The 57,671-nt window shown below is 55.4% G+C and carries 51 protein-coding genes and 2 pseudogenes (1 of these 53 running past the window's edge); 36 read left to right on the forward strand and 17 right to left on the reverse strand.

The features are described 5' to 3' along the window. A pseudogene (locus Tam1G_RS00485) lies at nucleotides 1-210 on the forward strand (integrase catalytic domain-containing protein); the annotation flags it as partial. A 384-nt stretch (nucleotides 211-594) separates the two neighbouring features. Here Tam1G_RS00485 and Tam1G_RS00490 read toward each other — a convergent pair. Next, entirely contained in the window at nucleotides 595-1,941 is a 1,347-nt protein-coding gene (locus tag Tam1G_RS00490) for an MFS transporter (RefSeq protein WP_243394818.1), read from the reverse strand. Between the two features lie 83 nt (nucleotides 1,942-2,024). Here Tam1G_RS00490 and Tam1G_RS00495 point away from each other — a divergent pair, with 83 nt between their 5' ends. Further along, on the forward strand, nucleotides 2,025-2,264 hold the full coding sequence (locus tag Tam1G_RS00495) for a hypothetical protein (RefSeq protein ID WP_165781848.1): 240 nt from the start codon (nucleotides 2,025-2,027) through the stop codon (nucleotides 2,262-2,264). A 24-nt stretch (nucleotides 2,265-2,288) separates the two neighbouring features. Here Tam1G_RS00495 and Tam1G_RS00500 read toward each other — a convergent pair whose 3' ends face one another. Continuing rightward, complete coding sequence (locus tag Tam1G_RS00500; protein WP_101625068.1) at nucleotides 2,289-3,104, reverse strand: HAD family hydrolase; 816 nt, start codon at nucleotides 3,102-3,104, stop codon at nucleotides 2,289-2,291. 276 nt (nucleotides 3,105-3,380) lie between these two features. On the opposite strand from Tam1G_RS00500, the gene Tam1G_RS00505 reads away from it, so the two are divergent. The 8 genes from Tam1G_RS00505 to Tam1G_RS00540 all read left to right on the forward strand — a co-directional run bounded on the left by Tam1G_RS00505 (nucleotide 3,381) and on the right by Tam1G_RS00540 (nucleotide 11,808). After that, nucleotides 3,381-4,088, forward strand: a complete 708-nt coding sequence (locus Tam1G_RS00505) for a GntR family transcriptional regulator (RefSeq protein ID WP_101625069.1) — start codon at nucleotides 3,381-3,383, stop codon at nucleotides 4,086-4,088. A 320-nt stretch (nucleotides 4,089-4,408) separates the two neighbouring features. Next, the gene (locus Tam1G_RS00510) at nucleotides 4,409-5,755 is read left to right on the forward strand and encodes a PTS sugar transporter subunit IIC (protein WP_207553073.1); all 1,347 of its coding nucleotides are present in this window, start codon (nucleotides 4,409-4,411) and stop codon (nucleotides 5,753-5,755) included. A gap of 206 nt (nucleotides 5,756-5,961) precedes the next feature. Next, on the forward strand, nucleotides 5,962-6,261 hold the full coding sequence (locus Tam1G_RS00515) for a PTS sugar transporter subunit IIB (protein WP_101625070.1): 300 nt from the start codon (nucleotides 5,962-5,964) through the stop codon (nucleotides 6,259-6,261). A 36-nt stretch (nucleotides 6,262-6,297) separates the two neighbouring features. Further along, nucleotides 6,298-6,642, forward strand: a complete 345-nt coding sequence (locus Tam1G_RS00520) for a PTS sugar transporter subunit IIA (protein ID WP_165781849.1) — start codon at nucleotides 6,298-6,300, stop codon at nucleotides 6,640-6,642. Between the two features lie 7 nt (nucleotides 6,643-6,649). Then, nucleotides 6,650-8,080 carry a 6-phospho-beta-glucosidase gene (locus Tam1G_RS00525; protein ID WP_101625071.1) on the forward strand — a complete coding sequence of 477 codons (1,431 nt, stop codon included), beginning with the start codon at nucleotides 6,650-6,652 and terminating at the stop codon, nucleotides 8,078-8,080. Nucleotides 8,081-8,119: 39 nt separating this feature from the next. Beyond that, the gene (locus Tam1G_RS00530; RefSeq protein WP_101625072.1) at nucleotides 8,120-8,380 is read left to right on the forward strand and encodes an HPr family phosphocarrier protein; all 261 of its coding nucleotides are present in this window, start codon (nucleotides 8,120-8,122) and stop codon (nucleotides 8,378-8,380) included. Then, the gene (gene ptsP / locus Tam1G_RS00535) at nucleotides 8,380-10,005 is read left to right on the forward strand and encodes a phosphoenolpyruvate--protein phosphotransferase (RefSeq protein ID WP_101625073.1); all 1,626 of its coding nucleotides are present in this window, start codon (nucleotides 8,380-8,382) and stop codon (nucleotides 10,003-10,005) included. Before Tam1G_RS00530 ends, ptsP begins: the two co-directional genes overlap by 1 nt. Before the next feature lie 387 nt (nucleotides 10,006-10,392). Continuing rightward, nucleotides 10,393-11,808, forward strand: a complete 1,416-nt coding sequence (locus Tam1G_RS00540) for an MFS transporter (protein WP_101625074.1) — start codon at nucleotides 10,393-10,395, stop codon at nucleotides 11,806-11,808. A gap of 356 nt (nucleotides 11,809-12,164) precedes the next feature. Here Tam1G_RS00540 and Tam1G_RS00545 read toward each other — a convergent pair whose 3' ends face one another. Both Tam1G_RS00545 and Tam1G_RS00550 read right to left on the reverse strand, forming a co-directional pair. Continuing rightward, complete coding sequence (locus tag Tam1G_RS00545; protein ID WP_101625075.1) at nucleotides 12,165-12,884, reverse strand: SDR family NAD(P)-dependent oxidoreductase; 720 nt, start codon at nucleotides 12,882-12,884, stop codon at nucleotides 12,165-12,167. 51 nt (nucleotides 12,885-12,935) lie between these two features. Beyond that, complete coding sequence (locus Tam1G_RS00550; RefSeq protein ID WP_101625076.1) at nucleotides 12,936-13,451, reverse strand: flavodoxin family protein; 516 nt, start codon at nucleotides 13,449-13,451, stop codon at nucleotides 12,936-12,938. Nucleotides 13,452-13,605: 154 nt separating this feature from the next. On the opposite strand from Tam1G_RS00550, the gene Tam1G_RS00555 reads away from it, so the two are divergent. Then, a complete protein-coding gene (locus Tam1G_RS00555) occupies nucleotides 13,606-13,956 on the forward strand; it encodes a winged helix-turn-helix transcriptional regulator (RefSeq protein ID WP_242689664.1) in 351 nt (116 codons plus the stop codon). A 274-nt stretch (nucleotides 13,957-14,230) separates the two neighbouring features. On the opposite strand, the gene Tam1G_RS00560 is transcribed toward Tam1G_RS00555, so the two are convergent. The 3 genes from Tam1G_RS00560 to Tam1G_RS00570 form a co-directional block, all read right to left on the reverse strand. Further along, nucleotides 14,231-15,421, reverse strand: coding sequence for an IS30 family transposase (locus Tam1G_RS00560; protein WP_242689734.1), 1,191 nt, complete (start codon nucleotides 15,419-15,421; stop codon nucleotides 14,231-14,233). A gap of 69 nt (nucleotides 15,422-15,490) precedes the next feature. Then, nucleotides 15,491-15,928 carry a GNAT family N-acetyltransferase gene (locus Tam1G_RS00565; RefSeq protein WP_101625115.1) on the reverse strand — a complete coding sequence of 146 codons (438 nt, stop codon included), beginning with the start codon at nucleotides 15,926-15,928 and terminating at the stop codon, nucleotides 15,491-15,493. A gap of 90 nt (nucleotides 15,929-16,018) precedes the next feature. Beyond that, nucleotides 16,019-17,206, reverse strand: a complete 1,188-nt coding sequence (locus Tam1G_RS00570; RefSeq protein WP_101625078.1) for an MFS transporter — start codon at nucleotides 17,204-17,206, stop codon at nucleotides 16,019-16,021. Between the two features lie 468 nt (nucleotides 17,207-17,674). On the opposite strand from Tam1G_RS00570, the gene Tam1G_RS00575 reads away from it, so the two are divergent. Next, nucleotides 17,675-18,667: an aldo/keto reductase gene (locus Tam1G_RS00575; protein WP_101625079.1), complete on the forward strand. Its 993-nt coding sequence runs from the start codon at nucleotides 17,675-17,677 to the stop codon at nucleotides 18,665-18,667. A 306-nt stretch (nucleotides 18,668-18,973) separates the two neighbouring features. Beyond that, nucleotides 18,974-19,288, forward strand: coding sequence for a cupin domain-containing protein (locus tag Tam1G_RS00580; RefSeq protein ID WP_101625116.1), 315 nt, complete (start codon nucleotides 18,974-18,976; stop codon nucleotides 19,286-19,288). Between the two features lie 84 nt (nucleotides 19,289-19,372). On the opposite strand, the gene Tam1G_RS00585 is transcribed toward Tam1G_RS00580, so the two are convergent. The 5 genes from Tam1G_RS00585 to Tam1G_RS00605 all read right to left on the reverse strand — a co-directional run bounded on the left by Tam1G_RS00585 (nucleotide 19,373) and on the right by Tam1G_RS00605 (nucleotide 26,340). After that, nucleotides 19,373-22,309, reverse strand: a complete 2,937-nt coding sequence (locus Tam1G_RS00585; protein ID WP_101625080.1) for a glycoside hydrolase family 3 protein — start codon at nucleotides 22,307-22,309, stop codon at nucleotides 19,373-19,375. A gap of 182 nt (nucleotides 22,310-22,491) precedes the next feature. Further along, the gene (locus tag Tam1G_RS00590) at nucleotides 22,492-23,874 is read right to left on the reverse strand and encodes an ATP-binding protein (RefSeq protein WP_101625081.1); all 1,383 of its coding nucleotides are present in this window, start codon (nucleotides 23,872-23,874) and stop codon (nucleotides 22,492-22,494) included. Further along, nucleotides 23,874-24,581, reverse strand: coding sequence for a LytR/AlgR family response regulator transcription factor (locus Tam1G_RS00595; RefSeq protein WP_101625082.1), 708 nt, complete (start codon nucleotides 24,579-24,581; stop codon nucleotides 23,874-23,876). Before Tam1G_RS00595 ends, Tam1G_RS00590 begins: the two co-directional genes overlap by 1 nt. A 75-nt stretch (nucleotides 24,582-24,656) precedes the next feature. Next, nucleotides 24,657-25,226: a sugar O-acetyltransferase gene (locus Tam1G_RS00600; protein WP_101625083.1), complete on the reverse strand. Its 570-nt coding sequence runs from the start codon at nucleotides 25,224-25,226 to the stop codon at nucleotides 24,657-24,659. Between the two features lie 250 nt (nucleotides 25,227-25,476). Further along, nucleotides 25,477-26,340: a LysR family transcriptional regulator gene (locus Tam1G_RS00605; RefSeq protein WP_101625084.1), complete on the reverse strand. Its 864-nt coding sequence runs from the start codon at nucleotides 26,338-26,340 to the stop codon at nucleotides 25,477-25,479. A gap of 251 nt (nucleotides 26,341-26,591) precedes the next feature. On the opposite strand from Tam1G_RS00605, the gene Tam1G_RS00610 reads away from it, so the two are divergent. From Tam1G_RS00610 to Tam1G_RS00625, 4 genes are all read left to right on the forward strand, one after another. Further along, the gene (locus Tam1G_RS00610) at nucleotides 26,592-27,143 is read left to right on the forward strand and encodes a response regulator transcription factor (RefSeq protein ID WP_242689663.1); all 552 of its coding nucleotides are present in this window, start codon (nucleotides 26,592-26,594) and stop codon (nucleotides 27,141-27,143) included. A gap of 8 nt (nucleotides 27,144-27,151) precedes the next feature. Further along, nucleotides 27,152-28,225 carry a HAMP domain-containing sensor histidine kinase gene (locus Tam1G_RS00615; RefSeq protein ID WP_242689662.1) on the forward strand — a complete coding sequence of 358 codons (1,074 nt, stop codon included), beginning with the start codon at nucleotides 27,152-27,154 and terminating at the stop codon, nucleotides 28,223-28,225. Nucleotides 28,226-28,314: 89 nt separating this feature from the next. After that, the gene (locus tag Tam1G_RS00620) at nucleotides 28,315-28,875 is read left to right on the forward strand and encodes a hypothetical protein (protein WP_133124952.1); all 561 of its coding nucleotides are present in this window, start codon (nucleotides 28,315-28,317) and stop codon (nucleotides 28,873-28,875) included. A 69-nt stretch (nucleotides 28,876-28,944) separates the two neighbouring features. Continuing rightward, entirely contained in the window at nucleotides 28,945-30,321 is a 1,377-nt protein-coding gene (locus tag Tam1G_RS00625; RefSeq protein ID WP_101625086.1) for a DHA2 family efflux MFS transporter permease subunit, read from the forward strand. Here the strand turns inward: Tam1G_RS00625 and Tam1G_RS00630 are convergent. Next, nucleotides 30,281-30,955: a TetR/AcrR family transcriptional regulator gene (locus tag Tam1G_RS00630; protein ID WP_133124953.1), complete on the reverse strand. Its 675-nt coding sequence runs from the start codon at nucleotides 30,953-30,955 to the stop codon at nucleotides 30,281-30,283. The two genes, Tam1G_RS00625 and Tam1G_RS00630, sit on opposite strands and share 41 nt — an antisense overlap. Before the next feature lie 127 nt (nucleotides 30,956-31,082). Between Tam1G_RS00630 and Tam1G_RS00635 the strand changes: the two genes are divergently transcribed. Both Tam1G_RS00635 and Tam1G_RS00640 read left to right on the forward strand, forming a co-directional pair. After that, on the forward strand, nucleotides 31,083-31,784 hold the full coding sequence (locus tag Tam1G_RS00635) for an ABC transporter ATP-binding protein (protein WP_101625088.1): 702 nt from the start codon (nucleotides 31,083-31,085) through the stop codon (nucleotides 31,782-31,784). A 19-nt stretch (nucleotides 31,785-31,803) separates the two neighbouring features. Next, nucleotides 31,804-34,305, forward strand: coding sequence for an ABC transporter permease (locus Tam1G_RS00640; RefSeq protein WP_101625089.1), 2,502 nt, complete (start codon nucleotides 31,804-31,806; stop codon nucleotides 34,303-34,305). A 160-nt stretch (nucleotides 34,306-34,465) separates the two neighbouring features. Here Tam1G_RS00640 and Tam1G_RS00645 read toward each other — a convergent pair whose 3' ends face one another. After that, complete coding sequence (locus Tam1G_RS00645) at nucleotides 34,466-35,353, reverse strand: CTP synthase (RefSeq protein ID WP_242689661.1); 888 nt, start codon at nucleotides 35,351-35,353, stop codon at nucleotides 34,466-34,468. A 662-nt stretch (nucleotides 35,354-36,015) separates the two neighbouring features. On the opposite strand from Tam1G_RS00645, the gene Tam1G_RS00650 reads away from it, so the two are divergent. The 8 genes from Tam1G_RS00650 (at nucleotide 36,016) to Tam1G_RS00685 (ending at nucleotide 44,953) form a co-directional block, all read left to right on the forward strand. Next, nucleotides 36,016-36,711, forward strand: a complete 696-nt coding sequence (locus Tam1G_RS00650; protein ID WP_242689660.1) for a L,D-transpeptidase — start codon at nucleotides 36,016-36,018, stop codon at nucleotides 36,709-36,711. A gap of 209 nt (nucleotides 36,712-36,920) precedes the next feature. Beyond that, nucleotides 36,921-37,484 carry an elongation factor P gene (gene efp / locus Tam1G_RS00655; RefSeq protein ID WP_033889801.1) on the forward strand — a complete coding sequence of 188 codons (564 nt, stop codon included), beginning with the start codon at nucleotides 36,921-36,923 and terminating at the stop codon, nucleotides 37,482-37,484. Nucleotides 37,485-37,517: 33 nt separating this feature from the next. Further along, complete coding sequence (gene nusB / locus Tam1G_RS00660) at nucleotides 37,518-38,021, forward strand: transcription antitermination factor NusB (RefSeq protein ID WP_101625091.1); 504 nt, start codon at nucleotides 37,518-37,520, stop codon at nucleotides 38,019-38,021. A 237-nt stretch (nucleotides 38,022-38,258) separates the two neighbouring features. Then, nucleotides 38,259-39,476: a glutamine-hydrolyzing carbamoyl-phosphate synthase small subunit gene (gene carA / locus Tam1G_RS00665; RefSeq protein WP_165781854.1), complete on the forward strand. Its 1,218-nt coding sequence runs from the start codon at nucleotides 38,259-38,261 to the stop codon at nucleotides 39,474-39,476. A gap of 1 nt (nucleotide 39,477) precedes the next feature. Further along, the gene (carB, locus tag Tam1G_RS00670) at nucleotides 39,478-42,861 is read left to right on the forward strand and encodes a carbamoyl-phosphate synthase large subunit (protein WP_101625093.1); all 3,384 of its coding nucleotides are present in this window, start codon (nucleotides 39,478-39,480) and stop codon (nucleotides 42,859-42,861) included. After that, nucleotides 42,861-43,787: an orotidine-5'-phosphate decarboxylase gene (pyrF, locus tag Tam1G_RS00675; protein ID WP_101625094.1), complete on the forward strand. Its 927-nt coding sequence runs from the start codon at nucleotides 42,861-42,863 to the stop codon at nucleotides 43,785-43,787. Before carB ends, pyrF begins: the two co-directional genes overlap by 1 nt. A 162-nt stretch (nucleotides 43,788-43,949) precedes the next feature. Then, complete coding sequence (gmk, locus tag Tam1G_RS00680; RefSeq protein WP_101625095.1) at nucleotides 43,950-44,540, forward strand: guanylate kinase; 591 nt, start codon at nucleotides 43,950-43,952, stop codon at nucleotides 44,538-44,540. 89 nt (nucleotides 44,541-44,629) lie between these two features. Next, complete coding sequence (locus tag Tam1G_RS00685) at nucleotides 44,630-44,953, forward strand: hypothetical protein (protein WP_033889689.1); 324 nt, start codon at nucleotides 44,630-44,632, stop codon at nucleotides 44,951-44,953. A 58-nt stretch (nucleotides 44,954-45,011) separates the two neighbouring features. Here the strand turns inward: Tam1G_RS00685 and Tam1G_RS00690 are convergent, their stop codons facing one another. Together Tam1G_RS00690 and Tam1G_RS00695 are read right to left on the reverse strand one after the other, a co-directional pair. Beyond that, nucleotides 45,012-45,722, reverse strand: a complete 711-nt coding sequence (locus Tam1G_RS00690; protein ID WP_165781850.1) for a 3'-5' exonuclease — start codon at nucleotides 45,720-45,722, stop codon at nucleotides 45,012-45,014. A 179-nt stretch (nucleotides 45,723-45,901) separates the two neighbouring features. After that, complete coding sequence (locus Tam1G_RS00695; protein ID WP_133124954.1) at nucleotides 45,902-47,242, reverse strand: hypothetical protein; 1,341 nt, start codon at nucleotides 47,240-47,242, stop codon at nucleotides 45,902-45,904. Nucleotides 47,243-47,461: 219 nt separating this feature from the next. On the opposite strand from Tam1G_RS00695, the gene Tam1G_RS00700 reads away from it, so the two are divergent. Next, nucleotides 47,462-49,666, forward strand: a complete 2,205-nt coding sequence (locus Tam1G_RS00700; RefSeq protein ID WP_101625098.1) for a GTP-binding protein — start codon at nucleotides 47,462-47,464, stop codon at nucleotides 49,664-49,666. On the opposite strand, the gene Tam1G_RS00705 is transcribed toward Tam1G_RS00700, so the two are convergent. Continuing rightward, a complete protein-coding gene (locus Tam1G_RS00705) occupies nucleotides 49,654-50,304 on the reverse strand; it encodes an alpha/beta hydrolase (protein WP_101625119.1) in 651 nt (216 codons plus the stop codon). The genes Tam1G_RS00700 and Tam1G_RS00705 overlap by 13 nt on opposite strands. A 262-nt stretch (nucleotides 50,305-50,566) precedes the next feature. On the opposite strand from Tam1G_RS00705, the gene Tam1G_RS00715 reads away from it, so the two are divergent. The 8 genes and pseudogenes from Tam1G_RS00715 to Tam1G_RS00750 all read left to right on the forward strand — a co-directional run. After that, nucleotides 50,567-51,226: an amino acid ABC transporter permease gene (locus Tam1G_RS00715; RefSeq protein ID WP_101625100.1), complete on the forward strand. Its 660-nt coding sequence runs from the start codon at nucleotides 50,567-50,569 to the stop codon at nucleotides 51,224-51,226. Next, nucleotides 51,213-51,887, forward strand: a pseudogene (locus Tam1G_RS00720) (amino acid ABC transporter permease). The gene Tam1G_RS00715 and the pseudogene Tam1G_RS00720 overlap by 14 nt, the downstream one beginning before the upstream one ends. After that, nucleotides 51,880-52,734 carry an amino acid ABC transporter ATP-binding protein gene (locus tag Tam1G_RS00725; protein WP_242689659.1) on the forward strand — a complete coding sequence of 285 codons (855 nt, stop codon included), beginning with the start codon at nucleotides 51,880-51,882 and terminating at the stop codon, nucleotides 52,732-52,734. Before Tam1G_RS00720 ends, Tam1G_RS00725 begins: the two are co-directional and overlap by 8 nt. A gap of 77 nt (nucleotides 52,735-52,811) precedes the next feature. Beyond that, on the forward strand, nucleotides 52,812-53,717 hold the full coding sequence (locus Tam1G_RS00730) for a cysteine ABC transporter substrate-binding protein (RefSeq protein ID WP_101625101.1): 906 nt from the start codon (nucleotides 52,812-52,814) through the stop codon (nucleotides 53,715-53,717). A 141-nt stretch (nucleotides 53,718-53,858) separates the two neighbouring features. After that, nucleotides 53,859-55,091, forward strand: a complete 1,233-nt coding sequence (locus Tam1G_RS00735; RefSeq protein WP_101625102.1) for a trans-sulfuration enzyme family protein — start codon at nucleotides 53,859-53,861, stop codon at nucleotides 55,089-55,091. Nucleotides 55,092-55,155: 64 nt separating this feature from the next. Then, complete coding sequence (locus Tam1G_RS00740) at nucleotides 55,156-56,466, forward strand: O-acetylhomoserine aminocarboxypropyltransferase/cysteine synthase family protein (RefSeq protein ID WP_101625103.1); 1,311 nt, start codon at nucleotides 55,156-55,158, stop codon at nucleotides 56,464-56,466. Nucleotides 56,467-56,558: 92 nt separating this feature from the next. After that, nucleotides 56,559-56,801, forward strand: a complete 243-nt coding sequence (locus Tam1G_RS00745) for a mycoredoxin (protein ID WP_101625104.1) — start codon at nucleotides 56,559-56,561, stop codon at nucleotides 56,799-56,801. 224 nt (nucleotides 56,802-57,025) lie between these two features. Then, on the forward strand, nucleotides 57,026-57,671 hold the 5' portion of the coding sequence (locus Tam1G_RS00750; RefSeq protein ID WP_101625105.1) for an amino acid ABC transporter ATP-binding protein. It continues 113 nt past the right edge of the window; only the first 646 of its 759 coding nucleotides appear in the window; it begins with the start codon at nucleotides 57,026-57,028; its stop codon lies off the right edge, out of view.

Genomic DNA, 57,671 nt, shown 5'->3' on the forward strand with positions numbered 1-57,671 from the left:
ATCGAACACACGCTCGCGACCGTGAACCCGGCCGAGCTCGTCCGCCGCATCCACGACATCCAGGACCGGCTCGAAGCACTGGCGGCACCGCGCACCGCGCGGCTGGCCAGACGCATGGGCCCGGACATGGCATACTTGAACAAGACGCTCGCCCGGATCGCGGGCGTCGAACCGGAAGACGACGAAACCCCACAAGCCGACGCGGACTAGGATTTCACGCTCACCACAGGTGAGGCACCACTCCGGATTACGCGCTCATTTTCAAATGAGGCACCTCGATTGTGCGCAAATCTGTGGGCAAGGGAGATGCCCTAAACTCAAAGTTTTACTGATCTGTTATAGAAAAAGGTCGCTGTGCGATGCTCTGAATAATCAGGACATCGCACAGCGACCTATGCAAGAACTATTGCCCGTAACCTCACAGGCGGCAGAGTGCTGCTGCAGCAAGGGTGGTGATAGTTGCGATAGTAATGGCGGCCATAAGAACTTCCTTCCTCTCTTTTCCAATAGCCGGAACTGGATAGTAGTGGCAGGGGTGCGACAAGGAAGGCGAGGACTGTTCGCTTTTTGGACGGCGATGCATTGAAGGCGGTCTTATGAGCGGCGGGCACTTGGATTTGCTTCATTGTGATTCGTCAGTAGGTAGATGCCGATGGCCATCGGCATGGTGAGCATCAATATCGGGTAGAACCATGCCAAATCAACATTGGCGTAGAGTGCGCCGCCAATGATTGGCCCCAATGCCATGCCCAAGTCAAGACCAATGTAGTACGTAGCATTTCCGCGGCCGCCATGCCCGGTGCCGGCCAGCCGCACGGCAGAGGATTGGCTGACCGAACTCATGATGCCGTACGATGCAGCCATGAAAATGGAGGCGATGAACAGCACGCCATTATTGTTGAGCGTGGCCAGCGCACCGAGCGCAACAATCATGCATGCGGCGCAGAACCATAGGAACCATCGGAATGAGCGTCGGTCGAACATGTTGCGCATTGCTACGCGCAGAATCAGCAGTGCAACGGCATAAAGCGGGAAGAATAGGCTGACATTGATGCTCAGATGGCGAGCTTCCGTATACGTGACGATATAGGACTGCGTGGCGCAATAGGGGATGGCGAACAGCATGAACACTGCCGCCACTGGAATCACGCGAATGGAAATCACCTGCTCTATGCGATCGCGGAGAGTCGGATACTGCGGTTGTTGCGATGGCGTACATAGAGGCGTGGATTCTCCGGTGCACGTTCGTGATGTCGAACGTGAGCCGTCTTTGCGAACCAGCAGCACCATGATGAGTGCCGCGGTCATCGCCGCAGTGGTCACTGCGAAAGCGGCGCGATAGCCCAGTGAGGCGCATATGCGAATGCCGATTGCCGGTCCAAGCGCCATGGCCAGGGCATTGGCCAAGCCGTAATACCCCATGGCCTTGCCGATATGCGCCAGCGGAATGAGCGACGACATCCAAGCCGCAAGACATACGGACAGACCGGAAAATCCGATACCATTGATGATTCTGGCTGCAAACAGCGTTGATGCATGAGGGGATGCCACATAGCCGGCATTGGCTGCAATCATCAGCAGGACGGCGATGATGGAGAACCGTTTCATCGGTATGCGGTCGCTTAAGCGGCCCGCCCAAGGCCTGCAAAACAGAGAGACGATGTTCATTGTGCCGGCAATGATACCGGCGAACTCTCCGTTCGCTCCCAAAGAGTGCGAGTAGCCCACAATCAGCGTGGTGCCCATCATGGTGCCGGACATGTAGAAAAAGGCGGCTGTCATGATTAAGATGATGCTGCCGTTCATGAACGAATCATTGTCTGTGGGCTCATTGGTATGGTCAAAACCTTGTGTTTGTGCCGATAATGCCGGCATATGCATGCTCTCCTTATGCTTTGCTGCGAATGCAGGCCAATCATCGATAGGCCCCTTGTGCAGCACTTCCAAGCAATGCATTGTAGGGAATCATATGAGTGCACGCAGTGGTCAACTGCTCTCTATTATGGGTTGGGTTCACTCTTTTGGTGAGTAAGGTTCCCGGTGTCACGTTGATTGACATGGAGCAATACACCTTCGAGGAATTCAATACATGTGCCGCCAATGGCGATCTCATCGTCGCGCGAACATTCGGCACCGACATCCACCCGATGATACGCACCATGCCGGTGGAGTGGAATGTAACCATTGGTTACGGATTGTTCTATCCGATTAATCCATCGGAAGCGGTACGGCTGTTCGTGGACGCGATGACCGCCGTGCGATAGCAGTTAGTGCACAGCGAGCGGCTGTTATGGCAGGAGCCGATGCAAGGCTGCAGCCAAGCCGTTGTTATCGACGTGTGGCGCAATCATATCGGCGACTGACTTGGCAGGTGCTGTGCCATTGTCCATTGCCACGCCGATGCCTGCGGCCTGAATCATCTCAAGATCGTTTTCGCTGTCCCCAATGGCGATGGTATCGGCTATCGGCACGTTGAGATGCTGAGCAATGGTGGTGAGCGCGGTTCCCTTGTTGACTCCGGGGATAAGAATTTCACCGTTGTCGTCGCTGGAAGCGTGGATGGATCCGTGGATGATGGTCGCGTATCCGGCAAGTGCATGTTGCACGTCCTCTATGGTGAGGCTGCCGTCTTCGGGAATATAGAATGTGCCCTTGCGGACCACTGTCGGAGGTTCATCAGGATTGGTAATGGTGTGCCAAGAGTTGCGCATTTCTGGATATTGCAGCATTTTCTTCCATACGCCAATTCGGTTCAGAAAAGGTATGGTGGCGTGCATGCCGTCAGGGCAGTGCCAGGCGTACGACATGGCATGCGCATTGTAGAACGTGGTCGCAGCGTGGATGGATTCTTCCGGCATGTGTTCGTCGATGATGATCTTGCCGTCGAGTTCGGCGCATGCGCCGCCATCGGAGATGACGCCGTCGAAGCCGAGCTCGAGCACTGGAGGGTCGATATCCAGCGCCGCACGGCCTGAACAAATGAACAGTCGGTGCCCGGCTTGCTGTGCGCGCTGGCACTCCTTGCGCGCGGACTCGGGGATATGGTGACTGCTATCGAGCAGTGTTCCGTCGATGTCGATGAATACTAATTTGGATGCGCCCATATGCGTGTTCTCCTATGGAATGCCGACCGCTGTGTCCGGGCTATGGATGATTTCATACGTAAGCGTAATTCATTCGAATGAATTTTGGAGTAAGGTGGCGTGTCTCCATAAAGACTTTGGCCTTCAAATGTCGGGATTATGCCGTGGTTTCAGGTGATTCCGCCATATACTTGAAATTATTCGAATACTTGAAGGTTATGCGGCGTTTGGTGATATGAGGTGTCTCGATGTCGAAGATATCACTGGCCGCATGGTTTTCCCATTGGAGGAGTAATTATGGCTGCGAAGCAGCATGAATTGGCAACGGACCTCGAGCGTCGTATTGCCGCGGGGGAGTTCTCTGAGACCAACAAGCTGCCCACGGAGGATCAGCTCATTGAGCAGTATGGGGCATCTCGGTACTGCGTGCGTGGCGCTATCGCTGTGCTCGCTGAGGCGGGTGAAGTGTTTCCTGTACGTGGGTCTGGCGTATTTGTACGCGAGGATCGTGGAGGCATGTACATGCCAATCAGTACGTCCTATGGCATTGCGGCTGACTTCCCAGACCGGAAGGTTGTTTCGACGGTGCGCGAGCTCGCTTTGACCCGCACGGATGAGAAACTGGCGAAACGTATGCGCTGCGACGTGGATGCACCGGTGTGGCGTGTGGTGCGTCTGCGGTGCGTGGATGATCTACCGATTAGTTATGAGACGGCTTGGTATCTCAAGGAATATGTGCCGTTCCTCAATGAGGAGATAGCATCCGGGTCGTTGTACCGATATATGCGTGAGGATCTGGGATTGCGTTTCGGCTTCACCGACAAAGTAATCCATGTGGACTGGTTGGGCGCGGAGGCTGCGCGCCAGTTGGGGCTTGAAGAGGGGGACCCCGCGATTTGCATCGAGGATGATGCATTCCTGTCTAATGGCAAGCTGTTCAATGCTTCATACAACCTGTATCACTACAAAAACGCGAAGTTCTACTCAATGGCGTCGATGCGTTGACGTGGTAACGTACCAAAACCGCTGAGGGACGGTGATATTCATTGAATTTGGCGGTGGCTGCACGATTGCGGCCACCGCCAAAAAATTATTCGAATAAATTTTGACATGCGGCGTGTCGCGATAAGTTAACAATCCGTCAAAAACGGCGGATTTCCAACGATTTCATGCGGGAAATACACGTTTTTTCATTAATTTGACTCTCGGTCACTAACGGCGTTATGCTACAACATAGTTGTTCGCATAAATCGTTGATTAACGAATAACTGGACACTGTAAAGCTCGGGCATAGTAGCTTGAGCTTCCAAGGAAGGAAAATAACGATGAAGGAGAAAATGCAAGCCATCGGCAATGCGATGCTGAATGGCTTCATGAAGTTCGCCAGCCTGAAGGCGCTGGTGGCTCTGAAGGATGGCTTCATCCTGACCATGCCAGCCACATTGATTGGCTCGCTGTTCCTGTTGCTTGCCAACCTGCCGTTCGAGGGCTATAGCGATTGGATGGCCGGAATCTTTGGCGATATGTGGAACGTCGGCCTCAACCAGGTCACCACCGCAACGTTCAACATCCTGGCCATCATCGTCGCGGTCGGCATTGGTTATGCTTACGCCCGCAATGAGAAGTGCGATGGAATTTCCTCCGGCCTGCTTTCTCTGGTCGCATTCTTCATCGTTTCCCCGTCCTCGATGACCCTGTCCAAGGATAACGTTGAGGCCCTCGGCAACAAGACCGCCGAGCTTACCGGCATCTTCAACCAGACTTGGACCGGCTCCAACGGCATTATTTCCGCCATTATTATGGGTTTGCTCACCGGCTGGGTTTACACCGCCTGCATTAAGCACAACCTGAAGATCAAGATGCCTGATGCCGTGCCGCAGGGCGTTACCAACGCCTTCTCCGCCCTTATCCCTGGCCTGTTCGTCATGACCGGCTCCGCCATCCTGTACCACCTGTGCAAGGCCTTCGGCGGTCTGTCCCTGACCGAGCTCATCTTCAAGATTCTGCAAATCCCGCTGCAATCCCTGACTGATACTTGGGCTGGCGCCATCATCATTATCCTGCTGATGTCCCTGCTGTTCTGGTGCGGCATTCACGGCGCCAACGTCGTTTCCGGTGTGGTTACCCCGTTGCTGCTTGCTAACACCCTGAGCAACCAGAAGCTCTTCGATGCCGGTGTCGTTCCCTACACCAAGGCCAATGGCTACCACTACCTGACCCCGCAGGTCATTGACTGCTTCTGCAAGTACTCCGGCGTTGGCCTGACCGTGGGCCTGCTGGTCGCAGCTTTGATCTTCGCCAAGTCCGAGCAGATGCGCACAGTCTCCAAGTTCTCCATCGTGCCTGGCATCTTCGGCATCAACGAGCCTGTGATCTTCGGCCTGCCGATCGTCTTCAACCCGATTATGCTCATTCCGTTCATCGTGAGCCCGCTCATCGCCATGATCATCATGTACGGTGCAATCTCCGTCGGATTCATCGCTCCGTTCGGTGCCGTCCAGGTGCCGTGGACCACTCCGCCGATCATCTCCGGCATCATCCTGGGTGGCTGGAAGGCCGCGCTGCTGCAGGTCATCATCGGTGTGATTTCAGTCTTCGTCTACTACCCGTTCGTCAAGATGCAGGACAAGATCTGCCTCGAACAGGAAGCCGGCGCTGCCGAAGCCAAGTGATCTGATTCATCACAACGTGTGTCCGGCTGCGTGAACGAATTCCCTTCGCGGCCGGACACATAACCTAAAACTTGCCCCTACCTAACTTGCCAACTGGGGCGTGACGCTGGTTATCACATCGGTGACGCGCCCCGGTATTCATTCTTTGAGTCAACCCAAAACATACTTTCCAAAAAACAAACCGATTCATTTCAAAGGAGAAAATCATGAAGATCGTACTGTGCTGCTCCGATGGTATGTCCACCAGCATCCTGGTTCGCAAGATGCAGGATGCCGCTGCTAAGCGTGGAATGGACGCTGACATCTCGGCTATGCCTGTTTCCACTCTTGAGACCAACGCTCAGGATGCCGATGTGATTCTGCTCGGCCCGCAGGTTCGCTACATGCTCAGCGATGTCAAGAAGGAGTTCGAGAGCAAGCCGGTTGAGGTCATTGCTCCGCAGGATTACGGCATGGCTCGCGGCGACAAGGTTCTGGACTTCGCCCTCAAACTCGCTGGCGAGTGATCGAACGCGGCAGCAAGCACTAGAAAGGCAATGACGATGGCAGAAGAAATGGATCTTGAAATGACCTGCTTCCAGCTGATTACTGCAGCTGGAACCGCTAAGTCCGATTACATTGAAGCGCTGAACAAAGCCAAGGAAGGTGACTTCGAAGGTGCTCAGGCCAGCCTTGACGAGGGTGACAAGAGCTACCAGGAAGGCCACAAGGTGCACTCTACGCTGGTGCAGCAGGAGGCTTCCGGCAACCCGGTGAAGGTTGGTCTGCTGCTCATCCACGTTGAGGATCAGATGATGGCCGCTGAAGTGTTCCGCCAGATGGTCGTAGAAATGATCGATCTGTACAAGCGTCTCGATGGCAAGACCTCGGACGATCAGGACAAGTGATTTGCCGATGAAATTCCCTGATGGATTCCTGTGGGGCGGTGCCGTTGCCGCTCACCAGCTGGAAGGCGCATGGAATGTGGATGGCCGCGGCCCAAGCATTTGCGATGTGCTTACCGGTGGCGCGCACGGTGTTGCCCGTGAGATTACCGATGGCGTAGTGCCTGGCAAGAACTATCCGAACCAGCGCGGTATCGACTACTACCACACCTTCCGCGAGGATGATGCACTGTTCCAGGAGATGGGTTTCAAGTGCTTCCGCACTTCGATTTCCTGGTCCCGCATTTTCCCGAACGGTGACGATACCAAGCCGAACGAGGCCGGTCTCAAGTTCTACGAGGAGCTATTCAAGGACTATCGCGCCAAGGGTATGGAACCGGTGGTGACGCTCTCGCACTTTGAGATGCCGTTGCATCTGGCCAAGATGGGTGGCTTCACCAACCGTAAGGCGATTGACTGCTTTGTGCGCTTCGCCACCACGGTAATGGAACGCTACAAGGATTTGGTCAAGTACTGGTTGACTTTCAATGAAGTCAATAACCAGATGGAAATGCACACCGCCATCTTCCCCTACACAAACTCCGGCATCATTCCCAATCCGAATGATACGAAGCATGATGTGGAGCAGAAGGTCTGGCAGTCCATTCACAACGAGTTCGTGGCTAGCGCACTAGTGGTTCGCAAGGGTCATGCAATCAACCCGAACTTCCAGATTGGCTGCATGCTCGCTATGGTGCCGATTTACCCGGCCACTTGCAACCCAAACGATGTAATGCACGCAGAGATTCTGATGCGCGACCGCCTATTGTTCGGCGACGTGTACGTGTATGGCGAATACCCGCACTACCTGTTGAACCGCTGGCAGCGCGAGGGGTTCCATATCGCAATGAACCCTGGCGACCTTGAAATCATCAAGGAGGGCACAGTCGATTTCATCTCAATCAGCTACTACATGTCCGCTGCGGTGCAGGCGAACAAGGTTGATGAATGGGATGGTCACGGTTTGCCTGGCCAGGTGCGTAACCCGTACATCGAAGCTACGGACTGGGGATGGCAGATCGATCCGGTGGGTCTGCGCTATGTGCTGTGCACACTGTACGAGCGCTACCGCAAGCCAATCTTCATCGTTGAGAACGGCATCGGCATGTACGAGAGTCCGGATGCGAATGGTTATGTGGAAGACAACGCACGTATCTCGTACCTGCGCGAACACATCGCCCAGGTTGGCCGTGCCATTGCGCTGGATGGCGTTGAGGTCATGGGCTACACGGTCTGGGGCTGCATCGACGTCATCTCCTTCGGTACCGGTGAAATGAAGAAACGCTACGGCATGATCTACGTGGATGCCGACGATTACGGCAAAGGTACGTACCGCCGAACCCGTAAGAAGTCGTTCTACTGGTACCGCAACGTTATTGCTAGTAACGGCGAAGATCTGTAACGCATTATTAGACGCATCGAGCGTACAAGGAGCAATATTATGTCTCAGGAATTCAAGTTCACTGTGTCTGACCCTGCGGGCATGCACGCCCGCCCGGCCGGCCTGTTGGTGGCCAAGGCCCGCGAATACGAATCGAGCATCATCGTCAGCTATAACGGTAAGTCTGTGGATGCCAAGCGTATTTTCGGCGTCATGGGGCTCGGCGTTAAGCAAGGCGACGAAGTTACTGTCAAGGTTGAGGGTAGCGACGAGGACAAGGCTGCCGCCGAGTTCGAACAGTTCCTCAAGGAGAACCTGTGATGAAGACGATACAGGGAGTCGGGGTTTCCGCGGGCATCGCCATCGGCGCGGTCCGCGTGTTGGATACCGCCGACCATGCTGTGGAACGTCGTGTGGTCGACGATCCTAAAGCCGAGGTGGAACGCTTCCGCGCAGCCCGCGATGCGGCTGTCGCTCAGCTGAAGCAGTTGCGTGACAAGACCGCGGCGGAGTTCGGTGAAGGTAAGGCAGAGCTGTTCGATACACATCAGCTTATGCTGCAGGATCCGGACTATGTGGAAAGCATCGAAGATCTGATTTCGCAGAGCAAAGTGAACGCTGAGTACGCGGTCAACAGCACCGCCGAACAGTTCGCCGCCATGTTCGCTGCAATGGACAACTCCTACATGCAGGCGCGCGCCGCCGATGTTAAGGATGTCTCCCGCCGCGTGATCAATGTGCTCGAAGGCAAGCGCGGTGGCGTTGCGGATGAGGACGGTGGTGAGAGCCATATCATCCTTGCTGAGGATTTGGCTCCGAGCGAGACCGTGCAGCTCGACCGAGCCAAGGTACTCGGCTTCGTGACCGCCAAGGGCTCCGCGAACTCGCACACCGCAATTTTGGCTCGCACGATGGGATTGCCCGCCATCATTGGTATCGGCGATGCTTTCAGCCCGGACGACGATGGCCATACCGCAGTGATTGACGGGACCAGCGGTCTGGTGTTTGTTGACCCGGACGAGGAGACTCTTGCTGAATACCGCGGCAAGAAGGCCAGGTATGAGGAGCATCTGCGCCTGCTGCAGGAGCTTAAGGGTAAGCCCACCGAGACCAAGAGCGGCCAGAAGGTTCGCCTGTACGCCAACATTGGCCGTCCTTCCGATGTGGCTGCAGTGCTGGCCAACGATGCCGAGGGCATTGGTCTGTTCCGCAGTGAGTTCCTGTACTTGGAGAGCGAGGATTACCCGACCGAGGAATTCCAGTTCCAGGCATACAAGGAAGTCGCACAGAAGATGGGTGACCGCCTTGTCGTCATCCGTACGCTCGACATCGGCGCTGATAAGCAGGTTGGCTACTTCAATTTGGAGCATGAGGCCAACCCCGCGCTCGGCTACCGTGCCATCCGCATCTGCCTGACCCGGCCGGAGATTTTCAAGGTCCAGCTACGTGCCCTGCTGCGTGCCTCCGTGTACGGCAACATCGCCATCATGCTGCCTATGATCACCTCCGTGCAGGAGGTGCGCGATGCCAAGCAGATTCTCGAAGAAGTTAAGAACGAGCTGCGTGGCGAGCACATCGACTTCAACGAGCACATCCAGGTCGGCATCATGATTGAGACGCCTGCCTCCGTGATCATGGCCGACGAACTGGCCGCCGAAGTTGACTTCTTCTCCATCGGTACCAACGACTTGACCCAGTACACGTTGGCTTGTGACCGCCAGAACCCGAACCTCGGACGCTTCGCCGACACGCATTCGCCAGCTGTGCTGCGCATGATCAAGATGGCCACCGAAGCCGCCCATCGCCACGGCATCTGGTGTGGCATCTGCGGCGAACTCGGTGCTGATTTGACCCTGACCGACAAGTTCCTCGAGATTGGTCTCGACGAACTGTCCGTTTCGCCTACCAGCGTGCTGCCTCTGCGCAACGCCATTCGCAACCACTGAGCGATACTAAAAAGCGCTAATGGTCCGCCCTGCAACATATATGTTGCGGTGTGCGGGCCATTAGCGTATTTGCGGCTATGCGGTTTGCCGCTGTTGTGTCGTGTTCCAAGAATTGGACATAGTGCGTCGGATACAGACGGCATGTCAACATCGATGATTATGGTCAGCAACTATGTGTTCTATGCGTTGCATGATGACAATGGCGCGATTCGCGCTGAAGCCCGCGATCTAACGGGTAGGTAGGCCCACGGGTGGGCCTTGGCATACCTCGATTCGGTAGGTATACCGTTCAGTCATATGCAAATCGATGTTGCGCGATATCGGTGTGTACAGCCATCTGCGCCGTCCGCCTATCGCGCGTGAAAAAGAGAAAGTCCAGAACACTATATGTCTCACCAATTCTCGGAAAAATCAGCGCCGTCCGAAACCGGTTGGCTGTGTCGCGCCGTACTGCTGCTCACTGGTCAGGCGTTCTCGCTGCTTGGCTCCAGCGTGGTGCAATTCGCTATCTGGTGGTGGATCGTGCTGCAAACCCGGACCGGTTCGGCCATGCTGCTGGCCACCCTGTTTGGTGTATTGCCGCAGTCATTGGTCTCAATTTTCGGCGGGCCAATGGCCGACCGATATAATCGCAAGGCACTGATCATCCTGCCCGATTTGATTATTGCCGGTGTAACCGTGCTGCTGTCCGTCAGTTTTGCGCTGAACTGGGCAAGTCTGTCGCTGATTTTCGTCGTGCTGCTGATTCGCTCGGCTGGTGGCGGCATCCAGCAGCCGGCCGTGCAATCGTTTATTCCTGACGTGGTACCATCCAGCAAATTGTTGCGTGTCAATGCGATATTCGGCGTGATTGATTCAGCGAATCGCATCGCAGCGCCCGCGCTTGCCGCAGTACTGGTCAACTTGGTGCCATTGTGGGCGATTTTGCTGGTGGATGTGACCACTGCGGTGATTGGCGTGGGCTTTGTAGCGATGATTCGCGTGCCTCGCGCAGCTGCGCAGAATACTGCTGTGCAGGATAGTGCTGTGCAGAACGGCACTGTGCAGGACGATACCGTGCAAAACAATGCGGCGGAAACACGGGGGAGCGGTGCAATTGCCGGTACCACTGACTCTGCCGCCACCCATCCTATTGCGATACTGCGCCGCACTTTCGCTGATTTGAAGGTCGGCTTGGTATACGCAATGCGCCATCCGCACCTTAAAGGCGTGATTCTGGGCGATGCGCTGACCTGTTTGATGTCGGTCGCGCCGATGAATCTGACCTTGCTGCTCATGACCCGCGAATACGAGGGCATCAATCTGAACCTTGGATTCATCAACCTCACTACGGCATCCGATAAGCTTGCTGCCAATGAGTTGGGCTTGAGTGTTGGCATGCTGCTCGGCGGTGCGTTGATGTCTGCTATTGGGCCGAAGCTGCTCAAGAGAAGTATCGCACAAATGTATGCCGTCGCGTTCGGCATTGCTATGGTCGGCATCACGGTTATTGGCTTGGGCATCTCCCGCAACCTGTTGCTGTATCTCATCATCGATGTGCTGAACGGTGTTGCGTCGGCGGTTTGCATCGGTCCGATGCGTACGGTGATGCAGTCCGAATCCGATGAATCAATGGTTGGCCGCGTATTCGGCCTCGATACCATGTTGTCCACGCTCGGTATGCCGCTGGGCATGCTCATCTTCGCGCCACTCGCTGACGTGATTCCTATCGCGTGGGTGTTTGTGGCCGGTGGCCTGCTGACGCTGCCGGTCGCATGGTATGTACTGATGCTGTCGCGCAAGGATGTGCCGGTGTGTGCCTGACGAGATGCTTCGGTGAAGAGTGACGTTGACAGGCCATTTCATGCCCGGTTGGCTGCGCTCGGTGACGTCAATGAAGTTAACTGGGCAAATGATGGAGGGGTGGCTTCATTGAATTCGTTTCAATGAAGCCGTTTACCATTTATTGCCTAGTTGGCTTCGCTGACAGCGTTTTTGTGAAGCCGATTGGGTAGGTGATGGCCGAACGACTTCACGGAGGCATGATGATGACGCAAGAGTGATGTGGGCTGGGCAAACTGTGGCAGTATGCCCTCTCTCTTACCGTATGCGTCATACTTATCAACTGCGATCGCGCACGAAAAGGAAGAGTGCGAATGCAATCGCAGCCACTACGGTGATCACCACGGCAGAGGCTGGCCGTCGCGGAAGAATCCACCGGTCGGGCCATCGTCAGGCAGAGTGGCGGCCCAGGTTACGCTTTTCGCGCTGATTTCGACCGGTCGTCCGAACATGCCTGAACCGAAGGAATCAGTGAGGTCCGGGCAGACCGCGTTGACGAGAATGTGGTCTGCGGCCAGTTCTTTTGCGGTTTTGATGGTCAAGCCGTTGAGCGCGAGTTTGGAGATGCCGTAGCCGGAAGCGGGGATGCCCATATTGCCGTGCAGGAATCCGTATTGCGGGTCGCCGTAGGAGCCGGCGCCGCTGGACACGTTGACAATGCGGCCATGCTCCGACTTGCGCAGCAGCGGGATGAACTTCTGCGTGACGTTCCATGTGCCGATCACATTGGTGTCAAACACCATACGCATTTTGGTAAGGTCCTGCTGCTCCACCGAGTCTCCTGCGCGCATGGAGGCCGCATTATTGATGAGCACGTCGAGTCTGCCGAAGCGACGATTGACTTCTGCGGCTGCGGCTTTGACGCTTGCCTCGTCGGTGGTGTCCATCACCACGTAGCTGGCGGAGATGTCTTGTTCGATGAGCTCCTGAGTGAGTTGCGCGAGCTCGGGGCGGCGAGCGGCGAGAATAACGTGATATCCGGCCTCGCCAAGCTGGCGGGCGGTTTCATAGCCGAGGCCGCCTTTGCGGCCCGAGCCGGTGATGAGCGCAATTTGCATGATGATGCTCCTTGGAATGATATGTGGTTGAGAGGTTTGGAAGAATGCGGTTCAGAATTCGCGGCCGAGCTCGCGGGCCTTATCGAGGTACGGGGTGCTGGCCACCTGACCGGGGGCGAACACGCCGGCCGCGATCACCGAGCCCTTGATCTTCCAGCCGAGGCTTTCGCCGAAGCACATTTGGTAGTATCCGAACACGTTCTTGGTGAGCACTTCTTCGGGGCTGGCGCCGGCGACCAGCAGTGCGGACTCCTTGCCGGCAAGATCGTCATGCGCGTCGAACGGCAGACGGTCCATCATCGCCTTGATTTGTGCGGAGAACTGCATCCAGTAGGTTGGCGTGGCAATGACGATGCCGTCCGCGGCCTTCATCTGCTCCATCACGTGCGTCATATCGTCGGCCGGCTGGTCGTAAGCGGTGAACGGTGCGATATTCATATCCGTGAGCGTGAGCTTGGTCGCGGTATTGCCGGCTGCTTCGACGCCTTCAATGAATGCGTCGGCAAGCATGTCGGCATTGCCTCCCTTGGTGGGACTGCCCTGGATGACGAGAATGTGCTTGGTCATGATGATTCCTGTTCCTTTCGGTGTCTCGGCTGTCGCGCCGCGGCTATGCCGTTGCGTTCTCGATAAGGATAGTATGCATCAGTACATATACTTTTCGTTCTTAGAATAAAAAACTGATTTTTGTGATATGGCAACGATGTTAGGATGAGAAACCATGAGCAAGCATGTTGAGAACACCGAAGCTGGAAGCATCACCGCCCCCACCTGCGCGATGGGTTATGCGTTCAAAGCCATCGAGGGCAAGTGGAAACTGCCTGTCATGTACGTGCTCGGCGAACGAGGAGCCGCTCGATACAACGAAATCAAGCGTGAACTCGGCATTACCAATATGATGCTCACCAACACTTTGCGCGACCTTGAGGAATACGGGCTCGTCAATCGTACCCAGTACAACGAGGTGCCGCCTCGCGTCGAATACTCGCTCACGCCCAACGGTTACGCCATCATCCCCGCCCTCAAAGAATTCGAGAAATGGGGCCAGCTCCTGCTCGATGCGAAAAAATGATAGTGCCCATAACTCTAGGTGTGAGTCGCATGCTTATGCTGCGTCGCGGATTGGATGTGGGTGGATAAAAGGTTAAATGGTTTATTTTCTATCTATATAGATGGATATAAACATATAAAGTCCGATACAAGGAATCATGCTATATGAGCATATACGGGTTGAATCGGCTGATTAATTTACTGCGCTTGCCAGATCATGTCGATGTGGGGGATGGGCGGATTCTAGTGGTGGTTGCAACGCCTTTGTTGTTTCCTGGCCTATCGCTTTGACCGTATCATGTTGTGTTGATCAGGTCGAGAATGGCTTCGGACGGTTTTCTGAACCCGAGAATCTTCCTCGGCCGGTCGTTCAGTTCCTCTGCCACGGCGTCCAGATACTTCTGCGAATACCCGCCCAGATCGGTGCCCTTCGGGAAGTACTGGCGCAGCAGCCCGTTCGTGTTCTCGTTCGTGCCCCTCTGCCACGGCGAATGCGGGTCGCAGAAATATACGGCCATGTCCAACGCGGTCGAGATGCGCCTGTGGAGCGCGAGCTCGGATCCCTGATCCCACGTCAGCGAATTGCGCAGAAGCTTGGGCAGATCCCGCATCCGCTCGATGACTGCCCGCTGGACGTGTTCCGCGTCATGCCCGTCGGGCAGGTGCAGCAGGATCGTGAACCGGGTGGAGCGCTCCACGAGCGTGCCGATCGCGGTCTTGTTCCGTCTGCCGCAGATCAGGTCGCCCTCCCAATGGCCGGGCACGGCGCGATCCGCTACTTCGGGCGGCCGCTCACTGATCATGACCATCGGCTCGCGGAATCGTGGGCGCCGCTCGCTCTCGCCGGTCCTCGGCCGTCGGACGGTCCTGCCTGTGCGCAACGCTCTGGAGACCTCCTCGCGCAGTTCGCCCCTGGCTTGGACGTAGATGGCCTGATAGATCGTCTCGGTGCAGATGTGCATGTCCTCATTATGCGGGAAGTCCTCCCGCAGACGCCCTGCGATCTGTTCCGGGCTCCAATGCCGTTTCAACCCGTCGCGGATGTAATCGAGCAATCCCGGAACCGAACGCACCCTCGCGGCCTTCGGGCGGGCGCGCCGCCCCATGCTCACCCGTTGGGCCCGATTCGGCTCGTACATGCCCGTGTCCGGGTTCGTGTTACGCGCGATCTCGCGCGAGATGGAGGACGCCGCGCGTCCGAGTCGGCTCGCGATCCTGCGTATGCTCCACCCGGCCCCTGTCCAGTCGGCGATGTGCAGGCGGCTCTCCAGATCAAGGAACCGTGGATTGATCGTCTTCGTTTCGTCCATGTCGGGACGATACCAGATCGTTGCGGACGGTTTCTCGTTGCGGCCGGTCGTGCGCGTGCGCCCGTTGCGCCACACCTTGCCCGTGCGCTTCGAGACCCCCACCGCCTTCGCGGCCCGCGTGTAGTTCATGCCGTCGCGGATAAGCTCCACATACCGGTCACGACGTGCTTGACACATCTGCTTCCGGGTCGCGTACCCAATACCATCGAACACCCACCTGCCCACCTGAAACCTCCTCTCGAATCATCAGATGTTGCAACGATCACTGGAACCAGCCATGCCATCTTCTAGGAATTCGTCGGAAACCTGCGTGAAGCCGAGGTGCTCGTACAGCTTGCGCGCGTAGGTTTGAGCCTCGATGTGCACAGTGTCGGCATGCATACGTTCCTGTGCCACCTTCAGACCCTCGCGCACAATGCGGGTGCCAAGGCCTTGCCATCGGTGAGTAGCTAATACGCGGCCGATGGATGCTTCGGGGAAGGTAATGCCCGGGTCGATGACGCGGCAGTAGGCAGCAATGCCATTCTCGTCGTGCAGAAACACATGCCAGCAGTGTCGATCCGCCTCATCCACTTCCTGATAGGTGCAGTGCTGTTCCACCACAAACACCGCCACGCGTACACGGTAAATCTCATATAATTCCGCTGCGCTGAGTTCTTCAAATCGTTTCACTGTCAACTGCATGGCGTCAGTATATAAAAAATAAGAGGGTTTGGAGCTCGGGAAGTCCTCCTTGAGCTCCAAACCTCACAATATAGAGTTTTTCTTCAGCCTTCATACCTCGACAGGGCGCAAGCGATGAATGGCGTCGGTATCGGTTTCATAATGGTGAGAATATATCGCGAGCAATGCAACGCCGAGGATGCTCAACGGCAAGCCGGCAAGACCCGTGAATTTGTAATCCATTGCGAATGCGTTCAGCGTCATGCCGCCGACTGCCGATCCCACGGCATTGCCGAAGTTGAAGGCGACTTGTGCGGCTGCGCCGGCGATGAGTTCGCCACCGCCCTGACCGGCTTCGGCCATGAGTAACAGCTGCGGTGAGTTGACGAAGAACAGTCCGAATGCAATCCAGAAGGTCAGCATGGTTGTTGTGGCATGATTACCTGGTACGACTAGTACCATCAACAGGCCGAGACAAGAAATCGTCTGACCGAGCGCGGCCGTGCCGGCATGCCGCCAATGATCAGCAGTCCAGCCACCGGCCAAGCCGCCGATGACCATGCCGAATCCGGCGAGCATCATGAATGCGGGTACAAGTGCGCTTGCCCATCCACCTGTTTTCTGCAACCAGGGGGAGACGTAGCTCCACCAGCAGAATACGCCGGCATTGCCGGTGAAGATGGCCGCGATGATGAACCAAGGGCCTGGTTTCGCGAGGAACTTGAACTGCCCCTTGACACCGGTGTCTTTGACTGGCGCGACGAAAGGTACCCACAAGGCTACGAGGATAATGGTCATGACGGCCCATGCGGCGAGAATGCCGAACGTCAATCGCCAGGAGACGAATTCGGCAAGCAATGTGCCAGCCGGTACGCCGAGCATGTTGGCGATGGTTTGGCCGGCGACCATCATCGACACGGATTGTGCCTCCTTGCCTGGTTCGGCTAGTGTTTTAGCCACGAATGTGGCGGTGCCGAAGAACGCGCCATGCGGTAGACCGGCGATAAAACGTGTGATCAGCAACATAGGGGCGTTGATGGCGAATGCGGAGAGCAGGTTGCCGATGAATGCGATGGCCATGAACAGAATGATGAGTTTTTTCGGCGGTACCTTACGCCCGAAGACAAGCATCAACGTACCGACGCATACGCCGAGCGCATATGAGGAGATATAGTGCCCGGCGGTCGGAATATCGACATTGGTTGCGGCTGCAGCCTGAGGGAGAATGCCCATCATCACGAATTCGGCGGCACCGAGGATGAATGAACCGGCGGCAAGAGCGAGCAGACTTTTCTTCATAGTTCTCTAGTTCTCTTTGACTTCATGATTGTATTTCAGCAAAATTGATTGATGTACTATGGAACTGTTTCCAAATCGATAAGTGATTATATGCTGAACGATGTACTATCTGCGGTTTTAGGAATGGTATGGATGTCTCTATATTTCCTGTATTTACAGCCATTAATTAATAATTGTAAAGGTATTCATGCATTGTTCAATAAGTTTTATTATAGGGAAACGGTTCCATTTCCTTGCAATATAAGACATAACTGATTGAACAAAAAGCGAATATGAGGGCCGCTACGGAGATGGCTCATTACATGCGTGATATATGCCTGTGATGTATGGCGCGGTATGAGGCAGGAGTATTGGACGAGAGGAGAGTCTTGTTGTGTAATACATGGCGGAAGTTTATGAGTGGCTGGGCAAGACGCCAATGATGATGCGTCGTGCATCCAGCCAAGTTCACATCAAGGAGATTTTGCGATGGAATACACCAAGCTTGGCAATAGTGATGTGACCGTGTCCCGAATTTGCATGGGTTGTATGGGATTCGGTGACGCGACCAAAGGCCATCATTCTTGGATTCTCGATGCCGATCAGTCGCGCGAGATTATCAAATATGGTTTCGAACATGGCATCACCTTCTACGACACCGCCATCGGCTACGCGGATGGCACCAGCGAGGAATACGTGGGCCGCGCGCTGCGCTCCATCGCAAGCAAGCGCGAGGATTATCAGGTGGCCACCAAGTTCCTGCCGCGCACTGACGCCGAACGCGAAGCCGGCGTGACCGGCCAGCAACATGTGCTGAACAATCTTGATGCCAGCTTGAAGCACCTCGGCCTCGACTATGTTGACCTCTACATCTGCCACATGTGGGACTACCACACTGATATGGCCGAAATCATGGAAGGTATGAACGAGGCCGTCAAGGCTGGCAAGGTGCGCGCCATTGGCATCTCCAACTGCTACGCCTACCAGCTCGCCAAGATGAACGCGCTCGCTGAAGCCAATAGCTGGGCCAAGTTCGTATCCATCCAGAGCCACTACAATCTCATTGCCCGCGAAGACGAGCGCGAACTTGTGCGCCTGTGCTGTGAGGACAACATCGCCATGACTCCATACAGCGCTCTCGCCGCCGGCCGCCTGTCCCGCCTGCCCGGCTCAGCCGCCACCAAGCGTCTCACAGAGGATCAGGTGGCGCACTCCAAGTACGATGCCACCGAAGCCCAGGACGATGTGATCATCGAACGCGTGGCCGAGGTCGCCGCCAAGCACGATACATCGATGACCGCCGTCTCGCTCGCATGGCTCTTGACCAAGGTGACCGCGCCCGTGGTGGGCATGACCAAACCGCATCACGTCGATGGTGCGCTCGATGCCGTGGCCTTGAAGCTCACGGACGAGGAAATCGTTTACCTCGAAGAGCCGTACGTGCCGCACAAGCTCGTCGGCGTCATGGCCTTCAACCACTGATTGTTGCCCCCTCTAAACGTCCGTATGTTCGCGCACTTCACGTACCCCGCGCGAACATACGGACGTTTTTCGTATCAAAATCCTTTGTATGTTCGCGCAGCACTGGTCACTTGCGCGAACATACGGATGATTGATGGCTTACATGCCGCAGTTATGAGACTAAGCTGATACCTAACGTCGCACTATTGCAAACGCAGGTAGTGCCCGGCATTGAAGCCGTGCACAACACTGATAGCTCTATATATAAGGAGTCTTGATATGACTGACGAAAATGCAACTAAGAAAGCCGAGAAGAACACCGAGCCGATGGTGATGGAATTCATCGATAACCTGAACCTGCTGGTTGAAGTCCAGTCGGAGGCTACCGTTTCCCGTACGGTGATGCAGGTGGAAGGTGCCAACGTAGTGCTGTTCTCCTTCGACAAAGGTCAGGAACTCAGCGAGCACACCGCTGCTATGCCGGTGCTGGTGCAATGTCTTGAGGGGCATTTCAAGGTGACCGGTGGTGGCAAGACTGTAGACCTCGTGCCTGGCGGCATCCTGCATTTTCCGACTCGTTTGCCGCATGCGGTGTACGCCGAGGAAGCCTCCAAGATGATGCTCATTATGATGCGCCACTGACGCGTATCGCTATTCGGTAGGTATGTGAGAAGAGCTCTGGATGTACATCCAGAGCTCTTCGATATTGGCACGATCTGCGCGGAATTACTGTTCGCGTGCAGCACGACGCTTCAGGAAGCGCTTGATGGCAAGAACTTCAAGCCCAATGAGCGCTACTGCCAGAACGGTAACTACTGTGTAGTAGATGTATTGCCATGTGGGCGTTTCCACCTTGGGCTGGCCATTTTCGTACAGCCAGCTGTTCACTGCTGTATACAAAATGTTGTGCGAAGCAGTGCGCATAGCCTTCACTGAGGTTGCGGAGTGGTCGGTGATTACATTGGCACCTTCAATAGTTGCCAGCATTGCATCATTACCGGAACGAATCGCCTGATCGCCAATCTGATATCCGAAACCACCGAAGTAGTCGGTTTCCACGAAGCCGCGGAATCCCCATTCGTCGCGCAGCACGCCGTTCAGCATGTTCTCATTGGCGGAGGAATAGCCATTGCCAACGTAGTTGAATGAAGACATGACCGCAGTCGCGCCACCATCCTTAACGGCAAGCTCGAACGGTTTGAAGTAGGTTTCGCGCATGGACTGCTCATTCGCCCAAGTGCAGAGCATGGCTACACGGTTGGTTTCCTGATCGTTCAGTGCGAAATGCTTAATGAACGGATACACGCCCCTCGAACGTGCGCCGGCAACCTGCTGGGCGGCCATAATGCCGGACAGCACGCCATCTTCGGAGAAGTATTCAAAGTTGCGGCCAGCATATGGGGTGCGGTGAATGTTCATGGCTGGTGCATACCAGCCGGTCACATTCATTTCGCGCGCCATGTCGCCAATGATTTCGCCGAATTTACGCGCCAGTTCCTTACTGAACGTGTTGGCCACCGAAACGCCGGAAGGCAGACCGATGGAGCCTACTCCGGTGAAGTTGTTATTCAGCGTGGAAGGGCCATCCACGTCAGACTGACGAGGCTTGTTGATGGATGCGACTGCGGAATTGCCATAACCGGCGAAAGCGATAAGCTGGTTCATCTCGTCGAAAGTCATTTCGTCGAGCAGATCATCCCACATCGGATCGTCGTAATCCTTACCGTAGAGCTGGTAGAGGCTCACACCATTGTTGGCTCCAGTGGTAGGCATTTCATCGGAGGCGTTGTTCTCGTTCTTGTAGTTCGATGCGTTGACGAACGTCTCCTTATATTGTTCAGGCATCTCAGTGCTGGCGGGGGCAGCGGTTGCGGACTCAAAGTTCGCGAAATGATCAGCGCGAGACAGTGTCTCGAACGTCGGCTTGATATTGTCAAACTCGTTGGTGACTTCGCCAGCGTCTGAAGAACGATGATTGTCGCCGGAGTAGGTAATGGTCTGCGGAATGTTCACGGTCTGCTCGGCAATTGACTCATGCGCATTTGCATTGATGGAAATGCCATAGTTTCCGGCTTCAAGTACGTAGGCGCGAGCATTGTCGGCATCATAGGATGCCATGTCTTCATCTTGGAACTCGATGTGCACGGTTTGTGATTCACCAGGCTTGAGCTCCTTCGTCTTCTCGAAGTCGATGAGATTCGCACTGGCCTTTTCAATACCGCCATTGGTATACGGCGGATTGTAAAACACCTCAACCGTATCTTTGCCCGCAGCATCACCAGTGTTGGTCACGGTCACGTCAAAGCTCACGGCGCCGTTCTTGTACGTCACGTCACCCATCGACTGATCAAACGTCGTGTAACTCAAGCCATAACCGAACGGATATTGCACCACGGCGTCGTAATCGATGGCGCCTTCATCGTCGGCGGTTTCGTAATACTTGTAGCCAACGTAAATGTCCTCGACATAATTGACGAAGCTCGGCACTACATGCAGATCTTGGCCGGCAAAGGCGGTATCCACAGCGAATTCATCCATATTGCTGTACTGGAACTGACCAAAGTTGTTTGACCAGGGAGCGGCGGAGAAGTCGCGCAGGAACGTATCAGTGGCACGGCCGGAAGGATTGACCTTGCCAGCCAAAACCTCGCCAAGTGCCGTGAAACCAGTCTGACCAGCCGGTGGCGCCCACAGCACGGATTTGATCTGCGCATAATCGTCAACGAAATTCAGATTAAGCGTATTGGCGCCGTTGTAGACCAACACCACATTATCGAAATTCTTCGTCACTAGATCAATCATGTCGCGCTCGCTCTTGGAGAGTTCAAGATATCCCTGACCGGCTTCGAAATCGTTGTAATCCGCGGAATTATTGTGATAAACAGATACAGCGTCGCTGGATTCGTCCGGGCCGGTGATGGCGCTATCTCCCGGGCCGAACTGACGGTTCTTGCCTGTATCGGACATGTTGCTCGGCAAATCGAAGCATTCGCCGCCTGTGCGAGCCAACACCACTACCGCAGTGTTGGAGAATGACTTGGCGTTGGCGATGAGCTCATCGGAATACGTGCTGGCGGGCGGCTCGGGCAGCGTCCAATCCTGATTGCCGGCATCGTTCGCCGGGCGGTCGGCGCGGTACGACGTGTAGAAGTCAGATAGTTCGGTATTGGTTTTCAGGCCGGCATCCGCCATACCCTGCAAGATCGACGTAGTCGGATACTGGTCATTCATCGAACCGGAGCCGGTACCGCCATAAATCGGATTGGTGGAGGCCCAGCCGAACACGTTGACATTCTTGGTGTTCAACGGCAGCGTGTCACTGTCGTTCTTCAACATCACAATGCCTTCACGCTCGATATCTGTGGCGAGTTCCTTGGTTTGAGCGCTCGTCTCTTCAGTAAGCGTGCCGCTGCCGGAAAGCAGAGACAGCATCGTGTTCAGTGGACCGAACAGCATCATGCTCAGCGCAACAATGGTTGCGACAGCTGCTGCAATCCACGTCTGTGAGTGAACAAGTTTGCGAACGCCCTGATTATGCACAGTTCGCTTGTTAATGGCGATGGTCAGCAACAAAGCCAGAACAATCGTGATGCCAATGGCAATCAGCTGTGCACTGATGGATTGCAGTGTGCTGATGACATCTGAGAAGTTGATTCCCAGCATGTTTTCTCCTTCTTATCATCTCTGCCGTCAACGATTCTTCGGTGACGTTGAGCGGTTGCTATAAGCGATGGATTAAGGCGTCAACGCCTTGTTTTGCTTATGTTTTGACAATAAGAAACGAGGGAATTGTACTGGTAATTCAGGTGCGTAAGCGGTGGATGAACGTACGCGAATGGTAACAATCAGGGTTTAGGTAGAATCAGTCCTAAGTCGAAAATGTCATTATCGGTGGTAATCGCCAAATCGCCACCGAGTCGTTCTGCAATCATGCGCATGCTTGTGATGCCGTATCCGTGGGATGCGGCATCGGTTTTCGTGGTGCGTAAGGTGCCGTCATCATCGCAATGAATGGTGTTGTAGTAATTCGAAATATGGATGTTGACGAGGTTTCCTCGCAGAACGGCGGTTAGCTTGATGACTCGTTGTTCCGGATTCTCCAGTTTTTCCACAGCCTCGATGGCATTATCGAGGGCATTGCCGAAAAGCGAATAGATATCATAGTCGCTCATCCAATCTACGCAGGCGGCATCGGCCATATAAGTAAAATGAATGTTCTTGCGTGCGGCTTCCAAACTTTTCTGAGTCAGCACCACGTCGAATGCCGCGTTGCCGGTTTTGGCAATGTGATCATATGTGGAAACTGAGTCTGCGATTTCATCAAGAATCTGATGCGTTGCATTGACACTATTAGTGGTACTGGAGGCTTGCGATGTAGCGGCCCGTAATCTTGCGATCTGATGTTTGAGATCGTGATAGTGCACGTTGGTGGTTTCGATGGTGTCTTTGAGCTGTTCGTAATAATTGGTGCGCAGACCGTTCATGTGTTGCACGAATGCGAGTTCATCGGTAAGCGCTTGGCTGTGCGCCACTTCTCCGAACAGCAACAGGATGATAATGCAGGTCAATGCGGAGATGGCGCGAATCGCAAACTCTGTCGGATCATCGAGATTCTTGGCGTATGCATATGAACTGAGACCAATAGTGACCGCTAGTGTGCTGCCCGTTAGCGCGGCCAAGGATGCCGGTGAACTCAGACGAGCTTTTGCTACGTCAAAAGTGCGGATATACCAATGCCAAAACGCTGCATATACGCAGATGAACACGACGATGCGTATGAGCTCGTTTACCAGCCATGATGTCAGTACTGCAAAGCCGGACAGCGAGGCGATACCGGCAACCGCCAATTCCATGATTTCTTCTGTTGCGGCGGCAACATGTTGCACCGCGTATCCGCAGATGGCGATGCCGCACGCCAACTGCCAGTCGCATCGGCAAATCAGACGTATGAGCGCTATGGATATGACGAAAATCAATGAAAAATTGAGAATGGAGCGCTGCATAGTACTTATGGCTATGGTGCATTGCACACATAGTAGAGCGGCCAGCATCATCACCGGAATCGCTATCATCGTGCGTTTTTTGGCTCCAGGAGAGCGAGCAGGCGCACGCAGCGCGAACAATAATTGCGCTACCAGAAGTTCAAGGGATGCAGCTTCCATGTTGAAGAGGTTCAGCAATGGTGCCGTGCCGAAGAACACGTCCGGGAATTCCAGCCAGCTCATCATTATGCGACTCCTGAGGAAATTGCAATAGCCCTAAGGATCTCTTGTTTCTTTGAGCGGCTTACTTCAATGCGATGGTTGCCCACGGTTATAGTATTGCCTTCCAAACCGGTAATGTTGTCGATGTTGACCAAGTACCAGCGATTGCAGCGCATGAAATTACCTGACTGCAATGCCTGCTCGGCTTGGCCGAGTGTGCCTTTGACCGTGTAATTGCCTTCGGCTGTGCAGTAGGTGATGTAGTGGTCTTGCACTTCTACATAGTCGATGCGATCAATAGGCACTACGTGCACGGCATCTCGAGTGATGAGCTTGATTGTGCTGGATCTACGCCGTTCCATGCGTTGTAATGCTTTGCGCATCACCATAGCGAAGCTGTAATAATCCACTGGTTTGACCACAAAATCGAGTGCTTCGACTTCATAGCCTTTAATGGCAAGCTGAGCCATATTGGTGACGAATACGATGATGGTTGCCGGATCGGTTTCACGAATCACTTTTGCGGCTTTGATGCCATCGACTTGCTGCATTTCGATGTCAAGGAATATGACATCATATTCCGGCTTGTAATGATGTAGGAGTTCTGCGGCATCAGCAAAGGCAGTGATGGTTGCGTCCAGCTGTCGTTCGCCAGCAAAGCGTGAGATGAAGGCGCTGATTTGTTCGCGTGCCTCGATATCGTCGTCGACTACAGCAAACGCAACCATCATCACTCCTTTGCATTGGTGGGCTGTATTGCTGTAATCACCATACCAATGGTGGTGATGCGCCACTGAGCGGTGCTGTCACACATGCCCGATTTCGCGGGCGGGATTGCCGGCGACGATGCTGCCCGCCGGTATATCGTGAGTCACGATGGCGCTTGCGCCGACGATGGCACCATCTCCGATGGTCACGTTCTGCAACACAATGGCGCCTGCGCCAATCCACACATGTTTGCCGATGATGATGGGCAGGCTTATGGTGGTGGCGCGGTCCATTGGATTCTTGCTGTGGTTGATGGTGATGAGCTGCACGTTCGGGCCGATGAATGTGCCATCGCCAATAATGATGCCGCCGCGGTCCATCAGCGTGCAACCCCAGTTGATGAACACACCTCGGCCGATTTCGATATTATGCCCGAAATCCGTGTAGAACGGCGGGTTGAAGCGGAATGATGGGTCAACCGGGTGGCCGACGATGCGCTCGAATAGGGTGTGTGCCTCCTGCTGCTCGTGGTATCCGGTGTTGAGCTCGGCGCAAAGGCGCTTGGTTTCGTTGATGATGGTGGCGATGGCGCAATAGCCGGGATCGCATGGGTTGACCGGCTTTCCGGTGCGGTCGCGCTCGAGAATATCGGCTGCTTTAGTGGTCATGATGGCTCCTTGGTCGTGTGCTGCCATCATTGAACCGCGCAGGGTTGGTGCTGTCTAATACCTATGGTTTATGTGCTTGCATGCCGGCGGGGCATGAGAGCACTGCATTATCTATCGCTGCTCTCCCTCAGTCAGCCGATGGCTGACAGCTCCCTCACCAGAGGGAGCCAAGTATGTATGGGGTTTCAGTCATGCAAATATGGACAGCTCCCTCACCGGAAGGAGCCGAACTTACGGAGCCGGAAGGCTATTACATGGTTTGCAGGAATTTGGCGAATGCGGCGGCTGTAGGGGAGGCCGTGCCCTGCTTCTTCCACACCAGCACCGAACTGCTTTCCAATGGTGGTGCAAGACGGATTCCACGCACGCCCGGATAGGTGGTGTCGTGGTCAAGGCACAGGTACAGTCCGAGGCCGCTGGCTGCCATTGCCGCGCCATTGGCTGGCAGATTGCAGGTGCCGGCGATGTTGAGATGCGGGGCATAAGGCCCGAACCAGTTCAGTACCACGCGGCGCACTGGTTCACGCGAGGGCAGGAGCAACGACTCGTTGGCTAGGTCAGCGGGGGAGAGGTGATCGTGGGTTTCAAGTGGATGGCCGTTCGGAATCATCGCGCACCAATGTTCGGTGATATTGGTGCGTAGGAATTCATAGCGGCTGGTATCCACCGGGTCGGCGAGCAGACCGAAATCCAGCAATCCCTGTTCAAGCTGATCTTGAATCACATCCGCAGTGGTGCTGACCACATGGAAGCGCACGCCGGGATGCAACGTGCGGAAGGCGGCCATACGGTCGGCGAGGAATGTCATAGCGCGCACTTCGCCGCAGCCGGCCATAATGTCGCCGCTTAATTCGTAGCTGGACTGCTTGAGTTCAAATTCCGCCTTGTCTGCCAAAGAAACAATGGTTTGCGCACGGTCGCGCAACAGTCGGCCTTCTTCGGTCAGTGTGATGGTATGACTGCCGCGCTCGAACAGGGTGACGCCGAGCTCCTCTTCCAGCTGCTTCAATTGCCGGGAAAGCGTCGGCTGGGAGATGCGCAGCAGTTGTGCCGCCCATGTAATGTTGCCTTCTTCGGCCACCGCCAGAAAATACCTGAGCACACGCAATTCCATAACTTCCGCTCCCTTTTCGGCAGATTCGACGCATCCATTGTAAATGGATAGACTTTTCTGGGAGAAGAATGCGCTGACACATTGTCACCGATGTGGCGGTGAATCCCAAATGCCGGGTAGGGGAGGGCATATGACCAGAATTTTGGTTGTGGAAGATGAGCAGGCACTCAACGACATCACCTGCGATACCCTGCGCGACGCCGGCTATGAAAGTGACCGGCTGCCTTAACGCAAACCGAGCGTTCGATGCGATGCATGGAACCCTCTACGATCTGGTGGTTTCCGACATCATGATGCCCGGCGTTGATGGTTATGAGCTGACCGAGCGCATCCGTGCGATCGATCCGAACATTCCTATCATCGTCATGACCGCGCGCGACGACATCATGTCGAAGCGTCGCGGATTCCGTGCCGGTATTGACGATTACATGGTCAAGCCGGTTGATTTGGACGAGTTGGTGCTGCGTATCGAAGCGTTGCTGCGGCGTGCACGCATCGCCGAGGATAAGCGGCTGACTATCGGATCGTTCGTTATGAATGCCGATCAGATGACCGCCATGCTGCAAGGTCAGGAGATTGCGCTGACCATGCGTGAGTTCAATATGCTGTACCGCCTGCTGAGCTACCCGAAGCAGGTGTTCTCCCGTGCTCAGCTCATGGAGGAGTTCTGGGATTCTGCCGATGCGGGGAGCCTCAGGGCTGTGGATGTGTACATTACCAAGCTGCGGCAGAAGCTTGCCGATTGCAAGGATTTTGATATTGTCACCGTGCGTGGTCTCGGATACAAGGCGGTGCCAAGGTGAGCAAACGGTTGAGCGGAAGCAACAAGCCGGCTTTGGGCAAGATGTCCGTCCGCGTGGTGCTGTGGTCGTTTCTGGTGTTCGTACTGGCTGCAGCCGGCCAGACGAGTCTGATTGTCTGGCTCCCGCGATGGTTGCCGGAAGCAAACCGTTGGTATCTTGCCGTAGTGATTCTTATATATTGGCTGCTGCTGGCCATAGCATTCGCAGCGCTGATTGGCCGGCAGATCAATAACCGGTTGGAACAGCCTATGCGCGAATTGGGCGAGGCTGCCGGCCATGTGGCTCAAGGTGATTTCTCCGTATATGTGGCACCTCGACATGTGGAGGGCACCCGGCAATGGAATTCCACGGATCAGATGTTCGCTGATTTCAACACGATGGTGGCCGAATTAGGCAGCATTGAGACAATGAAGAACGATTTCGTGTCCAATGTGAGCCATGAAATCAAGAATCCGCTCGCAATCATCACCACGCACGCCAAGGCACTGGAGCGTGACGCCATCAGCGATGATCGGCGCAAGGCTTATGCGCATACCATCGTTGATGCTTCCATGCGGTTAAACACATTGGTCACGAACACGCTGAAGCTGAACAAGCTCGAAAGCCAGAGCATTGTGGCGGAAGCCGCTGACTACGATGTTGCGAGCCAACTTACCGATGCTGCATTGGCACTGTACGATCTGTTTGCCATCAAAGGCATTGCATTGGAACTCGACGTGGAAGATCATGCCACCGTGCATGCTGACCCTGGCATCGTGAGTCTCATCTGGAGCAATGTGCTCGGCAACGCCTTGAAATATACCGAGCCGGGCGGTCATGTGAAATTGCGTCAAACCTCAACATCGAGCGGAATCACCGTGGAAATCATCGATGACGGCTGCGGTATGAGCGAGACCGAAGCCGCTCACATATTCGACAAGTTCTATCAGGGCGCGACTGCGCATGCTGCTGAAGGCAACGGTTTGGGCATGGTAATGGTCAAGCGCGCGGTTGATTTGAGCCACGGAACAATCACCGTGCGCAGCAGTCAAGGCTCCGGCACCACCGTCACCATTACCCTGCCTGCTGCAGCCGGTTTTTAATATAAGACCAACAATTCTTCAACAGTCGGCCAACATAACGCCCGTACGGTAGGCATCATCATCCCAACGAACATGAGTCAAGGAGTTTGATGATGACCACAGCACAGACCGCAGCCCAGACTACAGCGCAGACCGCAAGCACATCCGCTAACGATTACGTCGGCTATGAATGCCTGACTGTCACCGCCACGCCTGAGAGCAGCGCCATGCTCGCAGACGGATACCGTGCATTCGGCTGGGAGCTGCAGGACGCCTCCCCGCGAACGCTGCGTTTCCGCCGTCCGCGAGCCATCGACAACAAAATCGAACTTGTCCGTTTGCAGCGCCGTTTCGAAGCACAATCCGCGCAAATCGCTGATTTGGATGCTGCTCCGGCACGCAACAGCCGTATCGCCGGGCTGAGCTTGGGGCTCATCGGCTGCGCATTCCTTGCCGGCGCAACGTTCGCTTATCTTGCCTCCATGTTTGCGCTGATGATTGTTCTTGCCGTCCCCGGTTTCGCCTGCTGGATCGCCGCATACCCCGCCTGCCGTGCCATTGCCGCATCATCCAGCCGCCGCAACGCGCAGACCATCGAGCATCTCTACGACCTCAACGACGACGTGTGCCGCAAAGCAAGCGCATTGCTTGCATCATCATTGTCCGAGTAATCGAGGTATGTTGCGCTATTGCGAAGCGCGTATGCCGCATGGTGTTGAAGAGGGGATACCACACACAGTATGACAGGGAAGCAGCAGACAATAACCGCTAAGCAGCGCACATCGATTTTCGCAGTACTGCTGGCCGCGTGCATCGCCGGCGCGTTCGCACAAACATCACTGACCACCGCGCTGCCGGCCATTATGACGAGCCTCAATATTTCCGCAGTGCTCGGCAACTGGTTGACCAGCGGTTTCTCGCTGGCGATGGGCGTGATTATTCCAGCCACCGCGTTCATGATGAAACGCTTCAACACCAAGCCGCTGTTTTTGACCGGTCTTGCGCTGTTCGCCGGTGGTTTGCTGCTGGCCGCAGTTTCGCGCAGTTTTCCATTGCTGATGGCGGTGCGCATCATTCAGGCATTCGGCTCGGGCATCTCCCTATCCATGACGCAGGTGATCATTCTCGCGCTATACGCCGAATCCGGCGTTGGTGCGGCAATGGGATTCTATGGGCTTGCGGTTTCCGCAGCGCCGGTGATCGCACCGACGATCTCCGGCATCATGGTCGACCATTGGGGCTGGCAGTCGATTTTCTGGGTGTCTGGTGGCATCTCGGCGCTCGTACTGGTGATTGCGTTCCCGGTAATGCGCAACGTACTCACCACATCAGCTAGCGCGCATCTTGACATACTCTCGTTTATTCTTGCAGCCTTCGGCTTCGTCGGGCTGCAGCTCGGTTTCAGTAATCTTGGCGTGGCTCCTGCATTCAGCTGGCAGGTCCTTGGCGCGCTCGCCGCGGGTGTCATCTGCCTTGCCGTGTTTGTTGTTCGTCAGCTCAAGATTGATCATCCGCTGCTGCAGTTGCGCATTTTCGCCACGCGAGACTTCACCGTGGCGGTGCTGCTCAGCATGTTCCTGTATGCGGTGCTCATCGCTGGTTCCACAATCCTGCCGATTTACATGCAGCAGATGGATGGAGCCACGGTGACGATATCCGCGCTCGCCATGCTGCCCGGCTCGTTGGTAATGGCAGTCTCTTCACCGGTCACCGGGCGAGTGTTTGACCGATTCGGCATCCGCCCGCTGGCTATCGGCGGCATGGCCTTGCTGGCCGTTACGATGATTCCGTTTGGTTTCCTGACCGATACCACGCCGATTTGGTGGATTGCCGTGGTGCTCGCCGTGCGCTCGGTAGCTGTGGCAATGGTGATGATGCCGGCTGCAACCTGGGGCTTGGCCTCGGTGGAACGCAAGTATGCCAGTGATGCCAGCGCATTGTTGACTTCGCTGCGCACGATTGCCGGAGCGCTCGGGTCCGCGGTGTTCGTGGCGGTGATGGTCGCCTGCGGCAATAATCCAAGTGGCGTATCGATTGCTTTCTGGGCAATGATCGTCGTGGCTATAGTAGGCCTCGTCATGGCTGTGGTGTGCTGCCGTCGCTCTTCAATGAATTGATGAGCTGTGCGATGATGTCCGGCAATATGGAGCGGCTCAGCCATGTGATATTTTCCGGAGTGAATACCGCTGGTGCTTGCGCAAGGATGCCGAGCATGCCGCTGGATGCGAATTCCAACACAATGCGTTGACCTGGATTGAGTGGCTCCGGATCGCAGCCAAGCGCCGCCAGCCAGATTTCGATGACATGACTTTTCAGCTGGTTGGCCAGTCCTGTAGAGCCATGCGGTCCGGCGATAAGCGCCAGCTTTCGGATGCTGGCAACGCGTTGTGGCGTGGCTATGCTGGCGATGGCATAGTCACGTATGGTATCAATTCCTTCATCCTGCCGAATAATATGCGCGATAAACGCGGTGATATCCGGATCTCCATAGATCGAGACGATGGCGTCGTCGGCAAGTTCGGGAATGTTGCCATAATGGTAGTAGAACGCGCTGCGGTTGAGTCCGCTCAGGCGAGTGACGTCGCTGATGGTGATTTGCGCATACGGTTTCTGCTCGAGCAGTTGCCAAAACGCCTCCTGCATTCTTTCTGGTGCACTTTGCTCACCTGTTTTCGGTCGTGCCATGAGTGCCTCTTCTTGCTGCTGCCAGACTCCAATCAATAACTCAACATCGTATCGTGTTTTCCGCATGATACCGCGGCTTCAAAGTAAAAACTCAACATAATGCTGAATTACGTGGATTTTATTACCCAACAGAGTGATGTATTTCTTGTATCGCGACATAATGAATGCCATCGCAAGAGAGGACTTACATACCGTGGCTTTCCTTGAATTCCATGATGTAGTGCGACAGTACGGCAGCGGCGAATCCGCAGTACTGGCGCTCAACCATGCCAGCTTCGACATCGAACAGGGCGAACTCGCCGTTATTCTTGGCGCATCCGGCGCCGGAAAATCCACCACGCTGAACATTCTGGGCGGTATGGATCGCGCCACCTCGGGGTCGGTGATCATCGATGGCAAAGACATCACCAAAGCCAACGAATCCCAGCTCACCGACTACCGTCGATTCGACGTGGGCTTCGTCTTCCAGTTCTACAACCTCGTGCCCAACCTGACGGCACTCGAAAACGTGGAACTCGCTTCGCAAATCTGCCCGAACGCTCTTGACGCCCGTGAAACCCTCGCCAAAGTTGGTCTCGGCAACCGCCTCGCCAACTTCCCGGCACAGCTCTCCGGAGGTGAACAGCAGCGCGTTTCCATCGCACGAGCTCTTGCCAAGAATCCAAAGCTGCTCTTGTGCGATGAACCAACCGGCGCACTTGACTACAACACCGGCAAAGAAGTGCTCCAACTCTTGCAGGATTCTTGCCATCAGCATGGCATCACTGTGGCACTGGTGACTCACAACTCGGCACTTGCCCCGATGGGCGACCGTCTGATTCGCTTCCGCTCCGGCAAAGTCACCGAAATCACGCGCAATCCGAACCCCACGCCTATTGCGGATATCGAATGGTAGGGGAGCGGCAGGAACACTCATGAAGAAAACGGCACTCTGGAAAGACGCATGGCGCGCCATCGCCGGCAATGGCAAACGCTTCGCCGCCATGCTTGTGATAGTGGCGGTCGGCGTAATGATGCTTGGTGGCCTCAACGCCATAGCCCGGGATATTCGCGGTGGCCTCGATGAATTCTTCGACACTACAGCCATGCATGACGTCTCCATCATCTCCACTCTCGGCTTCGATGATGACGATATTGATGCATTGCAGCAGGTCGACGGCATCGCCAAAGTTGCCGGTGAACACTCGGCCAGCGTGACCACGGCCATCGATGGCAAGCAATCCTCGGCAACAATCACCACTCTCAATAATCAGGGCGTTGAACAGCCATATCTCAAGGATGGCAGGTTGCCGAAATCGACCCATGAAATCGCAGTCACTGAGCAGTACTTGCGCGACAGCGGCAAGTCGCTGGGCGATACTTTGACCTTCAAGCCCGATGATTCCGGTGCTGCCGGAAGAGCTACGGGTGATTCGGAAGGTATGTTTGAGACCGACAAGTACACCATCGTTGGCACGGTGATCGACCCGAACGATATCGTGAACCCGTCCGGCCCACTGGCCTTGGTATCCGGTGCGAAAACCGTCTACCCGATGTTCGTCTCCGAAGATTCGCTCAACGATACTGACGCTCCGTACACGTCGGTAGTTATTACCGTGGCAGGCGCGAAAACTCTGAACACCTATGACGACGACTATCTCAACGCCGTTGATGATGCAGTCGCCAACATCGAAGCCATCCAAACGGCTCGCGAGCAAGCGCGCACCGATGCCATGCCCAAGGCCAAATGGATCATTCGCGACCGAAGTGCCGTGACCAGTTATGAGGATGTGAAAACCCAAACCGAAATGATTGCGCGCTTGGGCACAATGTTCCCGGTGCTGTTCCTCATCATCGCACTGTTGGTCAGCCTCACCGCGATCACGCGCATGGTAGAGGAGGAACGCGGACTCATCGGCACCTATAAGGCGCTCGGCTACACTCGCCACGAAATCATGCTCAAATACCTGGTGTATTCGGGCGCCGCATGCCTGTTCGGCGGACTGCTCGGCGATGTGTTGGGCCTGATTGGGCTACCGTTCATGTTCACGCGAAAAATCATTACTGACATATATGTGCTGCCGAACTATCCGCTGCTGGTTGACTGGCGGCTTGCCCTCGGTGGTGTGCTGCTGTTCGTGGTCATTATTACCGGTGCCGCGATGGTAGCTTGTGCTGGATCGCTGCGATTGGAACCGGCCGAACTCATGCGCCCCAAGGCACCTAAGGCCGGCAAAACCATCTTCCTGCAGCGCATCGGATTCGTCTGGAATCACCTGAGCTTCCTCGGCAAGGTGACCGCACGCAACCTGTTCCGGTACAAGTCCCGCGCGCTGATGGTCATCATCGGCGTACTCGGCTGCACGGCGTTGATGACTGCCGGCTTTGGCATGGGCAGCTCCGCCCTGACGCTGATGCCGCGTCAGCACAGCGAAATCGCACCATACGATGTGCTGGCTGTGACTTCTGCCGCTAATCACGATAAGGCTCAGAGCGCGCTGGATGATGATTCCGAAGTGAAATCCACCTTGCCGCTGCAGCTTGGTAGCGTCACGCTTGCGCCGGCGCAACAGTCCGGCTCTGATACCGCGGACGATGCGAAAATCACTGCACAACTGATGGTCATTCCAGACGGTAAATCAACAGACGGGTACATCAATCTGCAAACGTCAAATGGTTCACCCATCGAACTGGAATATGCGGATGATGCCATTATCGTGACCGCCAATGCCGCGCGCAAATTGGCGCTTGCCTCCGGTTCCACTGTGAACCTTACTGATCAGATGGCCAACACCGCCGACGCCACCGTGCATGAAGTTGCCCAGTACTACACCGGCAACCTGGTCGTCATGTCCCAATCCGCATATAAGCAGATGTTCGATGCGGATTACGTGCCGAACGCCGACCTCATCAACGTGCGGGGTGATGCGGACGTGCAAATCGCTTTCGCGGATGATTTGGCCGAGCAGAGCGAATACCTGTCGGTAACGAGCTCCGCCAAGCAGGAGCGCGACTTCTCGAAGAGCTTCCAACTGTTCTTCGTGATGATCGGCTTCATCGTGATCATGGCCGCGATCTTGGCTGTGGTGGTGCTCTACACGCTAGCCAGCACGAACATTTCCGAACGCGAACGCGAGCTGGCCACCATCAAGGTGCTGGGTTTCCGCAAGCGTGAGGTGCATGGGTATGTCAATAAGGAAATGTTGCTGCTGAGCGTCATCGGCATCGCGATCGGTATGCCGTGTGGACGCGGACTGCTTGGCTTCCTGGTGAGCCAGTTGGATTTGCCGGGCATGAACATCGTGCCGAACGTGCCCTGGTTCTGCTACGCGGGCGCGGCTGCGCTGGCGCTCGCCTTCACGCTGCTGGTGAGTCTCGCCACCAACCGCTCCCTCGACCGCATCGACATGGTCGGCGCCCTAAAAAGCCCGGAGTGATGCAATCCATTTGTCGAGTCGACGGCTAATTCGTGTGTATTTCTTCGTAAGTTCGCGCAACTGACGGGTGCTGCGCGAACTTACGAAGGATTTCAGGGGTGAAATTGTTTGTATGTTCGCGCACCCCTTGTGATTGCGCGAACATACGGATGAGTGGAAGTCACCAAATGCGCCCTGTCGCATCGGTGCGCCGCTCGTAATAGGGGTGTGCGCGGGCCATAGGTACATTGGCCTCAAATAGTTTTCGTACCAGAGGATTTCGTTGCTCAACCTCTTTGTAATTAGTGCGAATGATTGTGGTGACTCCTGCCTGCTTGAGATAATCTTCGCGTTGACGTTCATCGTGCACAACTTGCCGAATGCTGCGCTTGTTGGTCATAGTTGGATTGACATATTTATCTGTCCCGTCGAATTCCAAAACAATAACCCTTCCATCTTCGGTATGCCATACAAAATCAACCCGAATATTGCCGGTTGGCGATGCGAATACATGCTGCAATTCCGGAACAGCGAAACCTTCATCAAGGATGATGCCGTAGCAGAATGATTCACCGCCGTTTTCATTAAGTGGGTTTGCGTAATATAGCAGTCGAAGCACCGGTCCACAGTCTTTTTGCAATGAATCGCAGACCTCCAGTATCTGCTCGCGAGTCACGATTCCCTGTCGCAGGGCCGAATCAAACAAGGCCATCGCATATACGAATGGGTAACGTAGACCGCAGTCGACCAGTGTACGAGCCGGACTCGTGACAGGCATGATATTAGTGATTACAGCATTGCCCGGAAGCGTGGTTTCAATATCGCCAATGGAAATCAGAGCGGGGTCTGCAATAGCGGTATGGAATTGTTTGTTGATCCGGTAGTGAACGGCATTGCATATAGGCGGATGTCTCATGACTATGCGTTGAATATTGCCATGCACTCGTTTGGAATTGCCGCTTGGCGCAGCCAAGAATATGGTTCCGTTGCGATTCAAATTCCAGCTATATTCCAAATTCAGTATGGCCGCTGCGCTAATGCCGGCAAACGTTCTGTTTGGATACTGCATTGATATTGTTCGTATGACATGCCGATGCTGCTCTGATGGGGTGAGTGTATCCCAGTAGGTGCGTCGAACATAGACATTTCTATGCGGACGAACCAGCAATCCGTTGTGAAGTCGTGTATATACGGCTTGTCGATCCGTCTCGTTGGAAGGATAAAAGCATCGGAGGTTGTTCTCTGCTTCATTGCAAAGACGTTCAATGGCATGGTGCGTGTTCATATGACCATGATGAAGAACGGTTCATGGCAGAGACAAGTGGAATCAGGTCATGTGGATAACGGTTGTTTTCACGGCGTGTTGCAGGTCAGATGTGGATAACTCAATGCGTGACAGCGTTTTTGGCAAGTGGCTAGCGCTTTTTTGTTTGTAAGTTCGCGCAACTGACGGGTGCTGCGCGAACTTACGAAGGATTTCAGGGGGTGAAATCGTTTGTATGTTCGCGCACCTCTCGTGATTGCGCGAACATACGGATATTTCGTTTATTTTTCGTGGAAAGAGAAGAGTGAATGGGGCCTCTGTGCGCGCACGATGCCTATGTTGCTCTGTACCGGATTGATGTGAAACCATTAGGGTGCGGAAAGGTGGTGCAATGCTTGGGATAATGGCCTCTCTGCCTGCCTATAATGGATTGCCAGAGGGGCCATTATTGTGAGGAGCTGGATGATATGGCTGCAGGGCGTCGTGGGCGGTTGAGCGCCAGCGAACAGGCTCGTATGAAACGTGTTTATACTAGGCGTCGTGCTGTGGTTGCCGTATGCGCAGTGCTGGTTCTTGTCTTGGCTGGGTTTAGCACGCATGCGGCGATGGGCGGTTGGCGGCGCGAAGTAGCAGCGCAGCCCGGGGCAATGGCGCAAACGGCATCTCAGCAGCCTGTCGCTATAGCTGATGCTGATATGAAACGTGGTCGTGTGCCGCAGGTTAATCAGGAGGAAGCGGCGCGGGCTCGGTGGACCAATCCCACGGGCAGTCAGCCGGATTTGTCGCAGTACTCCAACTTGAGCGTGGATGTGAACCTTGCTGAGCAAAAAGTGTATGTGAAATCCAATGGGAAAACCATATATACGATGATTGCCAGCAGCGGTATGAATGATGCCACGCCGCGAGGTAATTATGTGATTCAACAACGCGGCACGCATTTCTACAACGCCTCCGAAGGCATGGGAGCTGATTATTGGGTGCGATTCCGAGGCAGCTATCTGTTTCATTCGGTACCCACAGGGCCTGAGGCTGGCGATTACATTGCCAGCGAAGGTGAAAAGCTTGGCCAGCCGGCTTCGCATGGCTGTGTTCGTCTGACCGTGGCTGATGCGCAATGGTTCTATAACCAGATTCCTGAAGGTACGCCGGTTACTATTGCGTGACAGCCTGTAACGGCTGCATGTCGTACATATGATTGTGTGGCAATTGTGTGCCGCGACTGAAATGTTGCGGCCGCAAAGTGGCTCGATCACTCATATGCCGGCATGCATACGCAACCCCGGTTAGTGCGCTGTATACCCGTTGTGGCATAATTGCCGAGGCAATTTTTGGGCATTGCCCTAGAAGTTTGATTTGAAAACAGGTGAATAACGTGGCACAGACTACCAATGACATCAAGAACGGTTCCGTCCTGAACCTGGACGGCCAGCTGTGGACCGTCATGAAGTTCCAGCACGTCAAGCCGGGCAAGGGCCCCGCTTTCGTGCGCACCACCATCAAGAACGTGCTTTCCGGCAAGATCGTTGACAAGACCTTCAACGCTGGCATGAAGATGGAATTCGAGACCGTGGACAACCGCACCCTCCAGTACTCCTACGAGGATGGCGACAACTTCGTGTTCATGGACATGACCACCTACGATCAGATCATGGTTCCGAAGACCCTCGTGGGCGACAAGGCCAAGTTCCTGCTCGAAGGTACCGACTGCCTCGTCTCCTTCCACGACGGCACCCCGCTGAACGTTGATCTGCCGGGCTCCGTGGTCCTGACCATCACCCACACCGAGCCGGGCCTGCAGGGCAACCGCTCCAACGCTGGCACCAAGCCGGCCACCGTTGAGACCGGCGCCGAGATCCAGGTGCCGCTGTTCATCAACGAGGGCGACCGCGTCAAGATCAACACCGAAGACGGCTCCTACACCGGCCGCGAGAACTGATTCTTTCCGCAGCACTGGAGGATTAGCAGCAGTATGGCACGTTCTACCGCGCGTAAGAGGGCTCTGAACACCCTGTATGAGGCAGATGAAAAGAGCCAGGATATCCTGTCTCTGCTCGATGAGCGCATCGCTCACCCGGGCGCTCAGACCCCGCTTCCTGACTACGCCATCGAAATCGTTCGTGGTGTGGCAGAACATCGTCGCCAGATCGATCGCACGCTGGACGATTACTCCACGGGCTGGAAGGTCAGGCGCATGGGCGTGGTCGATCGCAATATTCTGCGTATCGCCACGTGGGAGATTCTGTTCAATGAAGAAGTGCCGGATAAGGTAGCCATCGATGAGGCTTTGGCATTGGCCAAGACCTTGTGTGATGACGATGCCCCGGCATTCATTCACGGCCTGCTCTCCGCGATTTGCAATGCAAAGGATGCTGAGCCGGCTGATACCACAGCACAGAATCCTGGCGATGGCGATTCCGCCGATGCCGCTGATTCCGCAGCTCCGTCCGCTGATGATCAGCCGACGGAAGAATAGTCATTGATTGAAGCCTCCCCATTGTGGGGAGGCTTTTTCATGGGTAGACGGGCAATTGACCGTTGCTATCCAAGCCGGTGTGGTACCGGCTGCCCCTGCCAGCAGGGTGATTCTCAAGTCGTATTCGCATCAGGCGGCGTGTGAGTCTTAGCTGGCCGTTAACCTTGGTACGAATACCCGAAACAGCATAAGGGGGTTTTGGTGAGCCAGAACGAGTCCGGAACCATCGCTATTCCGATGTATGACAAGGACGATGCAGTCCTCGTTTTGGAAGACGGACAGGTGTATGTGGGAGAGCCGTATGGTGCCCTGGGCAAGACGACCGGTGAGATCGTCTTCGCCACCGGTATGACCGGATACCAGGAGACGCTCACCGATCCGAGCTACGATCGCCAGATCGTGGTGCAGACCTTCCCGCACATTGGCGATACCGGTGTGAACAGCGAGGATCCTGAATCCTCCCGCATTTGGGTCGCCGGCTATGTTGTGCGCGATCCATCCCCGAACGTGAGCAACTGGCGTGCCGAAGGCAGCTTGGACGATGACCTGAAGAAGAACGGCATCGTTTCCCTGAGCCACATCGATACCCGCAAGCTCGTGCGCCATCTGCGCTCCGCTGGTGTGATGCGTGCCGGCATCTTCTCCGGTGATGCTCTGCTTAATCCGGAAAACGGCAAGCTGCGTGACATCGACAGCATGCTTCAGGACGTGAAGGACACCCCGCAGATGCAGGGCCTGAGCCTTTACGATGAAGTCTCCACCAAGGAGATGTACACCATCGAGCCGTGCGGCGAATACGAAGGCAAGGAACCGCTGTACACCGTGGCTGCAGTTGACCTCGGCATCAAGGGTATGACCCCGCACCGTATGGCTGAGCGTGGCTGCCGCGTGCATGTGGTGCCGTCCACCATCACGTTTGAGCAGATCGAAGCTCTGAACCCGGATGGTGTCTTCTTCTCCAACGGACCGGGCGACCCGGAACAGGCCGGTCCGGAAATCGAACTGCTGCGCCGGGTTTTGGATGCCGGCTACCCGTTCTTCGGCATCTGCTTCGGCAATCAGCTGCTGGGCCGTTCCCTCGGCTTCGGTACCTACAAGCTGAAGTTCGGCCACCGCGGTATCAACCAGCCAGTCAAGGATGTGACCACCGGCAAGGTGGAGGTCACCGCTCATAACCACGGCTTCGCAGTCGATGCACCGATCGGCAAGACTGTGGACGCTCCATTTGAAAACGGCAAGTACGGTAAGGTGTTCGTCTCTCACATCGATTTGAACGATGACGTGGTCGAAGGCCTGCAGTGCGTGGACATCCCCGCATTCTCCGTGCAGTATCACCCGGAGGCCGCAGCAGGCCCGCACGATGCGGCCTACCTGTTCGACCGTTTCTGCGAACTGATGAAAAACAACCCGCGCGACGCTCGCGCCAACAACGCCAACATCAAGGAAGGTAAGTGATATGCCGAAGCGCACCGACATCAAATCCGTGATGGTCATCGGCTCCGGCCCGATCGTAATCGGTCAGGCTGCAGAGTTCGATTACTCGGGCACCCAGGCATGCCGCGTCCTTCGTGAGGAAGGCATCCGCGTCATCCTCGTCAACTCGAACCCGGCCACCATCATGACCGACCCCGAGATGGCCGACGCCACCTACATCGAACCGATTGCCACCCCGATTCTCGAGCAAATCATCGCCAAGGAACGTCCGGACGCACTGCTGCCGACCCTCGGTGGCCAGACTGCACTGAATGCCGCTATGGCACTGGGCGAGGCCGGCGTACTGAAGAAGTACAACGTCGAGCTCATCGGCGCATCCCTGGAAGCCATCGACCGTGGCGAGGACCGTGAACTGTTCAAGAAGGTCGTGGATGAAGCAGGTGCCGAATCCGCACGTTCCCGCATCGCTCACAGCCTTGAAGAATGCGATCGCATTGCCGAAGAGCTCGGCTACCCGCTGGTCGTGCGCCCGAGCTTTACGATGGGTGGTCTGGGTTCCGGCATCGCTCACGATGAAGAGGAGTTGCACCGCATCGCCGGCGCCGGCATCCACTACTCTCCGACCGATGAGGTGCTGATCGAAGAAGGCATCGAGGGTTGGAAGGAATTCGAGCTCGAGCTCATGCGCGACCGCAACGACAATGTTGTGGTTGTCTGCCCGATTGAAAACGTTGACCCGGTGGGCGTGCACACGGGTGATTCCATCACCGTGGCCCCCTGCTTCACGCTGACCGATCGCGAATACCAGAAGCTGCGCGATATCGGTATCGCTATCATCCGCGGTGTGGGCGTGGATACCGGTGGCTGCAACATTCAGTTCGCCATTCACCCGGACACCGGCCGCATCATCGTTATCGAGATGAATCCGCGTGTTTCCCGTTCCTCCGCACTGGCTTCCAAGGCTACCGGTTTCCCGATCGCTAAGATCGCCACCAAGCTGGCCCTCGGCTACACGCTGGACGAAATTCGCAACGACATCACCCAGTCCACCCCGGCTTCCTTCGAGCCGACCATCGACTACGTGGTCACCAAGGTGCCGCGCTTCGCATTCGAGAAGTTCCCGGGTGCCGATCCGACCTTGACCACCTCCATGAAGTCGGTGGGCGAGGCTATGGCTCTGGCAGGCAACTTCCAGGAGTCTCTGGGCAAGGCCATGCGGTCCATCGATAAGCGCCACATGGGCTTCAACTGGGATGGCGAGAAGCCGTCCGCTGAAGAAGTCGCCGAGTTGCTTGAAAAGGTGCATGTGCCGACTGAGCATCGCTACCTGCAGCTGATGCGCGCCATCTGGGGTGGTGCCACCGTCGAGCAGTTGTATGCGGCCACCAAGATCGATCCGTGGTTCTTGAAGCAGATCACGCTGATTAACGACATGGCCATGACCGTTCGCGCGGCTGAAACCCTGACGCCGAAGCTGCTGAAGAAGGCTAAGCTCGCGGGCCTATCCGACGTGCAGATCGCACACCTGCGTGGTCTGGGCGACGAAGGCGAGAACACCATTCGTGAACTGCGCTGGAATTACGGCATCCGCCCGGTCTACAAGACTGTGGATACCTGCGCCGCTGAGTTCGATGCCGCTACGCCGTACTACTACTCTTGCTACGCCGACGAAACCGAACTTCGCCCGCGTGAGCGCGAAGCCGTGATCATCCTTGGCTCCGGCCCGAACCGTATTGGTCAGGGCATCGAGTTCGACTACACCTGCGTACACGCGGTGCAGGAGCTCGGCAAGGACTATGACACCATCATGGTCAACTGCAACCCGGAGACCGTGTCCACCGATTACGACATGTCCGACCGCCTCTACTTCGAGCCGCTTACCTTCGAAGACGTGCTCGAAATCTACGAGGCCGAAAAGAAGATGGGCCCGGTCAAAGGTGTTATCGTGCAGCTCGGCGGTCAGACACCGCTCTCGCTTGCAGCTCGTCTGAAGGCTGCTGGCGTGCCGATCTTGGGCACCACGCCGGAATCCATCGACTTGGCTGAGAACCGTGAGCTCTTCGGCGAGGTGCTGAAGAAGGCTGAGATGAACGCACCGCGTTACGGCACCGCTCTGAGCCTTGAAGAGGCTATGGACGCAGCCCACCGCATCGGCTACCCGGTGCTGGTGCGCCCGAGCTACGTGCTCGGCGGCCGCGGCATGGAAATCGTCTACGACGACAAGCAGCTCACCAAGTACGTGGATCGCGCACTGGCCGAAGCTCAGGCCGATACTGTGGTTTCCGGTCGTCTGCCATCCCCGCTGCTCATCGACAAGTTCCTGCAGGATGCCATCGAAATCGACGTCGACGCACTGTTTGACGGTGAAGAACTGTACATCGGCGGCATTATGGAACACGTCGAGGAGGCTGGCGTGCACTCTGGTGACGCCGCCTGCACTCTGCCTCCGTCCACCCTGTCCGACGATCAGATTCGTCGCCTCAGGGAAGGTACCTATGCCATCGCTAAGGGTTGCCATGTGCAGGGCCTGATCAACGTGCAGTACGCCTTCATGGCCAACACGCTGTACGTAATCGAAGCTAACCCGCGCGCTTCCCGTACCGTGCCGTTCGCGTCCAAGGCCACCGGCGTGGCTCTGGCCAAGGCTGCAGCCCGCATCATGGCCGGCGAAACCATCGAAGACCAGCGCAAGAACGGTCTGCTGCTGCCCAAGGGCGATGGTGGCGTGATGCACCGCGGTCAGCAGGTGGCGGTCAAGGAATCCGTGATGCCGTTCAAGCGCTTCCGCACCCCGGTGGGCAAGACCGTGGATATTCTTCTCGGACCTGAGATGCGCTCCACTGGTGAGGTTATGGGCTTCGACCGTGACTTCCCGCACGCATTCGCCAAGAGCCAGCTTGCTGCTTACGAAGGTGGCCTGCCGACCTCTGGCAACGTGTTCATCTCCGTGAACGACACCGACAAGCGTCAGCTGCCGCTGCTCGCCGTACGTCTGGTGGAACTCGGCTTCAAGATTTGGGCAACCGAAGGCACCGCCTCCGTGCTGCGCCGTTACGGCATCGACTCCAACATTGTCGACAAGATCAGCACGCGTATGGATACCGATCCGGAAGCACCGGTGGTTGTGCACCATGCCGAAGGATCCGTGGGCAAGAACGTGGTTCAGCTCATCGAGGACGGCAAGATCGATATGATCCTCAACACGCCGAACTCCCGTGGCTCCCGTTCCGACGGCTACTCCATCCGTGCGGCCGCTATTGCCGCCGATTTGCCGCAGTTCACCACCGTTACGGAATTCCAAGCCGCACTGCTCGCCATCGAGGCCGTGAAGCATAATGATTACCAGATCATGAGCATCCAGGATCATTCGAAGCAGCTGTTCGAATTGGAGAGACAGGAGTTCTGATGGTTACCACTAGCGGCGAGGAGCTACAAGCTCAGCGTTCCGATTTCGGTTTACGATTGAGCAATTCGATGGCCAAGTATGGACCATTATGCGTAGGCATTGATCCACATCGAAAGCTCCTCACCGATTGGGGGTATAATGTCGACGCCGAAGGTGCCGAACTCTTCTCCATGCGTATGCTGCAGGCCGCTAACGGCAGAGCTGCAGCGGTGAAATTCCAGTCGTCCATGTTCGAACGTTACGGGTCCAAGGGATTCGAAGCGCTCGAGCGTGTGCTCTATGCGGCACGCCAGATGGGTGTTATCACCATCGTCGACTGCCTGCACGGTGGCCTGTCCACCACCATCTCCGCCATTGCCGACGCCTACTTCAAGCCGGGCGCACCAATGTTGGCTGATGCCATCACGCTGCTGCCATACTATGGTGCACGTTCCTTGAACGGTCTGATTTCCGAAGCATTGGAAAACGGGCGTGGTGTGTTCATTGCATCACTGACCTCGAACCCTGAAGGCATGAGCCTGCAGACGTCGATTCGTCAAAGTGGCGAATACAAGGGGCGTACCGTGGCCTATGGCATCGCATCCACCGCGCAGAAGCATAATGCCGGCATTGAAGGCATGGGTTCTGTGGGTCTGATTATCGGTGCGACCATCGGCCAGTGGATGCAGGATTCCGGTGTGGATCCCTCCAAGTTCACCGGCCCGATTTTGTCTCCCGGTTACGGCTGGCAAGGCGCGGAAGCCAAGGATCTGAAGACCGTGTTCAAGGGCACTCGTGGCAACGTGCTGGTCACGGTGTCCCGCTTCATTGCTTCGCATGGCCCGGATATCGCGGCGCTGAGCCAAGCAACCGAATCCATTGCCTTGGACGTGCGCCAGGCACTGCTTGAAGCCACTGTTGAAGGCGAGAATACCCAAACAAAATAACGTGGGTAATGGCTCTGTATATCTGCATAAGCGATATACGCATAAACGGGTCATAAGAATCCAGTCGGCGTGACTGCAAAACACGCACAGAATATATCGGCATTTCGTAATAACAATGCCGATATTTTCATTACGAATCCAGGTCGTTATCGAGGAGGAACTATGAGCGAACATGCGCCTACAGGCCGTTTGATTGTGCTGACTGGCCCGACCGCTGTGGGCAAGGGAACCGTTGAGGCGAAGCTGCGCGCCGACCATCCGGAGGTGTGGGTTTCGGTTTCCGCCACCACACGTCAGCCACGCCCGGGCGAGGTCAATGGTGTGAACTATTGGTTCCTGACGGAAGATGAATTCGTGGCTAGGGAAAAGGCCGACGAATTCCTGGAAACCGCCGTGGTGCACGGCATGGCTCACTATGGCACCCTGTTGAAGCCGGTCGAAGAACACTTGGCTCAGGGCGTGCCCACGATACTTGAAATCGATTTGCAAGGTGCACGTCGCGTCAAGCAGCGCGCCGCCGAACTCGGCCTTGAAGTAGTGTATGTGTTCATCGCGCCGCCGAGTTTCGAGGAATTGAAGCGCCGTCTCATCGGTCGCGGCACCGAAACCCCGGAGCAGCAGGCTCGCCGCCTGGAAACCGCGAAGGTCGAATTGGCCGCGGAAAACGAATTCGATGTGACCATCGTCAATAACACCGTCGACCAGGCTGCTGAAGATCTCTGGAACGTTATCGCCAAGGAATACGGCCTGTAAACGCCCCGCACATAGGCAAAGAACAGCTCCATACATTTATCGGCGGTTCTTACTTAACAAATCGGTGGAATGCTCCTACCGTATGAGGTATGAGCATTCCAACCAAATATCCAATGAAGCAATATCTGGCTGGCATCGTTGAAGCTCTGAAGTCCGCTCCAGGCAATGGTGCCAACCCCAATGATGTGGAAACCATTCGTTTCTACTCTGAACTTGGCAATGACGCGCCCGACTCGCAATGGCCGAACGTGTTGGTAGCCATCGCACATGTCACCAAGGCCGCTTCTTATGACCCGCAGGTCAAGAAAGCTTTCGCTGATGCAGGCGGTTTCGGCTATGTGAAAGATGCTCAGCACGCCATTATGGAGTCGTTGACCGTGGATGCTGAAAAACTAGTCGCCAAACGCGGGTGACCACAGCTAAGCACATGAAGCCCCTCACAAAGAGGGGCTTCATTGGTATTGCCTCGAATTACCGAAGCACAAGTTGCTGATGAAGGATCTCGGCACTGGTTTTCGCCGGCACTGTTCGCCAATCAATAGTTGAAGCCTCGCAATGCTCCGCGGTGTACTGATGCATCCATTCCAAGCATTCCTGTGTCTGAATGGCATCGCTTAATGCGCGGTGCTCCTCGTTGTCCGCAATGCCAAATCGCACGATGAGATCAGCCAAACGATGATGTTTGAACTCGGGGAACAATACTCGACTAATCTGCATGGTGTCATAATCCATGCAAGCAAACGGTGAACCTGCAATATGACGGGTGTTGTAATCAAGGAACCGCAAATCAAAACTGACATTATGGCCGACAATCGGTTCGGCAATGGATTCCCGCTGCGAATCGGCAGCAAGCCAATTGATAAACCGGGGGAGCACATCGTCAATCGGATCCAGATTCGCCACCATAGCATCGTTAATACCGGTCAACGCCGTGATCTGCCGGGGGATCGGACGCAGCGGATTCACCAGTTCCTGAAACTGTTCGACAATCCGCCCATCGCGCACGCGGACGGCACCGATCTCCGTAATCGCACAACGATTCGGGTAGAAACCGGTGGTCTCCAAATCCAGCGTCACATAATCGCGAGGAAAACCTAATACATCCAGTTCAGATGGTGCCTCGTGCTGCATTGCCTTGGTTCCATTAGGCCTTCCGAAAACAGTAATGCCGGAATTTGTCACGATGGCTCCTCGCTGCTGTAAGTATCAGTCCACATGGTTGCATGCATGCTGCACATGCTCGCTTGGATATTGTAACGGAATCGACATAGTAAGACCCCGTTGGTGTGGCTATATCATGCTGCTGAATCAGCTGACTACACTCCAACGGGGCCGAGGCTAGTGGAGCCGGATTGCGGGAATTACTTCGTTTGTTCGGTGATGATATCCTGCAGCTTATCGGTCAGATCGTTGAGTTCCTTTGATGGATTCGCGTTGTCTTCCGCATCCCTGAACTCATCGCTGAGTTTGGTTGAGGCATCGTAGGGGAACTGCAAATCATAGAATTTGCTGATGAGGCTATACATCTGGTCGTAGGCGTCGGTACCGTATTCGATGGTGTTCGGATCGCCCAACGTCTGCATTTGCTTGAGAATGTCGCTTGCCGAAGCTAAATAGTCCTTGAGTGATTTCGCATATTCCGGAATGCCGCTGACCTTGGAATCCGTGAGCTTATCCAAAGCGGCGGTGCATTCAGAAATGTAGGTATCGTACTCGCTGTAAAAACCGCTGTCATACAGTGATGCGGTAGGCGCTTCATCGCAAGCTTTAGTAGCTTCACTCATAGGCACGGCGGTGTCGGCAAGATTATTCGCCCAAGTGGAGAATTTCTTAGCCTTGGCCTGATACTTGTCAAACGCCTGCTTGACATCCTCATCCTTCTGATAGGCCTTCATCTGAGTGAACTGAGTGTTCGCATCATCGAATGCCTTCACCTTGGTTTTGATTTTGGCTGCATCATCCTTAGTGAATTTGGAGGATGAACTATACGACGTAGCCATAGCATCAACCAGGCTGGCGGAAACCTTGCTGTACTTCGTGTACATTGCCGTGGTTTGCTGGTGCGCGTCAATATAGTCGTCTTGAGTGAGCGAACCGGGCTTCACCACGAACACCACAATAAGAATGATGACGACGACAGCTGCAACAGCGCCAACGATGATGCCGATAAGCGACTTCTGCGAGAGTTTCTTCTTAGGTGCCGGAACGCCAGGTTGCTGTGGATAGCCGGGAATTGGATGGCCAGGTGGCACTGGTGCGCCGGGACGCGCAGGCATGGGCTGCTGCCATACCGGAATGTTGTGCCCCGGTTGTACAGGCTGCCCCTGACTATTCGGCGCGAATTGATGCTGATTGGGAATTGGCTGGCCCGATTGCTGCCAAGGCGCGGACTGCCCGGATGGTCCTTGAACAGGCTGCTGTGGGTAATAGTGCGGCTGGCCTGGCTGGTTAACCGGGCTAGTCTGGTTTGGCACCGGCTGTTGCCAAGATGCTGGTGATTGTTGCCAAGGTTGTGGCTGCTGCGGCTGCACCGGAACAGCCTGTTGTTGCCAGGGCTGAGGCTGACTCAGCTGAGGCTGATTGGGTAGCGGTTGCGCTGGCCCGGAAGCAGGTTGGGTATCAGGTGCTGGAGTTGTCGATTGATCGAACGGTATCTGCTCATTGCTGTGCTTGGCATCGTCTCTGGTATGTTCATCGCTCATGAACGTGAGTCCTTTCTCTCAGCATTCGCCTTAGCCCAACTTTGGACTCCCCAAAAGTGAATGCGTACACACAGCCTATCACCGCTTGTGATGGTTCAGAAGGCAACGGTGGTATTTCGCAGATTGCCAGAACAATGTGTGCGGGTTGCACGTTACGGCTGGTATGCCTCGTCATCGTATATATTGGTGTGGTTGGTACGGGCGGAAAGCGGGAATAACATGAAGCGGATTGTGGCGGGCATTGTGGCGCATGTGGACGCTGGAAAAACCACACTATCCGAGGCGCTGCTATATCGTTCCGGTGAGATCCGCAAGCTTGGCCGCGTGGATCATGGTGATGCCTTTTTGGATACGAATGCGTTGGAGAAGGCGCGAGGCATCACCATTTTCGCGCATCAGGCGTTGGTGGAACACGGCAATCTCAAGCTCACATTGCTGGATACGCCGGGCCATGTGGATTTTGCCGCCGAAACCGAGCGTGTATTGAATGTGCTGGATTACGCGATTCTGGTGGTCTCCGGTACTGATGGTGTACAGGGCCATACGGAAACGTTGTGGCGCTTGCTGGCGCGGTACCGTGTGCCGACGTTCATCTTCGTCAACAAATGCGATGCTGCAGGGTTTGATAGGGAAGCGGTGCTGGCGCAACTGCGCAAACGGTTAAGTGATGCGGTGTTCCCATTTCCGCAAATCGATGATTGTGCCGATGCCACAGTGGATTTCGGCAATGACGCTGAAGACATCGCCACGCTTGATGAGCAGGCGATGAATGAATACCTGGAACAAGGCGTAATAACGATTGAACGAGTACGTCGGATGGTTCAATCGCGTGAGCTGTTCCCCGTATACTTCGGCTCGGCTTTGAAGCTCGAAGGTGTGGAGGAATTCCTTGACGGCATGGAGGTATTCACTCGGGAGCCTAATTGGCCGAATGATTTTGGTGCGCAAGTATTCAAAATCGCGCACGATAATCAGCACAATCGTATGACATGGTTGCGCGTAACCGGTGGCGTACTGAAGGCCAAAGCAATGGTGAGCGGTAATGCTGCCGGCGCGTTTGCACAGTCGGATGGCGAACAGTGGCAGGAAAAAATCGATCAGGTACGTATCTATAACGGAGCCAAATTCGAGACCGTGACTGAGGTGTCGGCAGGCGGCGTGTGTGCGGTCACCGGTCTGACCCATACATTCCCGGGGGCCGGATTGGGTGCTGAATCCAATGCCGAAGCGCCGGCATTGCAGCCAGTGCTCACCTATACGGTATTGCCGGCCGAGGCAGCTGGTCTGTCTGACCTCGCGGCTTCCGGCAAAACATCAGCGACGGGGGAGCGCGGCAATACAGCGCCCGATGGTGAGGATACGGAAGAATCCGCTGATGCTCAGGAATCATCACCCACCGAGCCGGTGATGCGCCCGAAGTTTGATGATTTGACTTTGCATAAGGTACTTGCCGCCTTGCGTGAACTTGAGGATGAAGATCCGCTGTTGCATGTGGTTTGGGTGGAACGTCTGCAGGAAATCCATGTGCAGCTGATGGGTGCGGTGCAACTGGAGATTATTCAGCAGACATTGTCCGAACGATTCGGATTGGATGTGGTCTTTGGTGCAGGTTCGATTCTGTACCGCGAAACGATTACCGCGCCGATTGAAGGCGCTGGACATTTCGAACCATTGCGTCACTATGCCGAAGCGCATATTCTGCTGGAGCCCGGGGAGCCGGGCAGTGGCGTGAACGTAACCTCTGCTATGTCCGAAAACGATTTGGATCGCAATTGGCAGCGACTGATTCTCACCCATTTGACCGAACGTGAACATGTGGGCGTGCTGATTGGGGCGCCACTTACCGATATCAAGATGACCTTGGTGGCTGGCAAAGCACATTTGAAACATACGGAAGGCGGTGACTTCCGCCAAGCCACGTACCGCGCGATTCGCCAAGGATTGATGGAAGCACATGCCGGTGTGATTGGCCATCCGCAAACGCCGGTTGATGAACGCCCGGATACCAGTGAAGCGGGCAATTGCCGCATTCTGGAACCGTGGTATCGGTTCAGGTTGGAAGTGCCGAGCGAGATGATCGGCCGTGCGATGAGTGATATTCAGCGTATGGCAGGCACTTTCGATTCACCTGCTGATGATGGCGAATATGCGATGATTACGGGTTCCGCTCCAGTTTCCGAAATGCGTGATTACGCAATGGACGTCAGCCAGTACACGCATGGCCGCGGCCGATTCTCCGCAACTTTCGGCGGATACCGGCCATGCCATAACGAGAATCAGGTGATTCGCGCAGCGCAATATGATCCGGAATCAGACTTGGACAATACTCCGGATTCGGTGTTCTGTGCCCACGGAGCCGGCTACCCAGTCAAATGGTACAAAGTGCCCGAATTCAAACACCTCGATTACGCCTACCAAATCTGAGGGCGAACGAAGTTGTTTGACTCCAGGAACCGTTGAATATCGCGCATTTCCGGCATGTTGATGGAGTGCGCCATACCAGGGTAGATCTGCTCGGTCAGTTTGCTATGGGCAGCCCAGAAGTCACTCATGGCCTGTACATCGGCAACAGGGAAAATATCGTCGATTGCGCCGTGGCCATAGAACACCGGGCGTTGCAGGGTCTTGAGTTCTTCATCGCCGGGCATTGCGCCCGGAGCTAGCCAGCCGGAGCAGGAGACAGCGGCCGCATACCGTTCAGGGTTGAAGCGCAGCATATGGCAGGCCAATAGCCCACCTTGCGAGAATCCCAGCGTCACCACGGGGCGACTGGCAGGAATGTTCTCACTGACCCACGTATCGATGGCTTGCGCGGCTTCGAGCGCTTGGTGTTCGAGCGAAGTGCCTTCCGGCACGCCCTCGTGAGCCCAATCGCCAAACCATGTGTACCCCATGCCATAAGCGATAGGTGCCTGCAAACTGGCGTAATCAGCCGAGCCCGCGCCGCAATAGTTCAATAAATCAGGCAAATCATACTCATTGGAACCCCAACCATGCAGCAGCAGGAACACAGGAGCGGAATCCGGGCCCTTCAAACGGGTCAAAGCCTTCGTGATCTTCATAATTTCCATAGTCTAGTAGCCTCATCGCTCACACTGCACTCATAAGACCCTATAACCAACCTCTATAACCAAACGGTATCGTTGAGCGCTGAAATACTTTACGATTACCAGCGGGGGCTTGAATATATCGATTATTCAGCCCCCGAATCGTTTCTTGCACATGATGCCTTGTCCGATTGCGGCATCGTGATCATGATGAACGCCATTGAAGAGACTAAGAGACAACAAGACATGAGAGAGCTGAAGAGAAAGGAGTGCGTCCGTGGCTTTTGACTGGTCATTTGTACAACGCTACGCACCCTTCTTCGTCAACGGCACCCTAATGACCATATTCATTTCGGTGTTTGGCATCCTGCTTGCCATCGCAGTGGGACTGATTTGTGCTGGCATAGAAATCGCTCGTATTCCAGTGGCCCGTCAGATAGTGCGCGTGTACATTGAGCTGAGCCGTAACACCCCGCTGCTGGTGCAACTGTATTTCCTATACTTCGGTCTGCCCAAGCTGGGTGTGGTCTGGTCGGCCGAAACCTGCGCCATCGTCGGTCTCGGATTCCTTGGCGGCTCCTATATGGCCGAAGCCATGCGCGGCGGATTGGAATCAGTGCCGAATGTGCAGCGCGAAACCGCTTATGTGCTGGGCTTGACCCCACTGCAATCCATTACCCGAGTAGTGCTGCCGCAAGCCATTTCCACCGCGGTACCCGGACTGGTGGCCAACGTGATCTTCCTGTTCAAGGAATCCAGTGTGGTTTCCGCCATCGCGCTCGCGGACGTGATGTATATGGCCAAGGATCTGATCGGCATGTATTACAGCACCTATGAGTCACTGTTCATGTTGATCGTGGCCTACTTGGTGATTCTGCTGCCGATTTCCATCTTTGGCACATGGCTGGAGCGGAGGTTCGACTATGCACGGCGCTGAAATACTGCTTCAGCCGGGAGTCTTCCCCCGTTTGCTGCAAGGACTGTGGGTCACCGTTTGGATTGCCGGCGTATCTGTAGGCGTATCCATTCCCGTGGGCCTGCTGGTCGGCTAGCTGATGACATTGAAGAATCCGGTGGTGCGCGCCATCATGCGCGTTTACCTTGACTTCATTCGCATCATGCCGCAGTTGGCCTTGCTATTCCTCGCCTACTACGGTTTTGCCCGCTGGTTCGACTGGAATCTGGATGCCACCGGTGCTTGCGTGCTCGTGTTCATTCTGTGGGGCGGCGCGGAACTTGGCGATCTGGTGCGCGGTGCATTGCAGTCGATTCCCAAAGCGCAATACGAATCCAGCTATGTGCTTGGTTTGAGCCCGTGGCAGACGTTCTCCCGCGTGATTCTGCCGCAGGCTGTGCGCAGACTGCTGCCGGCCAGCGTGAACCTGGCCACGCGCATTGTGAAAACCACTTCATTGGCTGTGCTGCTTGGTGTGGTCGAAGTGATCAAGGTGGGCCAGCAGATTATCGACGCCAACCGCTTCCAATTCCCCACAGGCACCCTGTGGATCTATGGAGCAATCTTCTTCATGTACTTCATTGTGTGCTGGCCGCTATCCATCGTGGCCCGCCGTCTGGAAAAGAGGTGGTCACATGACTGAACAAACCCTGCCCAACGCAGTCAATTCCGAAGCTATTGCAGCATTCGAGACTTCCAGGCCTTCCGCGGTATCCGACTGCAAAGGTTTCGAAGTCAAGCATTTGGTCAAGCAGTATGCCAATGCGGACAAGCCGGTACTGGACGATATCTCCTTCAAAGTAGAGCACGGCACCGTGCTGGTGGTGCTCGGGCCCTCCGGCTCCGGAAAATCCACGCTATTGCGCACTCTCGCCGGTCTTGAGCCGATTCAGGGCGGCACCATCTCCATCAATGAGAAGGTAATTGACGAAGGCAAGCCCGGCACTGAAAAAGCCGGACGCTCCAATCGTTCCAGTGAATTGCGTACGCGCATCGGCATGGTGTTCCAAAGCTACGACCTGTTCCCGAACAAAACCGTGCTGGGCAACATTACGATGGCTCCGGTGCTCGTACAGAAGCGAGACAAGGCGGAAGTCGAAGCTGAAGCGCTGAAGCTACTCGAACGAGTGGGCCTTGCCGATCGCAAGGACGCATGGCCGCACGAGCTTTCCGGCGGTCAGCGGCAGCGCGTCGCCATCTGCCGAGCATTGATTCTGCACCCGGAAGTACTGCTGCTCGATGAGATCACCGCAGCACTTGACCCGGAAATGGTGCGTGAAGTGCTTGACGTAGTGCTTGAACTGGCCAAGGCCGGGCAGACCATGCTCATCGTGACCCATGAAATGCAGTTCGCCTGCGCTATTGCCGACCATGTGATTCTGCTGGATGGCGGCCACATCGTCGAGGAATCACATGATGCTCACGCGTTCTTTGCCCACCCGCAAACCGAACGCGCCCAGCAGTTCCTGCGCACCTTCGAATTTGAGTGACTTCATAACTGAACTGGATAACTGAATACCCATCACAACCAAGAAATAAATAGCAATAAGAGAGAAGGGAAGAGCCAATGACCATCAAGATTGGCAAAGCTTTCAAGACAATCATCGCCACCGGAGCGGCCCTGATGATGGCCGTCTCCGTGGCCGCATGCGGTCCGAGCGCCGGAACCCCGTCCGATTCCGCATCCTCCGATTCCAGCTCCTCCAGCTCCAGCGCAAACGCCAAGGCCCGCACGCTGGATGAGATCAAGAAGAGCGGCAAGATCAAGATTGCCGTCTTCTCCGATAAGGCTCCGTTCGGCTATGTGGACCAGGATGGCAAGTACCAGGGCTACGACGTGGTCTTCGCCGAGCGTCTGGCCAAGGATTTGGGCGTTGACGTGGAATACACTTCGGTAGACCCGGCCGCTCGCGTGGACGTGCTCACCTCCAACAAGGTGGATTTGGTGCTCGCCAACTTCACCGTGACCGATGAGCGCGCCGAAAAGGTGGACTTCGCCAAGCCATACATGAAGGTGGCGCTCGGCGTGGTCTCCCCAGAGAACGCTCAGATTACCGATGTGAGCCAGCTGGATGGCAAGACCCTGATTATCGCCAAGGGCACCACCGCCGAAACCTGGTTCGAGAAAAACGCTCCGAACGTTACGCTGCAGAAGTACGACCAGTATGCTGACGCCTACAATGCACTGCTGGACGGCCGCGGCGACGCCTTCTCCACCGACAACACCGAGGTGCTGGCTTGGGCCAAGGCCAACAAGGGCTTCAAGGTGGGCATCACCCACTTGGGCGATGATGACACCATTGCTCCCGCCGTGCAGAAGGGCAACAAGGAGCTGCTCGACTTCGTGAACGAGGAAATCGCCAAGCTTGGTGAAGAGAACTTCTTCCACAAGGATTACGAGCAGACCCTCGAGCCGGTCTACGGCGACGAAGTCGACCCCGATGAGATTGTGGTAGAAAACGGAGAGGTCTGATACATAGCCTTCCATAACCAACACATATAACAACGCCGGCCTTAAGGCCGGCGTTTTGCGTTATGGTCGAAATTGTGCCAAGCAAGGAATGTCCTTGCCACATAAGGCCAATGAATTCTAGCAACTCAAAGGGGGTGCGCAATGACCAGGTTCAACACTCAGCTTGTCCACGGACTGCCGGTTGACGATAACAACACCGGAGCCGTGAACCCGCCGATCTACAACTCCACGACATATGCCTTCGAGAGGGTCGATGCGATGCCTCGCTATGACTATGCTCGAAGCGGCAATCCAACCCGCGATTTTCTTGAGCGCCAAATCGCGCAGCTCGAGGAAGGCACGCGAGGATTCGCCTTCGCTTCCGGCCTTGCCGCGATTCACGCCGTGCTTTCCATCTTCAAGCCGGGCGACCGCATTGTAGTGGGAGACAATATCTACGGTGGTACTTACTCGCAGCTCAATGAATTCTTTACCCGCTGGGGCCTGCAAGTCGACGCTGTCGATACACAGGACCTGACCGCTCTCACCGCAGCCGTGCAGGGCGATCCCGAGAACGGCATCGCGCCAGCACAGGCCGTCTACTTTGAAACCATCACCAACCCATTGCTCAAAGTCAACGATGTGCGCGGCATCGCCGCAGTCGCCCACCGTTTCGGCGCGCTGACCATCGTGGATAACACATTCGTCACCCCATATCTGCAAAAGCCGCTTTCCCTCGGTGCGGACGTGGTGATTCACTCCGCCACCAAGTACTTGGCTGGTCACTCCGACGTGAACGCCGGCTTGGTAGTGGCATCCGGCGAGGATTTGGCCAACCGTATCTACTTTGCGCAGAATCGTCTGGGTGGCGTTCTGGCGCCGGCCGAATGCGATGCGGTACGCCGTGGCATTCAGACCCTCGCTCTGCGCATGGATCGTCAGCAGGAGAACGCGCTCGCCGTGGGTCGCTACCTGCTCGCTCACCCACTGGTGAAGTCCGTGCATTACCCAGGTCTTCCAGGAGCCGGAGACCAGCGTCTTGCTGCCAAAGGTTTGAAGGGTGCCGGTGGCGTACTGAGCTTTGAGGTTGTTCCGGGAGTCGATCCCGCGGACCTGCTCAATAATCTGCATGTATTCCGTCTGGCCGTTTCACTGGGCGCGGTCGAATCCCTGGCCGAACTGCCTTGTCGTATGACCCACTTCGAACTGCCACGCGAAGAACGCCTCAAAGTCGGTATCACCGATGAACTGGTACGTCTGTCTTTGGGCATCGAAGATGCGGCCGACCTCATCGAAGATTTGGGACAGGCGTTCGATATCGCCTATGAGCAGTACCTCAAGCGTCATACCGGCTCTGACGTGTTTGCACAAATAACGGAGGAGGCATTCGCCTGACGCCTGGCGAATACACAATACACTTCCCAGACTATCGCAGACATGAATTGGGGCTGACATACATATGGGTATCGCATCCGAAAACGAGGAGTTCGCCACACGCGCGATTCATGCGGGATACAATCCGCTGGAATACGGGTATGCGGCAGTGCCTCCCATCTACGCATCCGCTGCATTCGACTTGGAGAATGCCGTACGTGGCGATGCGCTTGCGGGCGGACTCATCGACGGATTCGAATACTCCCGTGTGGCCAACCCCACTGTTGACGTATTGGAAAAACGTCTGGCCGCTCTGGAAGGCGGCATTGGAGCTGTAGCCGTTGGTTCCGGTATGGCTGCGGTGAGTTACGCGCTGATGTGCACAGGCGAGGGCGGCGGTAGAATTATCGCTCCCAGCAATTTGTATGGTGCAAGCGTGGATGCACTCGGTGATTTTCTACCACAATTCGGCATCCACACTGATTTCGTCAAAAGCATCAACGACTTGTCTGAAGTGGAATCACGTATTGGCCCGGATACGCGAGCGATTTTCGCGGAAACCGTAGCCAATCCCTCCACGGAATTGTTGGATATCGAGCCGCTTGCACAGTTGGCGCATAGCCACGGCATCGCCCTGATCGTAGACAATACCGTGCCGACGCCCTACCTGTTGCGTCCGATTGAATTCGGTGCGGATATCGTCGTGCATTCCACAACCAAAGGCATCACCGGCCACGGCAATGCGATTGGCGGCGCTATCATCGATGCCGGCAAATTCGATTGGGCCAACGGTCGATTCCCGCAGTTCACCACCCAGCAGCAGGTTATTAGCGACGACCGCAATAACGAGTGGCACAGTTTTGCCAGCAAGTATGGCAATGCTGCATTCATCAAGCGCATTCGTATCAAATACTTGCGAACGTTCGGTGCCGTGGCCAGTCCATTCAATGCATACCTATCGTTGATCGGGTTGGAATCATTGCCGCAGCGAGTCAGCCAGCAGGTGGCTTCCGCGCAGCATATCGCTCAACATTTGAGCCGTGCCGCCCATGTGATGAAAGTCAACTATTCCGGGCTGGGCTATACGCCGCAATACGAGCTGGTAGGCAAGTATTTCCCGCGCGGTGTTGGCCAGATTCTCTCATTCCTGGTAGATGGCAGTGCGGATAACGTGCGCCGCATCATCGATGGCACCAAGCTGTTCTCCTATGTGCCGAACATTGGGGACGCCCGTTCGCTGATCGTTGATCCAGCACATATCACGCATCGCGAGGTGCCAGCCGAAGCGCGTATCGCGGCCGGTGTGAGCGACAATCTCATTCGATTGTCCATCGGATTGGAAAACGTGAACGATCTCATCGCTGATTTGGATCAGGCGATCGCCCATGCATACTGAGCGTTGCAGCTGTTCGTTCTGAGAATAATCTGTGCTGTTATTCTTAAGGACATTGCGGACTTGGGGTTGACATAGCGAAGAAAGGACAGAACATGGCTATTGATGTGTATGGTGCAACATGGTGTGGCGATTGCAAGCAGGCAAAGCGCACGCTTGAGGAACTTGGCGCCGAATATAACTGGCACAACATTGAAACCGAAGATGGTGCCGCCGATCGTGCGGTAGCCATTAGCGGACAGCAGCATATTCCGGTGGTACTGTACCCGGATGGCAGCTTCCAAGTGGAACCTTCCGCAGTGGACATCAAGAACAAAGTCAGCGAACTGGGATTGTAAGAGACAGTTTCAGAACCGTTGAGCGATTGCCGTACCGGTGCAATCGCTTTTTTATTGACAAGAATTGGCTGTTCGACATCGGCTGTTTATTGATGTGAATAGCTGTTCATAGGTAACGCATATAGCCACGCCGAAACATGAGCATATGGGCGAGCCTACGGTGAATGGTTGTACGGCGGGTCGGCTCTGGCGTACGGAACAGTAATGATAAAGGAAGTAGCAGCATGATTCAGATCAGGGGCGTGAGCAAAAGCTTCGAGGGCACCAAGGTGCTTGACGGGCTTGACCTTGACATTCCTCGTCAGAATGTGGTCACTATTATCGGGCCGTCAGGTTCCGGCAAGTCCACGCTGCTGCGCATTCTGGATTTTCTCGAGCATGCTGATTCCGGTACCGTTGACTTTGGTGATGGGGCAGTGGATTTAACCACCACCAAAACTGCTGATATACGCAAAGTACGTTCCAAAATCGGGTTTGTATTCCAGAATTACAACCTGTTCTTGAACAAGAATGCGTTGGAAAACGTAGCTGAACCACTGATTTATGCCAAAGGGTTGAAGCCCGACGAAGCTCGCAAGATTGCAGCCGAACAGCTTGATCGTGTGGGATTGGCCGATTATCAGGATCGATTCCCAAGCACATTGTCAGGTGGACAACAGCAGCGCGTAGGCATTGCTCGCGCGGTAGCCATGAATCCTGAATTGCTGGTGCTTGATGAGCCGACTTCGGCACTGGATCCCGAAATGGTGACCGGTGTGCTTGAAGTCATCAGGCAGCTCGGCAAAGATGGCATGACGATGCTGATGGTCACTCATGAAATGCGTTTCGCTTATGAAGCTTCGAACCATGTGGTGTTCATCGAGGGTGGTC

The organism is Bifidobacterium imperatoris, from assembly GCF_002860405.1.
Classification (GTDB): domain Bacteria; phylum Actinomycetota; class Actinomycetes; order Actinomycetales; family Bifidobacteriaceae; genus Bifidobacterium; species Bifidobacterium imperatoris.

Coding starts and splice junctions, on each gene's coding strand:
- Tam1G_RS00515 (WP_101625070.1), top strand. CDS start 5,962: ATGAAGATCGTACTGTGCTGCTCCGATGGTATGTCCACCAGCATCCTG.
- Tam1G_RS00545 (WP_101625075.1), bottom strand. CDS start 12,884: ATGCAAATTGCGCTCATCACCGGCTCGGGCCGCAAAGGCGGCCTCGGC.
- Tam1G_RS00540 (WP_101625074.1), top strand. CDS start 10,393: ATGTCTCACCAATTCTCGGAAAAATCAGCGCCGTCCGAAACCGGTTGG.
- Tam1G_RS00685 (WP_033889689.1), top strand. CDS start 44,630: ATGAGCATTCCAACCAAATATCCAATGAAGCAATATCTGGCTGGCATC.
- Tam1G_RS00730 (WP_101625101.1), top strand. CDS start 52,812: ATGACCATCAAGATTGGCAAAGCTTTCAAGACAATCATCGCCACCGGA.
- Tam1G_RS00550 (WP_101625076.1), bottom strand. CDS start 13,451: ATGACCAAGCACATTCTCGTCATCCAGGGCAGTCCCACCAAGGGAGGC.
- Tam1G_RS00570 (WP_101625078.1), bottom strand. CDS start 17,206: ATGAAGAAAAGTCTGCTCGCTCTTGCCGCCGGTTCATTCATCCTCGGT.
- ptsP (WP_101625073.1), top strand. CDS start 8,380: ATGAAGACGATACAGGGAGTCGGGGTTTCCGCGGGCATCGCCATCGGC.
- Tam1G_RS00610 (WP_242689663.1), top strand. CDS start 26,592: ATGCATGGAACCCTCTACGATCTGGTGGTTTCCGACATCATGATGCCC.
- Tam1G_RS00650 (WP_242689660.1), top strand. CDS start 36,016: ATGGCTGCAGGGCGTCGTGGGCGGTTGAGCGCCAGCGAACAGGCTCGT.
- Tam1G_RS00585 (WP_101625080.1), bottom strand. CDS start 22,309: ATGCTGGGAATCAACTTCTCAGATGTCATCAGCACACTGCAATCCATC.
- nusB (WP_101625091.1), top strand. CDS start 37,518: ATGGCACGTTCTACCGCGCGTAAGAGGGCTCTGAACACCCTGTATGAG.
- Tam1G_RS00595 (WP_101625082.1), bottom strand. CDS start 24,581: ATGATGGTTGCGTTTGCTGTAGTCGACGACGATATCGAGGCACGCGAA.
- Tam1G_RS00700 (WP_101625098.1), top strand. CDS start 47,462: ATGAAGCGGATTGTGGCGGGCATTGTGGCGCATGTGGACGCTGGAAAA.
- Tam1G_RS00575 (WP_101625079.1), top strand. CDS start 17,675: ATGGAATACACCAAGCTTGGCAATAGTGATGTGACCGTGTCCCGAATT.
- Tam1G_RS00580 (WP_101625116.1), top strand. CDS start 18,974: ATGGTGATGGAATTCATCGATAACCTGAACCTGCTGGTTGAAGTCCAG.
- Tam1G_RS00725 (WP_242689659.1), top strand. CDS start 51,880: ATGACTGAACAAACCCTGCCCAACGCAGTCAATTCCGAAGCTATTGCA.
- Tam1G_RS00605 (WP_101625084.1), bottom strand. CDS start 26,340: ATGGAATTGCGTGTGCTCAGGTATTTTCTGGCGGTGGCCGAAGAAGGC.
- Tam1G_RS00590 (WP_101625081.1), bottom strand. CDS start 23,874: ATGATGAGCTGGCTGGAATTCCCGGACGTGTTCTTCGGCACGGCACCA.
- Tam1G_RS00705 (WP_101625119.1), bottom strand. CDS start 50,304: ATGAAGATCACGAAGGCTTTGACCCGTTTGAAGGGCCCGGATTCCGCT.
- Tam1G_RS00530 (WP_101625072.1), top strand. CDS start 8,120: ATGTCTCAGGAATTCAAGTTCACTGTGTCTGACCCTGCGGGCATGCAC.
- Tam1G_RS00555 (WP_242689664.1), top strand. CDS start 13,606: ATGAGCAAGCATGTTGAGAACACCGAAGCTGGAAGCATCACCGCCCCC.
- Tam1G_RS00645 (WP_242689661.1), bottom strand. CDS start 35,353: ATGCAGTATCCAAACAGAACGTTTGCCGGCATTAGCGCAGCGGCCATA.
- Tam1G_RS00625 (WP_101625086.1), top strand. CDS start 28,945: ATGACAGGGAAGCAGCAGACAATAACCGCTAAGCAGCGCACATCGATT.
- Tam1G_RS00505 (WP_101625069.1), top strand. CDS start 3,381: ATGGCTGCGAAGCAGCATGAATTGGCAACGGACCTCGAGCGTCGTATT.
- gmk (WP_101625095.1), top strand. CDS start 43,950: ATGAGCGAACATGCGCCTACAGGCCGTTTGATTGTGCTGACTGGCCCG.
- carB (WP_101625093.1), top strand. CDS start 39,478: ATGCCGAAGCGCACCGACATCAAATCCGTGATGGTCATCGGCTCCGGC.
- Tam1G_RS00735 (WP_101625102.1), top strand. CDS start 53,859: ATGACCAGGTTCAACACTCAGCTTGTCCACGGACTGCCGGTTGACGAT.
- Tam1G_RS00620 (WP_133124952.1), top strand. CDS start 28,315: ATGATGACCACAGCACAGACCGCAGCCCAGACTACAGCGCAGACCGCA.
- Tam1G_RS00525 (WP_101625071.1), top strand. CDS start 6,650: ATGAAATTCCCTGATGGATTCCTGTGGGGCGGTGCCGTTGCCGCTCAC.
- Tam1G_RS00745 (WP_101625104.1), top strand. CDS start 56,559: ATGGCTATTGATGTGTATGGTGCAACATGGTGTGGCGATTGCAAGCAG.
- Tam1G_RS00740 (WP_101625103.1), top strand. CDS start 55,156: ATGGGTATCGCATCCGAAAACGAGGAGTTCGCCACACGCGCGATTCAT.
- Tam1G_RS00640 (WP_101625089.1), top strand. CDS start 31,804: ATGAAGAAAACGGCACTCTGGAAAGACGCATGGCGCGCCATCGCCGGC.
- Tam1G_RS00500 (WP_101625068.1), bottom strand. CDS start 3,104: ATGGGCGCATCCAAATTAGTATTCATCGACATCGACGGAACACTGCTC.
- Tam1G_RS00560 (WP_242689734.1), bottom strand. CDS start 15,421: ATGTGTCAAGCACGTCGTGACCGGTATGTGGAGCTTATCCGCGACGGC.
- Tam1G_RS00520 (WP_165781849.1), top strand. CDS start 6,298: ATGGCAGAAGAAATGGATCTTGAAATGACCTGCTTCCAGCTGATTACT.
- Tam1G_RS00565 (WP_101625115.1), bottom strand. CDS start 15,928: ATGCAGTTGACAGTGAAACGATTTGAAGAACTCAGCGCAGCGGAATTA.
- pyrF (WP_101625094.1), top strand. CDS start 42,861: ATGGTTACCACTAGCGGCGAGGAGCTACAAGCTCAGCGTTCCGATTTC.
- Tam1G_RS00695 (WP_133124954.1), bottom strand. CDS start 47,242: ATGAGCGATGAACATACCAGAGACGATGCCAAGCACAGCAATGAGCAG.
- Tam1G_RS00510 (WP_207553073.1), top strand. CDS start 4,409: ATGAAGGAGAAAATGCAAGCCATCGGCAATGCGATGCTGAATGGCTTC.
- Tam1G_RS00600 (WP_101625083.1), bottom strand. CDS start 25,226: ATGACCACTAAAGCAGCCGATATTCTCGAGCGCGACCGCACCGGAAAG.
- carA (WP_165781854.1), top strand. CDS start 38,259: ATGTATGACAAGGACGATGCAGTCCTCGTTTTGGAAGACGGACAGGTG.
- Tam1G_RS00630 (WP_133124953.1), bottom strand. CDS start 30,955: ATGCGGAAAACACGATACGATGTTGAGTTATTGATTGGAGTCTGGCAG.